Genomic DNA, 57,671 nt, shown 5'->3' on the forward strand with positions numbered 1-57,671 from the left:
ACAATGTTTGCAAATTGAGCTTTCGTGACAGCAGCCAGGTCACGCGGGGCCAGCTTCATCTGCAAGCCTACTTTCCCTGCACTGACAAAGATATAGTCCAGCGTTTCTGCCTGTGAATCAATGAATGTGGGCAGTTCTTTCTTCATTCCGACCGGCGAACAGCCACCCTTTACATAGCCCGTTTCCTTCGTCAGATCCTTCATCGGCAGCATATCGACTTTTTTGAAACCTGCTGCTTTGGCTGCTTTTTTCAGATCCAGCTCGCCTGCCACCGGGATGATGAACACGAGGAGGTCTGTTTTGCCTGCCGCGGCAACGAGCGTTTTATAGACATTCGCTGCGGGAGTATTGGTTTTAGCTGCTACCGAAACCCCATCGTTTTGACCATCTTCTATCTCATAACTGCGCACTTCATAGTCGATGTTTTCACTTTCGATAATTCGGATGGCATTGGTCTTCGCGGATTTTTGTTTTTTTGCCAATTAAAAAACCTCTTCCCTCAAAATCATAAATAAAAAAAAGCCCACTTCACTGAATTTCAGAAAATGGACTTTGATGACTTATAGCTGCCTGCTGACGAAAATACTTTCCAACTCCATCAGACACTGACATTCATTTCAGGACGTTCTATCTGATACTCGTTAATTCTGGCCTGACTTTGAATATCATAGACGGAAAAAGCATTCTCGTAACGTCTTTGCAGGCGGTCTGCTGCCACATCTGCAGGTACGGCTTCTGTACGTGCGGATACAGCTGACATCTGCTCGCGAAGTACTTTGGCCCGGTTATGAAGAGACAGCTGCAATTCAGCCTGGGCAATTTTTGCCGATGCTTTGCTGCCAAGCTGGTAATCCGCTGTTGTCGGTTCCGGCACGGAATAGGCTTCTCTGCGCACATCGCGCCAAAGATCAATCGTTTCTTCTAAGTTATTGCCAAGCGGGATGGCGATGTTCTTTACTTGACCTGCGCCAAGCTTTTGGAATTCAGCTTTTTCATTGGGAACCTGTTCAGCGGGTTTTTGCTCTCCGCGCAGCAGTGCTTCCAGATCTTCTAAGGATTTATTCGCCTGTTGGCGAAACTCTGTCTGTTTATCATAGGCATTTTCCGCATTCCTTCTTCGGACTGCGTCATACCGCTGCAGTTGTTCAGCAGCGCTTGCAAACCCCATTACAGCATTCATCGCATCCACCTCCTAAGGAATTTTCTTCATTACCCCTATTCTACTGAAAGTCAGTTAGTCAGCCAATCGGGCTAAAGAACGCATTCTAAATTATCAATTATCTCTGACTGCCTGTATAAAGACTTTAACTGTCAACTTTTTTCAGATATACGGGTGAAACCTACTATGTATCTCTCCTAACATGTGTCTAATGAATACCCTTATTCAGCTGCACATAAACCTGGATGTTTCATGAAATAAAGCGGTGTGAGATATCTCCTCATTTTTCCATAATAAAAGACAAAACGCGTTTGGTGCGATGGGAGATTGTTTTGGTTCGCTGAAAGTTTGTTTTGGCGCGGCTGGGGGCCGCTTTGGTGCGGCAATTCTTGCGTAACGCGCGGTTTTCAGAGGTTTTGGTTCGTTCCCCGTCTGTTTTGGCGCGGCAAGGCCCTGCGTCGGCTTGTTCTGCTAGTTCACTCATTCAAAAAAAGGCTGTCCGGGAGAATCATTTCTGATTCTTCGGACAGCCCATCTGCAGAAGTTCAAGTAATCATTTCAGCATATTATTTAGTTTCGGCGGAGCTTCTCCCGGCAGTTCCGGTTTTTCATTCGGCTGTTCTTCCAGGAATTTAGTTTCTATCATTTCTTTTTTCGCGGTATTCTTGCTGTTTTTACCTTCCAGGCGGTCAATCGTACGTTCAATGGTTTTATTTGGTGTAGAGAGTGTGACAATCGTATCGCCGGTCTGTGCTTGCAGCTCTTTTTCCGCTGTGTAGAATTCCATATCCCCATTTGCCCGTAAAATATACAGCAAAATCGACTGATCATCCCGCTCGCGCAGATACTGTGTGTAGCTGTATTGATTCGTCAGCAGTGTTTTACGGAAGACATAGCCCGAAGTCATCCGTTCTTCCAGTTCATTGATCGACAGGCTGGGTGTAAACAATAACTGCCCCGTCGATAAATTAATTTGCCTGTCTGCTGTCCGCTTATGCGTCATCGTCTGGAAAAGCAAGTCGCGGCCCAGGTCAGGTGTAAAGTCCGCACATACATGCGCGTTATACGTGTCCATTTTAGTCATGGCCAAAATATAGCGATAAGGCGTCAAGTCCAAGTGGTACCCTGTGTGCTCGGAGAGAATATCGCCCATATACGTCGGAATGCCAAGTTTCCGCGCATTAGACAGACCGCCCCACGAATCTTCCATAATGAGCACTTGATGATCATCATCCTGAATAGACTTTGCAAGTTCTGCTGTGAAACGGGAACTCCCGATCAAAACAACTCCGGTTTCTGCAGGTGTCGTCAAATTCAACTTCTTCGCGAGCCAGCCGATCGAGAAGCCGTGCACGACTACGGTAGAAAATACGAGCGCGAACGTCAGCGCTGTCAGCAGCTCTGCATCCTTATAGCCATTTTCCAGCAAGATAGTTGCAAAGTACCCCGACACTGTCAGCGCTACAATTCCACGCGGTGCAATCCAGCCGATCAGCGTCTTTTCTTTTACGGTCAAGTCCGTGCCGATAGTTGACAGCCAGATTGACAGCGGGCGGACAACGAAGAGCATCGCGAGTACATACAGAACGATTTTCGGGTTCAATATTTCAATCAATATATGCGGATCGAGCGAAGCAGTCAGCATAACGAAAATTCCCGATATCAGCAGCACTGAAATATTTTCCTTGAAATGCCGGATGTCCTGCAAAGTCGTCAGCGGCATATTCGCCATCGTCATCCCCATTGCCGTGACAGCGAGCAATCCTGTTTCATGCATGATTTCATCCGAAAGAACAAAGACGAATAAGACCAGTCCGAATAAAATCGGCGCTTTCAAATACTCCGGAATTCTTCCCTTTTCAAATGCCGATCCGAGAATACGGCTTGTTCCCCAGCCAAGCAGGACGGAGAATGCAGATGCCCCTACGAACAGCAGCATCGTTTTTGCAGTCACTTCATTATTGATGAATTTGATCGCTTCAAACGCAAAAACTGCAAGCAACGCGCCGAATGGATCGACGACTATTCCTTCCCACTTCAATATAGCAGCAGGACGCGGTTTCAGACGGGCCTGCCGAAGCAAAGGCAGAATCACGGTCGGCCCCGTAACGATGAACAGCCCCCCGATAATGAAAGCCACTTCCCATGAAAGTCCGGCAATATAATGAGCCGCCAGCGAACCCGCTATCCAGGCGATGAACGCACCAAATGTGACGATTCGCGCAACCGGCCGGCCAAACCCCTTAATCTCTTTGAAATCCAAATTCAAACTGCCTTCGAATAAAATAATGGCAACTGCAAATGTAATGATGGGACCGAATAAATCTCCCATCGACTGCTGCGGATTGATCAAGCCGAATATCGGGCCGACCAGCAAACCTGCAATCGCCATCACGACAATCGCCGGCATTCTGGTACGCCATGCAATCCACTGTGAACCTACTCCGATTAATACGACGAACATTAAGTCCATCAGCAATGAATCAAACATTTCTGCAAGGACCCCTTTCATTACGACCGGCAGGAGAACTGCCCTGCCCGTTCTTCATTGTAATAAACTATTATACATTTTCATAGGCTTAGAGGAACGCAGCAGGTTCAGAAAGGGTGGTTCCAATCGAACAACAGGTCCAAAAAAAAATAGCGATGTATCTTTCTACAACAGACGGAAAAGGAAGTTATCCTCTGCGACGTGCAGCAATACTTGCAAATGCTCTGAAATCCGAAGCAGAAATAACTTTCCTGTACGACACGGAAACAATACAGCCAAACACCGATTTCCCCTATTATTCAGTGGATGGTCCTTCTTCCCTGCTGAAGCATGTTGCCGATCTGCAGCCCGACCTTTTCATTCGGGACGGCGGTATCAGCCACAGAGAAGAAGTGGCCAAGCTTCAGGAGTTAGTGCCAAGCCTTCTGCATTTTGATGATTTTGGCGAAGGCGGCCATTTAGCTGATTTAGTCGTCCAGACACTTTACGAGGAAACGCATGAGACGCTTCCTGATCATTACACTGCCGGTCATGAGACGTTTGCAGCGGATCCTTCACTGAAACGAAGCCGCGGTGCAGGGCTGAAACGAAAAAAGCCTGCCGACTCGCCGCATCTGGTGATTTCATTCGGCGACGAAGATCCCGGAAACTTGACGTATCGGGCGCTGCGGCATATTAAGCAACTGCAGATCCCGCTGAACGTGTCTGTTTTAATTGGCTCAAATTATACTCATGACGTAAGTGAAATACAAATGATGGCGCTCAGCCGGCGAAACACGAGGGTCCTGCGCGCCCCGCAAAATCATACGGAAGTTTTTTCGAAGGCTGATATGATTTTATGCGATGCCGGTTATACACCCTATGAGGTGGCAGTCATCGGTGTGCCTTGTATAGTGCTTGCCCAAAACGACTTCGAATCAAACCTCGGTTTCCCGACGGAACAGAACGGTTTCATTCACCTCGGGCTTGGCCGCAAAGTGACACAGTCGAATCTGCTGAATGCGATTATGGAGCTATTGCTGCATGATGCAAGAAGAGAACGCGCAGTAAAGCGTCAGCTGCGGCTGAATGTCGGGGATGGCGAGGAGAAGCTGCTGGAGGCGATTCGTTATTTGCTGGAGTTTCCGAAACGGAAAAGGGCCGGATATGTTACACTAAGGGAAAATCGCAGATAGGAGTTTTCCCAATGAACAAAGAGCAGCTTACACAAGAAATTGCCAGTCTGAAAATGGATTACATCAGTTTGCAGGGCGATATCGAGAAACTGGAGTCAACGGGCCACAACAAGATGATCGAGAACGCCGAACGCCGCCTCGCCGGCATGGAAGAACGGCTTGCAGACCTGAACAAACAGCTCGCGGAAGCAACTGAATAAACGTTAAACAGCCTCCTTCTCAGTATGAAGGAGGTTGTTTTTTGGTATGCGGTTGAGGAGTTTGTGAGTGGGGTAAGACCGTTCCCCTGCGTTCCAGGCGGACGCTTGTCTTGCGGGCCCGCGGTGAGCCAAGCGAACAACGAAGGGTTCGCTTTGCCGTGTTTTTGCGCTCTTTGCAAAAATTAAGGCAATACAGAGTTTCTTCTATACGCTAATTTCGCTTCGCTCCCGCAAGTTGTCTCACCTGTCGGGCTGATCCTCCCAGAGTCGCCGCCTTCCACTCCGGTACACTGGCTTGTTTTTCAATACTTTTTATGTGAGCAGGTAGTATGAGCATAATATCTGAGATTATTATGATAGGAGTGGTGTTTCATGCACTACTTATCATTCTGTAAGGGCTAAGAATCTTGTGATCAATGCGTTTGCAAATCGAGTAACGGGAACAAGTCAACTTATCCACACTCTGGTAAAAAACAGCATGACATACATTTACCAACACCAGCGAAGGCGCAACTGGGGGTCGGCCGTTGCTATGAGACTGCTGGCATGCTCTTCGCCAGTAAGCTCATAGCGTAAGGCAATCCCCCAGCGCCGAAGCGAGTTTAAACTGCAAACACACACTTCGTTCAAACCCCCTGCAAAGTCGAGAAAACGGAATCACACCAATTAATTCCGCACCCTGCCAAAAAGCAGCATGTCATACGTTTCCCACACCAGCGAAGGCGCAACTGCGGGGCGGCTATGAGCGCAGAAGCTGGTTCAATGATCACGGCGAGATGCTGTATGATCACGCAGCCGGGCGGAATGATCACTTGGCTGGTGTGTATGAGCGGCTGAGTCCGGGCTATGAGCGCTTGAGCGGGTACTATGATCATTCCGCGATGCTCTTTTCTGACAAGCAGAGATGTAAGGCAATCCCCCAGCGCCGAAGCGGATCCAAACTGCAAACACACACTTCATTCAAAACCATCCTGCAAAGTCGAGGCACGGAACCCGCACAAACTAACATCACACCAGAAAAATCCCACAAAAAAAAGCCCACAATAAATGTGAGCTTAGGCAGTTACGTATTCTTGGGCTGCTTCATCTTGTACAAGAAGTTCTTTCAAATACTTCTTCGCGCGGAACAAGCGGGACTTCACTGTGCCGATGGAAACCTTCATCAAGCCGGCAATCTCGACCAGTGAATATTGATTAACGTAGAAATACTCAATGGTCTTGCGGTAAATGCCGTCAAGCTGTCCAATTTTCTGCTGTACCAGCATCTGAATATCATTCTGCTCAATTAATTCCACAGGTGTTTTTGCATCACTGGGAACCAAATCTAGAATCGGAACGTCTAATGTATCAGGCTGGTTCATAACGTACTGGCTGTGACGCACATTTTTTCGGTAGCGGTCACGGAATGTATTCATACAGATGGTAGTAAGCCAAGCTTTCATGCGGTTGACTTCACTCATTTCACCGCTGTATCGTACCACTTTCACCCATACGTCTTGCATGAGATCTTCTGCTTCTTCTTTATTGCGGGTCAATTTGAGACATAGATGATATATATAACGGCCATATTCTTCATATAATGCGTTTAAGTCTGAATTCATAAGTTAGTACCTCCGTTTGAACTGGTACCCTAATTATGTCAGACCGTTACGGGACAAACCATCGCTTTCTCTTTCAGCAACCTTACATTTGTGTAAGGTTGCTTGACATCGTTTTATGCCTCGACAAGCTCTTCTTCATCCGCAATTTTTGTAATCTGCAACCGCAGAATCTTTGTGCGGTCCATTTCTATCACTTCAAATCGCAATGAATTGTATTGGAACACTTCGCCCGCTTCAGGAATATGTCCGAGTTCTTGGAAAACAAAACCGCCAATTGTATCATGGTCGGTCGGAATCTCCACGTCCAGCAGCTCAATCACATCCTCAATATCCAGGCGTCCCTGACAGATCAGCAGATTTTCATCCTTTTCGAATACCATCGCATCTTCCGCCACATCGGTCTCATCTTCAATATCCTGCCCGATCATTTCTTCTATAATATCTTCCTGTGTCACAATACCGAGCGTACCGCCATATTCATCGAGCACGATCGCCATGTGTTTCTTCTGTGTCAGCATGCGCTTGAACACCAATTCCACACTGGCTGTCTGCACCACGAATAAAGGCTGCCGGTCGAGCATCTCTGAAAACTTCTTCTCCGGATACATGGACCACTCAATCAGCATTTTGGAATAAAAAATACCGACGACCCGGTCAATACTTTCTTCATATACAGGATAACGCGTATAGAAATATTGCAGCACGACATCCCGCACATCTTCATATGACGAATCCATTGATAATGAAATGATATCGGTGCGATGCGTTTCCATCACATCCATGACGTCTTTATCGCGGAAATCCAAAACACCTTTCAAACGAATTGATTCGTCTTGACCGAATGTTCCTTCAGTCGACGCGATATCCACCATCGACCGTACATCTTCCTTGGTTAAGGTTGCTTCGGTCACGGCGCCTTTTGAAATCAGACGCACAAAGAAATTAGTAAATTGTGCCAAAATAACCGTCAACGGAGTGAATAATTTAACGAGCAATGTGATCGCCGGCGCTACAATATACGCGATGCGGTCCGCAAATGTCGCAGCAATTGTCTTCGGCAGCACTTCGCCGAATATAATCAGGACCACTGTCAAAATTCCCGTCATCAAGCCGACGTGCAGCCCTTTATCAATCGCAATCATCGTCACGATTGTCGGCATCAAAATATTGGCAACATTATTCCCAATCAAGATGGCCGTAATCATACGGTCCGGTTTTGAGAGTAATTTACGCAGTTTAATCGATTTAATATCACCCTGATCGGCCCGAAACTGAATTTTCATTCGGTTTGAGGCTGTCAGTGCAGTTTCACTTCCTGATAAAAAAAAGGACACAAACAAACAAAGTCCCAATGCAATAAACAATTGCGTCTCCCCCAGCTATTCTCATTAAATAAACAAGCGATTCCCTGTCGCTATACCACTTCTGCATTTTTGTTATTCCGTTATTATACCATAGATAATGAATAAGCCGTTAATATGAAACGATCGATATTCTGCAGGTTTATTCATTGATTCCCGTGTCAATAAGCGTCTAAACCTGATATGCATTAAAATTCTGCTATACTGTTGTGTAGAAATAGCATACAGAAAAGAGGTTTTAAAATGAGTACATTTGAATCAGCAGATCAATATTTCACGCAAAATCGGGAGCGCCACATGAATGAGTTGAAAACATTCTTAACCATTCCGAGTATCAGTGCATTATCAGAGCATCAAGCGGATATGCAAAAAGCGGCGGAATGGCTTGCCGATGAATGTAAAGAGACCGGCCTCGAAAATGTTTCAATAGAAGAAACAGCAGGACAACCCGTTGTCTATGCTGATTGGCTGCATGCAGAAAACCAGCCCACTATTTTGATATACGGACACTATGACGTTCAGCCTGTCGACCCGCTTCATTTGTGGAAAACTCCTCCATTCGAGCCGGCAATCCGTGATAATAAATTATATGCGCGCGGTGCGAGTGATGATAAGGGCCAGGTGTTCATGCACATCAAAGCGATCGAGGCGCTCCTGCAATTGCACGGCAGACTTCCTGTCAATGTCAAGCTGATGATTGAAGGCGAAGAAGAAATCGGCAGTCCGAGTCTGGAAGCTTATATTAAAGAGAACCAAGATAAACTAGCTGCTGATCTGATTGTTATTTCTGACACAGGCATGTACGCTCCCGGACAGCCGGCCATCTGTTACGGTCTGCGGGGTCTCGCGGGTGTGCAGATCGATGTAAAAGGTCCAAAAAGCGACCTTCATTCAGGACTGTACGGAGGCGGTGTGCAGAATCCGATCCATGCGTTGACCGAAATCCTGACTTCATTCCGGGATAAGGAAGGCACGATTGCGATTGACGGATTTTATGATGATGTCCGCAACCTGACGGAAGAAGAGCGTGCGGGCTGGGCGGCACTTGATTTTGATAAAGAGGCAATAAAGAAGGAAGTAGGCGTCAAGGAATTGACCGGCGAACCGGGCTACTCCTACACAGAGCGCGTATGGGCCCGTCCGACTCTCGAAATCAATGGCGTATTCGGCGGCTTTTCAGGCGAAGGCATCAAAACCGTGCTGCCTTCCGAAGCAGGCGCGAAAATCACGTGCCGCTTAGTCCCGGATCAGGATCCCGACGATATCATCAGCAAACTGAAAGCGCATATCGCAGAGCATGAACCTGTCGGATGTACGGTCACTGTTACCGAATTCGATAAAGGAAAGCCTTATTTGACGCCTTATGACCATGAAGTGATTCAGGCGGCAGGCAGAGCATATGAGAAAGTATACGGCGTGCCGACAGTTTATACACGCGGCGGCGGCTCGATTCCGATTGTAGCGGCTTTCGATGAAATTCTTAATTTGCCGGTTGTCTTGATGGGCTTCGGTCTTGATACCGAAAACTTCCACGCCCCGAATGAACATTTTCATTTGGAGAACTTCGACAAAGGGCTGCGTGTAATCAGCAGTTATTATGATGAAGTGGAAAAGTTGTCGTTGAAGTAAAAAATAGCGGTTCGGAAAGTTCTGTACATCAGACTTTCCGAACCGTTTTTTGCTTGAGCTTTATCTGATTGCAGGATGAAATGTGCGGCAGATTGACTGTTTGGCGCGTTTAATGCAGGGTTTGGTGCGGCATGGATGCTTTTTGGTGCGCGGATGGGGGTTTTTAGTGCGGGGATGGACGCTTTTGGCGCGTGGATCGGGCTTTTTCGCGCGCGCACGGAGACTTTTGGTTCGCGGTGGGCACTTTTTGGCGCGCGACAACGATAACCGGTTCCCATTTCATTTTTTAAAAAAACTGCCCGGAATCGTCCCGGGCAGCCTGACTGCTGTTCATTCTGCTGTATCTTGTGCGGTTTCGCCAAAATAAGTAACGATTTCGTCTACCGGCTTGCGGGGCGCTGCTTTTGGTGCCGCATCGAAATAGCCGAATTGCAGCATGCTGATGATGCGCTCACCCGCTTTTACGCCGAGACGTTCGCGGAATTTCGGGTTATCCAGGAACGGCGGTGTTTTCCAGCAAGTGCCGACTCCTTTATCCCATGCCAGCAGCTGAATGTTCTGAATCAGAATACTCGCTGCCGCGTAATCTTCCAGACGTTCTTTTTGACGCGGATCTTCGGGCACAACTATAAAAACTGCTGCGCCGGCTGAAGTAAATTTTTTCATTTGCTTCTCCAGATCTTCGTCAGAAAGCTGCTTCCAGTTGGCCACGCCGAATTCCTTCAGCACTTCCAGAAGCTCGTCGTACTGTTCTCCCGCTGCAGCTATTAAACGCCAAGGATTACGGTTTCCATGATTCGGTGCCCATACGGCATCTTCTATAATTTCCGGTATGATTTCAGGTTCGATCGGCTGTCCGTTAAAGTTTTTTATCGAGCGGCGCGTAACGATGGCCTCCCGTACCGATAATGCTTGTTCATTCACACTCAACCTTCTCCTTTGCAAATAAGTTTCTGATTTTCAGTATACCTCATTCAGACAGTCAGTTACTAGAGTCTAAATGAAAACACCCGTTTCTATTCCATGCTGTTCAGGAGAATTGATCATTAATTTTAAAGAAAATATATTTGGCATTCGGTGAATACGCATAGGAATCTTTATAGTCCCAAGTCCGATGATAGGCGTTATACGTATGTGCATTAACGAGCGGCATGGTGCCGTCCTTCGCTGTTACAATCGTCGAGTGGTCAAATCGGCCGTCCCCCTGGAAATCGTACGCAATCACATCGCCGAGATCGAGTTCCTCCGCCGTACTGACCTGCCTTGCTGTCAGTCCTTTTTTAGATGTTCCTAAATACCAGCGCAGTGAGTGGGCGACTGTAAAACTGAAACTCCATGTTCCATTGCGCATCCACCAGCCTTTTTCCCGATTCGGATAACCGTGCATCGGTGCCCCGCCGGCCAGCAAACATTGCGAAATATAATTAGTACAATCATCTTCAAAAGCAGGAAAAGCTGGATTCCTGCTGTCCCACCACTTGTCCGCATACCGCACTGCTGCTTTTCTGTCATACAAAAAAAACCCTCCTTGCCCATGTATATGAACAGGCAGAGGGTCTAATTACCTTTATTGGTTTTAGTTTGTAAAACTATCTGAAGCAAGGCGAGCGTTTATAGCAATTTATACTGATGGCCTGAACGGAGCAGCACCTTCTTGAACATGAACATTCTTCGAAAAAGTTATTTTTTCAAGAGAGCAGGTGCCACAGAACGTCCCAACTCACAATAACCACTCGCAGGTCGGTTCCTTAGTTCGCCTTTAAACTTATGTGATTTTTTACAAAAATAGCATCATCAATTGGAAGACGCTGATTATTTGTTCTATCATATACATTCAAATTTTTTAAGGAAAAAGTAATCCAAACCTGCGTATTCATCGGAAAATCGACATCGCCAATGACCTTGGCCAACAGCAGCTCACCGTCGACTTTTATTTGAATGAATGTCTCCGCCCCCGCTGGCAGAACTGAATAAATGACACCCGCCACACTATTCTCCGAGGGCTTTTGGTGTATAAACACATCTTCCGGTTTAAGCGCCATGGTGACTTGTTCAGGGAACCCGGCTTTACTTGTAAACGATAGCGTCCCAAGGGAAGTGTGCAATTTTCTACAAACTCCCTTTGTTGCAACCGTCCCTGAAATTAGGTTGATAGACGGGTTTCCGATGAATTCGGCTACCCTGAGGTCATTTGGTTGATGATACAACTTCTGGGGCGTGTCCACCTGAATCAGTTCACCGTCAAAAAAAACGGCGATTCTTGTGGAAAGTGTCAATGCTTCAAGCTGATCATGTGTCACATACACGATGGTTGTTTTCAGTTCATGATGCAACCGTTTCAACTCGGCTCTCATTTCCACCCGTAATTTCGCGTCAAGATTGGACAACGGCTCATCTAGCAATAAAATTTTCGGCTCCGTGACGATCGCACGGGCAATGGCGACCCGTTGTTGCTGTCCGCCAGATAATTCAGAGGGGGACCGATCTTTAAGATGCTTGATTTGCATACGTTCTAGAGCATCCTCCACCTTTTGTTGAATTTTTTTCTTATTGAATTTTTTTACACTTAAACCAAACGATACATTTTCAAAAACCGTCATATGCGGCCATAATGCATAGCTCTGGAAAACCAGGTTCAAATCTCGCTTAGCCGGCGGGAGGTAGTGCTCTTTTCCTGCATTGACAACTTCTTTGTCTCCTATTCCTATAAGACCCTCCTCCGGGTTCTCGAGTCCCGCAATGATCCTGAGTGTTGTCGTTTTTCCGCAGCCTGACGGACCTAGCAGTGTCATAAATTCCCCTTCTTCGATCTTTAAGTTTACGTCTTTTAATACGTGACTCTTACCGAAGTATTTATTGATATTTTTTAATAGGATTTCACTCATTTTATCTTCCTCCTATGCTCTTTGTTATATCTGTTTTCCCCACGATAGTAATCAACAAGTATACAACGATAATCACCGTGATGATGATAAACACAACCGCATTCGCAGTCTGCGGATATCCCTGTTCCTGCAAATCAAAGGTATAGGTCGTTAACGTGGAAGTTTTCGGTGTCACAAGCAATATTAATAAATCCAGCTCTTTCATCGCACTTATGAACACCAAGATGAACCCGCTCAAAAGACCCTTTTTACTTAAGGGGAGTAAGATCTTCGAGAACCGCCTTGTCCAAGAAGCACCTGCAATTATTCCGGCCTCTTCCAATTCATTCCCTATTTGGATCATTGAACTGGTTCCGGCCCTAGTCGTTAATGGTAACTCGCTTACAATTGTGATCAGGACAAGGATTGCTATCGTCCCATAGAGCGATGGGATCAGCAATTTTGGCGTGGCGAACATCGATAGGTAAATCGCCGACAAGGCTATGCCCGGGATAAGCATCGGGAGGAAAGAAAGTTGGTCAATAACGGTGGCGGATAAAGAATTCTTATTCCTCGTCACGACGTAACCGATGATCAAACCGATGAACGCAGCTATGGCTGAAGCGATTAGAGCAATCATAACTGTATTTTTAAAGGCTTCCCATATTCGTCCGTTCACGAGTACACCACTAATGCCGTTGCTGATGTCAGGGTCAGATCGGCCAATCCAATAATGCAATGTCAAATTACTCAAACTGTACACTCCATCTTTCAGCATGAGTGTTTGGAAACCTAAAATGAGTATTGGCAAAATGCTAACCGTTGTGACAAAAAGCCAAACTGAAAGACTGATGGGCATCCTCCATTTTCCAAGGTCGGTCAGCTTCTCACTCGACCCCTTTCCGCCGATTGTATTGTAATTCCGTTTATTCATGATCTTTTGATTGCAGTAAATGATGATGACCGCGGTCGCAATCAGAATGAGACTCAGAATAAACCCTTGCTCTTGCCGCCCGGTTCCGATGCTGTTGTAGATCATCGTAGATAGCGTATAATACCTGACAGGCAGACCTAACAACGCGGGAATCCCGAATGAGCCCACTGTTTTTGAGATGATAAGAATAAACGCGGCTATGATTGCCGGAATTACTAACGGAAAAGTGATCTTGGTCAATGTCTGGAATTTGCTTGCTCCAAGAATTTCCGCCGACTCCTCTATGTCCCCTTTGATCGAGCCAAGCGCCGCACCGACCAATAGGAAAGCAAAAATATAGTAATGCGTCGACAAGGAGAAAACAATTGGCAAAAACCCATATGCCAACCAATCTGGCGGACTGATTTTAAATATGTACTCGAACAAACCGATGCCGCCTCCGATGCGTTCATTCTTGAAAATGATCAGCCAAACGAATGCATTCAACCAAGCAGGCAGCATATAAGGCAGGATGAGCAGAAAACTGATCGTCTTCTTAAATCGAATATTGGTTCTCGTCACAAGCCATGCCAGTGCTGTCCCTAGTAATAAGGAAAGGCATGAGACTAATGCACCTATACTGAATGTGTTGAAGATCGGCTTGTACAGGAGGGCCTGGCTGATATCGCTTGTCAAGACCTCTTTCCATGCGGACAATGAATAACCGTTGGCACTGATTTGGTCATTTAATGTCCCTGCGATGATTTCCCACATCGGGATGACAATTGTATAAAACAAAAACGCCATTAACATGAGACTTATCAATGAAAGGGGCCTGGATGCAAAACGCAGGCTGCGGAGGACCCGTTCTTTTAAGTATGCGACAGTTCTATTCATTCGATTGTTCACCCTGAATTCGTCAGATTTTACGTACCGTCATGCTTCGACTGCATGATTCAACCGTTCTATAGAGCGGGACAATTCTCGTTGCACATCCACTTCTTCCGCCCATCTTCCAAAGGAGAACTCCAAGTTATATACTCCATTGTAATCCACTCTCTTTAAAGCGGAGACGTATTCTTCCAGCGGCAGGCTGCCATGATCCCCAATTGGGAAATGAGTCACTCTCTGTTCATTCAAACCATGAATATGTGTATGGACCACTTTATCAAAAAAGGCATCCTGGACGTTTCCATTTTTACTATCCTTAAGATCGTGAGTTAGGTTGGAACGGTAATGGCCCATGTCCCAACAGATCCCTAAATGGGGACTGTTCACTTCGTTGACGATCTCAAGCACACCCTCCAGATGATCACAAGGGTCATTCACGCTCTTTTGCCGGTTATTCTCCAGTGCAAAATTAACATTAAGCTCCTCGGATTGGATGAAGGATATCCACTTATTAAACAAGTTGATCGTATCTTCTTTTAATACCGAAGTTTCCAATGACGTTGATTGGTACGCATGAATCGGGATAATGAGCTTTGGCTGGTACGAGCCGAATTGCTCCAAAATTGGCAGGAGTGACGGATAGAAATCACTGAACCACTTTCCGCTTGAAGGACTGCCCGCCACCTCCCCATGAATCGTGATTTCCATGTCTTTCTCCCAAATCGCTTCAACGGCCTTCTGAAAGTCTTCAAACGCATCTTGAACTTTATATTTCCTGATTTCGATGCTATTGATTCCGTTCGATTTTAAGAACTTCAAATATTCCTGCAGATCCTTGAAACCTGCTAAGTACTTTTTTCTTTCTTCCAAACCGGCGTCTCTTCGCAGGCCCGTACTCTGGATGGATACCCCCAGCTTCATATACTCATTTCCCCCTTGTAAAAAAGTTATTGTATTTTCAAAAGAAAGTTTCTCATTTCTTTCGCATTTTTGTAGTTGTATGCCTCATCCTCTTCCCATACATTCAATTCATTGAGGGGAGGAATCCAACTGTCCTGTTCGATGACAGATCTTGTTGCGAAAGTGCCCGGATTATTGAAGGGACTGAATCCTTCCCCTTTTCCGTTTTCATCGCCTGCCATGAATCGAATGAACAACTTCGCTGCACTCACACTTTTGGCCTCATTCACAAGGAAGATTTTTGATGTCGCCGGGACGGATACTCTAGGTTTCAACTCAGGAATCATATCAAGAGGTGCTCCTTCGTTGACAACATCTCTTAATTTGACTGAAGTAGAGAGGGCCAATAAAGGCTTTTCAGCTGTTGAGTCCGTAACCGCATCCACCGCATCGCCTCCGGAACTCATTAAAATCGCATCATTCCCCAATAGCCTTTTGATAAATTCATATCCCGCATTTTCTGTCCCATCCAGCTCGAGTTCTTCATTGAACTTCTCCTCGTATGCCGCGGCCATTTCTTCCGAATGTCTGACCATTGTCATAAATAAGTCTTGGGTGCCGGAAGAGGCTAGGGGATCACTCATAAGAATCTTGCTTTTCCATTCCGGTGTCGTTAAGTCCCACCAGTTGTCGATTGGGGGTTCTTCAAATACATCTGTATTATAAAGAATTGTGCTGACTTCGGAGATCAAAGGGATTCCTTGATAATTTCCGTAAGGTTGTCCAATGCTTTCCATGATTTCTTCTGGCTGATAGTTGTAAATAACCCTTGCCGGCAGTATTTCATTTGCCCATGATCCACTCGTGCCTTTTCCAAAAATAATGTCAACATTCTTGATACCTGATTCATGTTCCCGCTTCACTTTCTCCAAAATATCTGCATCACTTACTTTTGTAACAGATGCCTTGACTCCGGGAAATGCCTCTTCAAAAGCCAAGCCGATCTTTTCGACTGCCGAGGTAGCGGAGTAGACGACTACTTCCCCTTCCTCTTTCGCTTTTTCATACAACTCTTCTGTTGTCTCATACGCATTAACCGTTTCTTCCCAATCACTCGGACCAGAGGAAGCTTCTGCTGTTTTACCATCAGGCTTCACATCATTTCCAGAACACGCTGTTACGAGTAGTAAGGATCCTATCAAAAAAAGAAAAACGCATTTTTTGTAATTTCTCATTTTTACACTCCTATACTTTTTTGTTCATACTGCGCAAGTAACAGTTCAATGTGGCGGCCAACAGCACCCTCATCATTTGAATATGCGGAAACGCAATCTGAGATTTCTGACAACTGATCCTCAGAATTTTTCACCGCGATACCTACATCTGCCGCTTTCAATAATGAGATATCGTTCAAATTATTGCCAAATGCGATGACCTCAGCATCACCCAAAGCATAGCGCTCCTTCAAAACCTTTAATGCTTCTCCTTTTGATATTCCTGTCGGCAAAATCTCCAGATAATTACGTTCCGAGTATATTAAATTACAGCGATGAAATGTCTCCATACACATATTTTCAAATTGCAGCAACTTTGGCTGGTCGTTTGACAGCACGATGACTTTAATAACATGTAATGGAATTTCTTCGATCCTAATAATTGAACATGTCACGTTCTCTTTTCGCTCATACTCTTCAATCAGTTTTCCTTTTTCAAGGGCATAAACTTGATCTCCATAAAAAATCAGTATTTCCGCGAAGGAATCTGACGCATGCGCAATTTCTTCAATCAGTTCTTCTGAGAGCATCAATGATTTCTGATACACTACTTTATTGTTGACTGGGCAAAAGATTTGTGCACCGTTGTATGTTATGACCGGCATATCAACCTTCAGCTTTTTTATAAATTGTTTAACTGTTCTAGTCATCCGGCCTGTTGCAATTGTAAATTTTCCGTTGTTATATTTAAATGTATCGATCCACCTGCAATCTTGCTCAGAAACTTCATGATTTGAATTCAATAAGGTCCCATCCAAGTCTGTAACAATTAAACAATCTTTCATCATTTTTATTCCCTCCTGTCTGCTTGCATGAACAGAAATCACCCCTAGATCATCACGTATTGTCTTTGCAACAACTACTATGCTAACTTATGATTATTAATAAAACGTCTAGTGTGTGTAAAAGTTAAGTAAAGATATTAAATTACTTATCACGTTGTAAGAAACTTTTTCATAACTTAGACACGGACTGTATATCGTAAGCCGGTTACACTTTGCAAAAGTTGAATGAGTTTGGATGCTGAGCTATAACTGCCGACCCGCAATGAACTACTTTGTTTATAAGAGAGACGCTATATAAGTTGAATTTAAAAACTTCCATATCAAGTGCTTGTTTAATAGACATACGTTCTGATCGTTTAGCGGCTGCACTGTTAGGTTCTCTTTGTATCAATACATCTTGCAAATCCAACTTGACACTATTATTTCCAAGTTTATTACCCAACGCAAAAAAACCTTCTAAGTATAATTAGAAGGTTTTCGGTCAATAAGCTATTCAGTTCGTATTCAATTCATTTCCTTCAAAGTATATAAACCCTTACATATCTAGGTTTAAACCACTCTATTTCATATGGAGCATAGCGGGATCGAACCGCTGACCTCTTGCATGCCATGCAAGCGCTCTCCCAGCTGAGCTAATGCCCCTCGTTTCTGGTACAATATAGAGTATATCAAGTGTCACATAAAAAGACAATAGGCAGGAAAGGTGGTATGACAGATGCAGCATGAAGAAAGAGAACTCATGGACTCGGTGCCTCTATGCGATTCTAAAGGGCTTCTCAACCCCGAATCTATCGGATTTGCTCGCAGTCCTTTAGTGATCAGCAACCTTAAAGGACAGTTCATGAAAAAAAAGCGGTGGAATTATTGGTGCATCTATGGAGAAGACCTGTTGTTTTCTACAACAATCATTCATCTTGACCATAAAGCCATTTGTCAAATTTACATATTAGATTATGAAACACAGCGTTTTTATGAAAAACATCTGACCCTGCCGCTTGGCAGACGCATTAAAATGCCGGAACAACCATTGGACAGTATTAAATTCATCCACGAACAGCTCACTGTCCAGTTTGTTCACCTGCAAGGCGAAACCCATCTGTCCGTGACGATTCCAGATTTTGATAATGAGGTGCTGCATGCAGATTTGCATATCATCCATCCTGACAAAGATGAATCGCTGAATGTCGTCATACCGAGAAGCCGTGACACGTTTCATTTCACGTCAAAACATGCAATTTTGCCCACTGGCGGGTTTGTTAAAATCGGCGGGCGGCGTTATGATTTCAATCCTTATTACAGCTTCGCGATCCATGATTATGGCCGCGGCGTATGGAATTCCATGGCGGAATGGAAATGGGGATTGGCATCTCAGCGGACCGGCGGCAAACGAGTCGGCCTGAATTTGGGTGGCGGCTGGACGGACGGGACAGGGCTGACGGAAAACGCCGTATTCGTGGAAGGGAAGATGCATAAAATCCATGAGGACGTGCTGTTTACAGGTACTGATGAAAACTTGTTGAATCCCTGGAAGATTCGGACGAAGTTCTCAGAAGATGTGAGTCTGACATTCAAACCGTTTTTCCAGCGTCAGACACTCGATCAGTATTTCATTCGAAAAATGTCAGTGAGTCAGATGGTGGGCTATTACCATGGGAAGATCCGGCTGCCGAACGGTCAAGTACTGCCAATCCGGCAGATGCTCGGTTCAGTTTTACAGCGAATTGACCAATAGTAAGGTTATGTCATATTGAATTGAGGGTTTAGCCTGCACCTTTTACGGTCATAATATAAGTATTATGACCGTAGAAAGGATGTCGCTCATGTCAGTTAAACGAACGTTATCGATTATTGGTTTTTCCTCCATGTTGATTTTGGGAGGCTGCTCTTCCAAGGAAAAGGCACCTGATAATGATGATCCAGCATTAGGTTATGAAGATGAAGACAAAGGCAGCTCCATCAATACGGGGGACGGCTATGGATTCACCGATTTTGATTTGACTATCAAGAAAGACGGCAAGAAAATCGAAACCGACTATGAAGATGTCAAGCCTTCCGACGCTGAATATGTCAATGAATTTCAAAACGTAAATGAAGAAGGCAACGATGCGATCGACAGCATGCATAAAATGTTCATGGAGATTCTGCTCGACAGTGATACGTCAAAAGAAAAAGCAATCGACAAGATTCTCCAGTGGTACGGGCTGGATGATTACGACGAATTCGATCTTGACGTGAAATTTACTGATGATAAAACACTGGACATTGATGAAAAGAAATAATCAAAAGCCATTTATCCGATTTTTAACGGGTAAATGGCTTTTTTATTCAATCTGTATTTCGGAGCATTCCGTAAAAGATACCCTGCCGTTCGAGCAACTCGTCCTGGCTGCCTGACTCGATGATTTCACCTTCTGCCATTACATAAATTTTATCTGCCTGCCTAATGGTATTCAGCCGATGTGCGATAACAAAGCTCGTACGGCCTTCCATCAATCTCTCCAGTGCATCTTGGATCGCCAGCTCTGTAACGGTGTCTATACTGCTTGTCGCTTCATCGAGCAGCAGCAGTGCCGGATCGGCAACCAGCGCGCGTGCAATGGACAGCAGCTGCTTCTGACCCTGCGAGATTTCTTCCCCGCCAGCTGTCAGCACCGTATCATACCCCTTCGATAATTTACCGATGAATGTATGTGCATTCGCTTTTTTCGCGGCCGCTTCCACTTCTTCATCGGTCGCGTCCAATTGTCCATAACGGATATTCTCCCGCACCGTCGCTTCAAATAAAAACGGATCCTGCAAAACGAAAGCCATTTGACTGCGCACGGTTTTTCGGGGCAGCCGGTCGATCGGCACACCGTCAAGCAAGATCTGCCCGCTGCCGGCTTCGTAAAATCTGGAAAGCAGCTGCATGATTGTCGTCTTGCCTGCCCCTGTCGCACCGACGAACGCAGCTGTTTCTCCTGGTCTTACATGAAAACTAATATTCCGCACTATCGGTTCTTCGTCGTAGCCGAATGTTACGTCTTTAAATTCCACATCACCGTTCAGGAGAATTTCATTTGCCTCCGCTTCATCTTTTTCAACCAGTTCATCCATGATGGCGAAAACACGCTCGGCTCCTGCGATAGCAGACAGCACCGTATTGAATTGATTGGCGAGGTCGTTGAGAGGACGCGTAAACTGCCGTGCATATTCACTGAAGATTACAATCGTCCCCACCGTGACGCCGCTAGTTCCCGTGACCGCCAGCAGTCCGCCTACACCCGCCACAATTGCGAACGACAGATTGTTCAGCGTATTCATCACTTTCGGAATGAATCCCGAATAGGTCTGTGCCCAGAATCCTGCCAGTTTCAGCCGGCCGCTTTTCTCTGCAAATTCCTCCATTACCTGCTGCTCCTGTGAAAATGCTTTGACGACCCGCTGGCCGGATATCGTTTCTTCAATCATACCGTTCAGCGCACCGATTGCCTGCTGCTGTTCTTTAAACAGAATACTTGTCCTTCTGGTAATCCAGCGCATCGCAAAAAACATCAGCGGCACGATGATCATGGTCAGCAAAGTCAGCAGCGGGCTGAGATACAGCATGATCGATACCGTGCCGAGCAAGGTCAGGACACTCGAAAACACTTGGATTAGCGAAGAATTCAGCGTCTGGCTGACATTTTCAATATCATTCGTTACACGGCTCATCAATTCACCGTGCTGGCGTTTATCGAAGAAGCGGATGGGCAGTTTTTGCAGATGGCTGAACAACTGCGTGCGCATTCGGTAAACCGTCTGCTGTGCAATACCGACCATCCAGTAATTCTGCAAATACGAGGCAACCGAAAAGCCGGCATAAATGGCAAGCAATCCGCCGATCTGCACACCGAGACCCTGCGTTTGTTTCGGAATGATATAGTGATCGATGATATTTCCGATCATCAACGGACCGAGCAAAGCAAGTGCTGAACTGACAAAAACGAGCGCGAGCACCGTAATCAACAGGCCGCGCTGCTGATCGATCAAGCGCCAGATACGCGTAAGAACAGACTTCCAGTTTCCTGCTTTCTGTATCTGTTTGCGATTGCGTTTACTAAAATTCTCTCTTTGGATAATTGGTTCATAGCCAAATGGTTTCAATCTCACTTCACCCCTTCCGTCTGCTGAGATTCTGCAATTTCCCGGTAGAATGAAGAGGATACCAGCAATTCAGCATGTGTTCCATGCCCGACAATTACACCGTCTGACAGCAACAGGATGGAATCCGCAATCTGAGCAGTTTGAATTTTCTGCGTGACGATCAGCATCGTTGTATCTTCTTCCTCCAGCGCCTTCCACAGTGCCCCTTCTGTCTTTACGTCCAGCGCACTTGTACTGTCGTCGAGAATTAAAATGGAAGGTTTACGAATGAGCGCACGCGCAATCGATAGCCTTTGTTTTTGGCCGCCCGATAAATTGACGCCTTTCTGGCCGACGCGCGTTTCATAGCCTTCCGTAAAGCGCTCTATCGAATCACCGATCTGCGCTTTTCTGGCAGCTTCTTTCACTTCTTCAAGGCTTGCCCCCTGCTTGCCCCAGGAGATATTGTCGTAAATAGAGCCTGTAAACAGCATCGACTGCTGCGGCACATACCCGATCATGCCGCGCAATGTAACCAGTGGCCAGTCTTCGGCTTTCCGCCCGTCCAGCAGCACTTCCCCCTCAGTCGCCTGGAACATTCGGGGAATAAGCTGCAGCAATGTGGATTTGCCGGATCCTGTCGCTCCCATAATCACGAGTTTTTCGCCCCGCTTCACTTCGAACGTCAAATGTTTTAGCACGGCCTCTTTCGTATTCGGGTAGCAGAATGAAACATTGTTAAAACGGATGTCCACTGCTCCGTGGTATGTATCGTCTGCCGCTTCGAAGGATTCAAGCGCATCATCTGCAGACAGTACTTCTTCCATTCGTTCAGAAGAAGCTTTCGCACGGGAAAAGATCACAATCAGAAAAGAAAACATCGAGAACGCACTTGTCATGCGCATCGCATAGTTGACGATGGCCACGACATCTCCGACCGGCATATCCGAATGTCTCACTTCGGCTGCGCCAAACCACAGGACTGCCATGAAACTCGCATTCATGATGAACAGCAGGACAGGTAAAATCATTTCCATCAGACGCATTGCGCGGACACTGTCCTCTTTCAATGCTTCTGCAGCCTTAGAGAAACGGCTCGACTCAAAAGTCCCGCGCAAATAGGCTTTTATCAGCCGGACCGCCTGCAGGTTTTCCTGCACCAGCCGGTTGACTCCATCTAATCTGCGCTGGACGATGCCGAATAAATGCACACCTTTCTTCGCCATAACGACTAAAAACACCGCTAAAAAAGGTGCCCCTGCCAATAAAAAGACCGCAAGCTTCGGATTGACGACAAAAGCCATGATCAGACTGCCGAGGATCATCAGCGGTGCTCTCGCCATAATACGCAATCCCATGAACAGGGCATTTTGCGCCATGGTCACGTCACTCGTTAAACGGGTGATCAGGCTAGATGCCGGGAATCGCAAAAAAGCTGCGAGAGACAGTGTCTGGACTCTTTCGAACAGAGCCTGCCGCAGATCATAGCCGAAACTTTGGGCTGCATGGGAGGCGAAGTAGGAGTTAATAACGCCGGAAAAGAGCGCGACGAATGCCATACCAAGCATCGCAGCGCCCCACACGGCAACTGTACCGAGATCTTCCTGCATGATCCCGTCATCTATGATTTTCCCGATCAGCAGCGGCTGGATCAGCTCAACTGACAATTCCAGCAGCATTAAAAGAATAGCGATCACCATCGGCCATTTATAAGGAATGGCATACCGGAAAACTGTCTTCATTTGTTTCACCTCTGACTCCGTATGTTTGCTGTCTTAATTATGTCACAATACGATACGGAGTGTACAGATGAAGACGTTACAGCTCAAACGGTTCATGCTGAACAACGGGGTCAGGCGGCGCTGTCGTCTTCTTTCGTTTGCCGCCGACTGACAGCCACACGACACCAAGAAGCATAATCATCGCACCGCTGATCTGCCAGATTCCCATCATTTGACCGAGCCACATGACCGAGACAATCATAGCAGTGAGCGGCTCGAAACAAGACAGCACGCTCGTCTCGACAGGCGTAATATAGGTCATACTCTGCAAGAACATGATGAAGGCTAATGTACCCATAATAATAACTAGCAGCAGAACAAACATGGCAGTTCCGTTCAGCAACACGGATAGATTCATGAAAAAAGACGGGATGTTGAGAACAAATAACGTCAGCCCGCCAATAAACATCCCCCACCCAACGACCAGCAAGACGCCCCATTCCGCCATAAGTACAACGGGGTATAACGTATAAAATGTAAAGGCTATTCCGACAAAAACTCCCCATACAATTGCGGTTGTATTCAATGAAATACTAGAAAATGATCCATTTGTCAGTAGGAGGATCAAGCCGAACAAGGCGACGATCATCCCGATTACCTGACTGCCGGGCGGGAAAGAACGTTGTGTGATAGACAGCAGGATAATGATATAAACAGGAGCGACGAACTGGAAAAGCGTGGCGACAACAGCATCACTGTTGGCAATCGTCTGGACGAAACCATACTGCACGCCGAGCATCCCGAAGACACCGAACAAGACCATCTTGCGCAGCCAGAGCTTCTGTCTCATAGGACGCGCTACCTGCACGCCTCTGGCTTTCAGCAATAAAAGGACAGCGGCGCCTGCAAGCGTCAGCCGCAAAATGAGCATCATGGAGACAGAGATCTCACTATGGTCCAAAATCCACTCCATCATAGGACCTGTTGCCCCCCATAACATAGAGCCTATGACTATCATCATAATCCCTTTTAAACGCATCATAATCCAACACTCCTAACAAAAAAATTCCAGTACCCATTTTAATTTATAGTATAAAGTTCACATATAACATCTGGACACAGCGCGTATATCGATTATAATAGTAATATAGTAGAATCGGAAAGGAGCATTCTAATGAATACTATAAGCTTGCCTGAAACTAAAGAGCATCATTCATTAGTCGATAGTCTCGATAGATATCAGTTAGTCACCCATACCGACGGAGAAGGACTAATAACCTACGCAAACCAAAATTACTTAACGGTCAGCGGATGGACTCCGAAGCGAATCATCGGGAAATCCATCTGGCAGATGTTTTCCGACGCCCCTGCCTCGCAACAGACAGTAAATACGATTTGGGATCGTTTGCTAAGCGGTAAATCCTGGTCGGGAAAAGCCGAAAAAATGACTCGCGACGGGGAACCGTTTTTCGTTAATATGCTTGCCGTCCCCACTCTGTCTGATGATGGAGAATTACAGTCCGTCTTCTTTTTAGAGTTGGATATAACAGAAGATATCCGGTTGCAGGAAAAATTGGGCGAAATCGCATTTATCGATGTAGAGACCGGCCTGATGAGCCGCCACAAACTTGAACAAGTAGTGAATGAATCCATCAAACTGGGTCAGCATTTTTCATTTGTCTATTTAACGATCGATCATTACTTCACTATGAAAGAGCTGCAGTCTACGGAATCCGAGACGCAGCTGATACAAGAATTCACCAACCGTCTGAAACGCTACTTCCAGGATATGCCGATTGCGCGCATTGATACGAACAGTTTCGTCGTTCTAACAGCATTCGGTGATTGGTATATTCAAGGCTTCTATGATTTCCTGAAACAGCAGCCGATCTATTTGAGCCATAATGCACAGACACTTTCCATCAGCGGCGGGATCGTACGTTTTCCTGAAGATCAGAAAACGTATACCCAGCTGTATAAAGTGGCGCTGACTGCTGCAGATGAAGTGATCAGCCAGGGAGGCGGCAGGATTGCATCGCTTTCCGCCGAGTCCCATAAAATCCTGAATCGCCGTTTGGAAATCGACCAAAAGATGCTGACTGCGCTTGACCGTAATTCATTGCATGTTGCCTATCAGCCGCAATTTGATATCGCCAGCGGCAGCATCAATTGCTATGAAGCGCTCGTCCGCTGGGAAGACGAAGATCTCGGCATCATCAGTCCGGATGAATTGATTCCGATTGCGGAGGAAAACGGTTTGATTGAAGAGATCGGCGCATATGTGGCGGAAGAAGCCATGACATTCGCAACGAAATGGCACCGTGCCGGACAAGAGATGACTGTCTCCATTAACTCATCCATCCGCGAATCATTGAATCCGCAATGGAAAGACCGCTTAATCTCAATTTTAAACGAGACGGGCTGTCCGGCGAATAAAGTATATATTGAGTTCACAGAAAAATTCGCACTGAAGGCAGAAGAAGAGCAATCCGTCATTTCACAAATGTCGGAACTGCAAAACCTGGGCATGCAATTCACGCTCGATGATTTTGGCTCAGGTTATGCCTCACTGCGCTATTTACAGCACTTGCCGATCAGCAGCATCAAGCTCGATCGCCTCTTCATTGAGAATTTGCTGAGCAATCCAAAGACACAAAAGCTGGTCGAAGGCATGATTCGCTTTTCCAAGTCGATGGGCTTGTATACAATCGCTGAAGGCGTAAGCAGCGAGCAGCAGTTTGATATGCTAAAGAATATGGGCATCGATGCGGTCCAAGGCCATTATATCGGAATTCCCTTGCCGGCCGAGCAGATCAAAATCTCCTAAATTACTTTTACACAAATTAGATGGAGCTCCTTTCATAATAGAAAGGGCTCCATTTTTGTCGTGCTCATTTAAATTAGTGCTTTTCTTTACAGCTTAATGGACGAACCGCAAAAAGACAACTCTTCACTACTTTTCTATCTGATCCAGCAATGAAAAGTCGTCTAATGAATAACCGGATATTTCATTGGCGGCGATGGTATAGACGGTATTTGCACTGTACAGCAGGCGCTGCACTTCCCGTTCCCAGTCCATATAGTCGAGCGTCAGTTCTTCGGTCAGGTCGGCTTTAGCCGTGATTCCGTTTTCCGCCGTGATCTCGTAAATCATCGCTCCGGCTTTCTCCAGATTCAGTTGATCTTTGTCTTCATGATAGACTGTGATAGGAAAACCGTACAGATTGCGTCCCGGATGAAGGAACAGCGCATGGTGATTATGCTGAACAGGAGAATACGTTCCCTGCCCGCCAATGATTTCCGAATCCTGCTCTTTTGGATTCGCGAAATCCGTAACGTCGAATAATGAAATTTTCATACCCTGCGTCTGAATAATCGGCTCACCGCCTGCCTGCCCTTTTTTCGCTATCGTGTCATAGCCGAAGCCAATCAGATGATTTTCATCAAGCGGGTGCAAATAATTGCTGAACCCCGGGATTTTCAGTTCACCAAGTACAGCCGGATTTTGCGGATCCGCGACGTCCAGAACGAATAAAGGGTCCGTTTCGCGGAACGTCACCATATACGCTTTATCCCCCATAAAACGTGCCGAATAGATGCGTTCATTTTTCGCCAGATTTTCAACAGAACCCGTCTGCTTCATATCCGCATCCAAAATGAACAAATGATTTTTTGCGATATTCTTTTCATCCCATAGATTGCCCTCCGTCGTAACCGCCCGGAAATAGCCGTCATGCTCATCCATCGAAAACTGGTTGAGGATGGAGCCTTTCAGCTGGGCTGCGCTGAGGAAATGTACGTCCGTGCCGTCCAGTCCGAACTTAAACACTTCGCTGTTGCCTTGCATCGGCTGGTTTCCGTATAAAGTCGAAGTCAGATAAAGATGATCTTTCGACATATAGAGCTGTTCGCCGCTGCCGAGATATGCTTTTGTTTCGACACCGCCTATTTCGCCGGAACGGATATCAAGCGTCGTGATGACGGAGTAGGAAGGCTCCATTGTGCCGGGAAGAATGGATATTTTATCTGTCTGGATCGGCTGAATGTCCTTCCCGTTCTCCGAATCAAACACTTTCGGCAGCAGGTGATCTTCTGTAACCGGCAGGTCCATCAGCCAGTACATCGGCCGGTTATTCGTCACCATATAGACGTGCGGGCCGATTTTTCGGGTCGCGATGATATAGCCTTCCGCTCCTGTTTCGCGGAGCAGTACAGGCTTAGCGCGGTCACTGACATCATAGACGCGTATCGCTGACAGCTCCTGCATGTATGGCATTTCTTTCTCGGTTTGCGGATGATTCGGTTTCCCGCCGATTACGACGAGCAACTCCCCGTCAATATAGAGTTCATTCGGAAAGAATTCGTTTTTGAATTCGGTCTTGCTGATGACCGCAAGCTTTTGGGAATTACGGATGTCAGTGATGGTCAGATTTTCCTGGCCGGTCACGTCATAAATGAAATCGCCGTCGGTCTTGACAATGTCTGATTCATCGACGCCTTCGACTTGCTGGTTGGTCGCGGAATATTCATTTCCTCCAGCAGACGCTTTGTCTTCCGAGGAAGATTCCATGACGATACTGCTTTCGGCGGTCGCCGCATATTGGTCGTATTGCTCTGCCCGCTCGAAAAACTTCTTGATTTCATCAACGGACGCAACAGGCTTCACCGCTTCCATGACGGCGAATGAAACCGCTGAATTCGCCGACCTGTTCCACCCCCTGAAACTATTTTTCGGCACTTTCAATTCATAGTTTCCTGGCGCGAGCGAGCTGACAGTCATCGACATTCGATCTTCTGCCAGGGTTATTTCAGCAGGGTGTTGCTGCTGAGTAAGATTGGTAATGGCAAAATCCTGTGACAGTACGCCCGCTTTAACCGGCGCTGTGAAATAAATCGACACAGGCTGCCCCGCAAGCGCCGAGTGGGCGGATGTAATATGCACCCGCGGCCAGAAAAAGAAGCTCGCCAGCATAATAATTCCGACAGCGGCGGTAACAAGTGACGCCAAAATCCATCTGCTTTTATTCATCGTGTTCATCCTCTCTCTTTTTGTATGGTTATGAGAGTAGACTGAATTTTTTTAGTTTGGTTACAGGGGAAAAGTAATAAGTTGAAGGTTTTTTGACGCGATGGATATGTACAGACTATATCGCGGGGTAATAATATACAGTAAACTAGAAATTAGAGGTGTTGTATTTGGCCGGTCAAGAAATAAACCCGGCATACATTTTAGCTGAAGAAGACGGCGAAAACCTTACACGATAGCCTGTTAATTCCTCTTGCAGGCGCCGAGCAAGAATTTCACCCTGCTCATTATGAGCCTCTTCGTTCTCCACTCCGCCGGCAAGCAGCAGATCCTGTTCCCAATCCATCCAGTTTCCGTACATCCGCACCCAGCCGGTCAGCTCGAATTTTAATTCATCTGACGCAGGGACATCGGCTATATCCAGATTGCTGCCGCATTCGTCACACCAGACTGCATCAGCACCGGTGTCACCTTCCACCTTTAGATAAAACACTTCTTCTTCGCAAAAACATTGCATAGATATGCACCTCGGATTTATATTATTTCTTCCTAGTAAGATGAAAGCAGGATTCAGTTCCTGTGCAATTTGATCGACTAAAAGTTTTTTACTTCTTCCTATGACACGCTTGCAACCTTCCTGATCTCAATATACATAATTATCTATATCTGTATTTTTCCATACTGAAGTACAAAAAAATCCTGTGTTCGTATCAATGCCCGCCTCTTCAATTACAGGTTTCAATCAGAAAACGTGCAAGTTAGCGAGATTGCGGTATGAAACCGTTGAATTCAGTATTCTCAAGGATAGCCCTGACTACTGAGCCTATTCCATTCATGCACCTCAGTGAAATGCTGGGCCAATTGATTCGCTTGAACAGTAACGCTTTTTGGATAATCAAGTACCTCCAACAGTTTAATGGCATTCCTGGTTATCGAAGGCCCATTGTGAACTTTATAATCAAATGACACTTTATTTTTTTCAATCGATTCTCTGAAGTGATAATTTCGATACACCCCCTTTGCAATTTCTGTTAGCTCAATATCGTGTGAAGCAATGATAATCATGCCTTGATTTACAGATAGCCACTCCATTATCGCAGCTGATGCTGAAATTCTCTCGACAGTATTTGTTCCTTTTAATATCTCGTCAATAAATGAGATTATAGGTTTCTTTTCTTCACTAAGCCTAATTATTCTTTTTAGGGATTTAATTTCTGCAATAAAATAACTATCTCCACGCAATACATTGTCCTGAATTGCCATGGATGTGACAATATAACTTGGTTTCATTGTCCAACTTTTAGCCAATACAGTGTTAATAGTTTGCGCCAAAATAGCGTTAATAGCTATAGCTTTAATGTATGTCGATTTCCCTGAAGCATTAGAACCTGTAATAAGTACACATTTACCAAACCTTGAAGAATTCGTTATTGGATTATCAAGAAGTGGATGTGCCAAGTCTTCAAATAACAGCTCTTCTTCTTCTACAAACTTAGGAGTCGTGTATAGTGAAAGCCTCTTCCGATAAAATGCGACTGCAATCGCCGCATCAAGTTCGCCAATTGATTCCCATAATTGCTGGTACGCCTCAGGATATGTAAACAGCGTTTTAACAATTTGATTGTAAGCAATAAAGTCCAGTAAAAATATAATCCGAAAGTATTCATACAACACATCGAAGTCCCCGCCCCTGTTGCCGCCAATCGATAATACTCTACCCCAGAAAGAAGTTACTTTTAAGCCTTTTCCTTCTCCTTTGAAAATATCCTTATATATAATGAATCTTGGATGTTGAACAGAAGCTAGACTTTTTCCTGTATTTACAATGGCAGCCGCATATGTAATTGAATGCAAGTCATTTTCCAACAGTGTTTTATTCCGATAATATATCACTAAATTTATTACAAATGAACTGAAGAGACTGACCGCTCCATACTTTAAATTAAAGAACATAAAGATAATCGACAAAATCGGTAAGCAAGAAAGAATGATATATATATAATCATTTTTAATCTTAGAATCATTGAATTTATAAAAATATGAGGATGTATCTGCGTAATTTCGTTTTCCTAGACTGGATAAAATTAGAAGCACTTTTTCTCTTAACTTATGGTCATTCGCAAGCAATGTATATAGTTCTTCTTTTTCAGTAACATCTACAATTTTCGGATCTATATCTCTCAATTGATTGAATAAGTACTCCGAACCTAAACTGGACTTTGTATAGTTTAGCTTCTCAAATATCTCTTGCATCGCTAAGTCGTCCCATGTCAGCTGATCCACACCTGCATAACAGTCTGTAAAGTTTTTTTTGTTATCCCAGTACGAGGAAATAGAATTGGCGTCTTCCTTTATAGCAGTATAAGTCTCACTTTCCCACTCTTTTCGTAACTGTTTTAATTTCTGACGATTCCCAGTTAGAAAGAGATAAGTAATGATGATAAAGAAAGAAATTATAGCAACTAATATAACTGGATTTTCCATAATAGCATCCTTTCTTTCTGTCCTTTTACAAAGGCCGTCTCTACAAAACCTCTACTGACTCCATTGGAATAATGAAAAAGAGGAGTTGTACTGTGTCTCCTAATCAGACTTTCTATGAGAGGGCTTTATTTTGCTTATATCCTATTTTCCATCTTGATTATATGAAGCTTTAATCGACTTTCCTATTTCCTCTAAAAACGCTTCTTCTTCCGGTGTCAAAATAGTAGGGAAATTAAAATTAGCTATATCAGGTTTCATTGACGCTTGTACTTCTTGCATTTGTTTAAGCAATTCCTCTTTGTTATCTGCATGTTTCATTGCAATTTCAGATAACTTTACGGCAATATTAAATGCTTCAGGCGATTGTGGGCTGGCTCCCTCACTCATCACTTTCTTCAATGTTGACAACCAGTCTAGCATCTCTATATCCACTTGATGTCGCTGTTCTTTCGGAAGCGATGAGTATTGTTCAGCAACTTCTTCTGAGCAGTGTTCTTTTAACCACTCTATCTGTTCTTGTTCATTTTCCATCTTGAAAAGAAGTGAACTTAAAACTGGCCATGTGATTGGCTTCCCTTCTCTCAAAAGAAATTGTACATGCTCGACCGCTTCAATAGCATGATTTAATTCTTTTCTTTTTTCTGTTAGTAATTTGTGTTGCCAAGATAATGACATTTCAAAATGTTTTGGAACAGTAGAGCCATTATCAATTAAATCTTTGATTTCTTGTAATGAGTAACCTAAAAATTTTAAGGATTGAATTTGCTGTAGTTTCGCTAAATCTTCAAATCCATACAGCCTGTGACCAGAATTATTTTGCTTTGCTGGTATTAGTAATCCTAATTCTTCATAAAATCTTAATGTCCTTACAGTTGTTGTTGTACGCTTTCCAAATTCACCAATTGTAAAAACATGTTTTTGACTTTCCATAAAATGATCCCTCCATCAATATTGGTATAATTTAAGTTTAGCCTATGACGTTACGGAGGAAGCAAGTTAAATTATCATAATCGGGCTATTTAGCGAAAATAGTTATGAACTCTAATTTCGTTAAATAGCCCGATTTTGGCGCAAACTTTATTCAGCTAATTGACCCGATTAACAGAAGAATGGGTTAAACAGTTATTCAGTTAAACTTAATTCATAATGATAAAATTGTGTGTCTCGTACATAACCATTTTTCTCATATAGTTTTTGAGCGCCATAATTATCCGGTGCGGTCTCCAACGCAATACTTTTTGCACCCGTGTTACGGGCATACTCTTCCGCCTTCTGTAAAAGCAATTGGCCTATCCCCAATTTTCGGGCTTCCTGATCAACGAACATATCATTCAATATCCATGCTTTTTTCATCGAGATGGATGAAAAGACGGGATACAACTGGGTGAAACCAGCGTACTTTTCCTTGTGCTTCACAACAAATATTACCGATTCTCCATTTTCCAGACGTTCTTTTATATACTTTCTTGCGCCCTCTGCGTCTGACGGCTGGTCATAGAACACACGGTATGAATTAAATAAATTTGATACGCCTTCTATATCCTCAATCGTAGCCTGATATGCTTCCATTACAATTTCCCCCTGTCAGTTGTTTTGCGGTGCCTGTTTTGCGGTGCCTGTGTACGAAACAAACATGAAAGTTCAAACATTCCTGTTTGTTTGAGTAATCGTGAATATTGAAACAAACACGATTGTTTGGCACCATCAAATGAACACTTCATCGATTTTCGGGCGGACATAATCCAAAATCCATTCATTGAATTCTTCATACATCCATTGAATTGCTTCCGAATTCACACCCAGCAAATCACAGCCTCTGTCATCGTAGACATAGTAGATCGTTCCTTTTGTTTCATTAATAAAATAGACAGACTGGTGAATAACCGGTCTTATTCCCATATCCTGATTGCAAATGGCCTTCAACAGTGCCGCGTACCGGAAATCCGCACGCCGGCATGTAAGACTGAACCGATGTGTACGGCAAGTCCCGTCTTCATCGTCTTCCGGATAAATATATGGCCGGTTCTCGTGCCGGAGCCGGATCAAGACCGAATTTTCTTTTACATACTTCGCGAAGATATTCAGCTTCCTCTGCAAAGCTGCCGCTTTTCCGTAATCATGAACATCGACCACAAGATAGAGCTCATCTTCCGGTGTGTGCAAGGCCTCGAATAATTCAATTGCCCTCCGATAGACCCCTTGTAAATACAATGGGTTCTCATGAATACTGACAGAGCTCTCGTTCACCCCAAGTTCGAACCGGATTCCTGCATCCCATGAGTAAAACAGTGGCGACTTGAGCTCCAGTCCGGGGAAGTTATGCTTCATAAAATTATTTATTGTCATATATATATCCTTCTTTCCATAGGTTGCGCCGCCGTTCCGAGCATGGGTCAGTTACCGTGGATCCCGTCTGAATAACACGCGGATAACATAATCATTGAGCAGGCCATAGATGGACCAGAAATCCTGGAAAAAAGTATTTTGAATTGTTCACTGTCATCAGAATACCAACTATATTAAGCCCCCAGAAGATTTTCCCCAGCAAGGGATTAAGTGCAGTTAATATACTTTCAATCATACGTAATGCATCCATTTTATTCAAACTATTCCGTACTTACTTCAAATAAAAAAGACTGCCTGGAAAAGTCATGATGGATGACTTTCCAAGCAATCTTCTTGTGGTACGGTGCCTGTGTACGAAACAAACATGAAAGTTCAAGCAATAATGTTTGTTGAAACAATCGTGAATGTTGAAATAAACACGATTGTTTGGCGCACAGGCACCATTCTTATGCTTCCACAGTTGCTGATTTGGCTGAATAGCGCTTTTTGAATACGAGCGCGAAATAGCCGAACGTTAACGCCAGACAAACTGCCAGGAAGCCGATTAGAACACCGTTACTTGCCCATAGATGCGACATGTCGCCGGTGGAGATCGATGCTTTGAATGCCTGGACAGAGTATGTCATCGGCAGTAAAGTGTTGAAGATTTTCAATGGTTCCGGAATTAATTCGAGCGGGAATGTTCCGGCACTCGTAGTCAATTGCAGAATCAAAACGATAATCGCTACAAAACGACCCGGATCCGCCAAAATAGAGACGAGCATCTGGACGATTGCGATGAATGTGTAGCTGGTGATAATCGCCGTCAGGATGAACATCGGTGTGTTGACCGTTTCCATGCCCAGCGCATACTTGACCACCACTACCGCAAGCAGGGCCTGAATTAATCCGACAACTGCCAGCACGGATACTTTACTGCTGAACCAGCGGAATGCGCCGGTTGGTGTTGTCGCCGGCTCCATCATTGGGAAGACGATCGACAGCAGCAATGCGCCGACAAATAATCCTAATGAAAGGAAGTACGGTGCGAAGCCTGTTCCGTAGTTCGGCACTTTGTTGATACTATCCTGTTCCACTTCTACCGGAGACGCGGCCATTTCATACGTCTTGTCGGTCGGATTCACTTCGGAAGCTGTTTCATTCGCTTCTGTCAGTTTATCCTGCAGTGTAGCGGTTCCTTCATTCAATTCAGTGGCGCCTGAAGCCAGTTTTTCAGAGCCTGCCGCCAAGTCTTTCGATTTGGAGACGAGTGTGCCTGTTCCCTGCTGCATCGTACCGGCGCCTGCAGTCAATTCATTCAGGCCGTTTGCCAAGTCTTTAGAGCCTGCTGCTGCAGTTTGCACACCGCCGACTAATTGCTTAGAACCTGCTGCCAATTGGCTGTTTCCGCTCGCAAGCGCATTGGAACCTTCGACCAGTTTTGCAGAATTGCCTTGAAGCTTTTTCAATCCGGCAAGTGCTTCTGAATGTGCGCCCTGCAATTGACCGGCAGCGCCGTTCAGTTGAGCAGCGCCTTGCTGAAGCGCGCCCGCTCCTGAAGATAACTCACCAAGACCGCCTGCTACTTGCGCGCTGCCTTGTTTTAATTCACCTAATGCTGCCTGTAAAGCACCTTTTTGGTCTTCCGGCAATTGTGCAAGGATGGGTCCCAGCTGTTCAGACAGCTGATTGATGCCTGCGTTAACGCCTTGAGAGCCAGCTGCCAATTGATCAGCCGCACCTTTCAAGCCGCCGGATTTCTCCGCAAGATTACCAAGACCGCCTGCGAACTCTGCCTCTTTCGCACCGATTTGTGCATAGCTGGATGCGAGTTGATTAACACCTGCCGTGTATTCGCTGATTCCAGCCTTTAAGCTGGCGGAACCTGTTGCTGCTTGATTGGCACCTGTTTGCAGATCATTTGCACCCGCGGATAAAGTGCCTAGACCTTTAGACAGATCATTTGCACCTTTTGCAGCTTCATTCGCACCTTGCGCAAGCTTCGTAGAGCCGTCTGACAATGCGACACTGCTTGAAGCAAGCTGTGCCAGATAACCTTTCAAATCACCGGTTCCGTCCGCAAGTTTCGCAGCGCCGTCATGCAGTTTCCCTGCACCGTCCGCCGCGTCGCCGAAGCCTTCTCCCATTTCCGTAATGGAGTCAAACAACTGCTCCGCATATGTGGAAGTGACTTGCTCATTGACTTCCGCTTTGATGCGATCCATTGCCGTTTCACCGATTTGAGCCGACAGGAAGTTGTATCCTTCATTCGGCTTGTAAAGAATGTTTAATTTCTGCGGATCATCATCCAGCAGTGTCGTTGCGTGTTCCGAGAAGTTTTCAGGAATTTCGATCGTAATGTAATAATCCTGCCCTTTCAATCCTTCATCTGCTCGTTCTTTCGTGACATTCTGGAAATCGAATTGCTTACTTTCCACTAATTTATCGGCCAGTTCCTCTCCGAGAGCGAGCTGCTCATCATCAAGTTCTGCGCCTTCATCCAAGTTGACGACGGCTACCGGCAATTGGTCCATATGGTCATACGGATCCCAGAAAGCCCATAGGAACATGCCCGCATACAGTACGGGGATAAATAAAATTGCGATCATCGGAACGATCATTTTGCGTGTGCGCAATAATTGTTTCCATTCCGCAAACGTCATAGTTTTCTTCATTAGTTATTTTCCTCCATTTTCATTTTAGACCAATTGACCGAAATGCCCAAACAGTCATTTTATTTCAAAAGAAAAGTCTCAGACTAAGAGACTGGAAAAAATCGTATCGTTTAATAACTGTGCGATTTCTTCTTCTGTCAGCTGCCGGTCATGTGTTTTCGACCAGTCGATGACAAGTGCCAGATAGGACTTGAATAATAAATATGCTACCAACTCGCTGTTGCAGGGCTTGAGTTCGCCTTTTGCAATACCGCGCTCAATTTTCTGCCGGACATATTCGATGATTTCCTGCTCGATCGACGCCAGCACTTCCCCGACCATTGGTGTCCGGAGTTCTTTTTCTTCTTCGATCAATTTGACATACAGTTGATGTGTTTCTCTAAACTTCAATAGCTGCATGAGCCGCGCATGTGCATTGACTTCGAATGAAGCACCTTCGATCGCACATTCATCGGATACCCGCCGCATTTCTTCGATCATTTGCCGGACAATCGCGTGAAACAGTTCTTCTTTGTTGGCGAAAAATGTATAGATGGTGCCTTTTCCGACATTGGCAATTTTTGCAACCTGATCCATCGTAGTGGCTTTATAGCCGAATAAAGAAAATGATTTCTCTGCTGCCAATAAAATTTCCTGTCTGCGGTCCACTTCTTCACCTCACCTTATGTAATGACTGTAAAACGATTTCGGTCACTAGGTCATTATATTACACCGGAAGTGAGGAAGTTGCAAGTGTTTTATGTAAAAAAATCGGACGGCTCAATTAGATGAGCCGTCCGAGCTGACTACTGACGTGGATTGACCGACCTGAAAGCGTGCCTGCGGTTCGAGTTTATTCCAGTAGCCGACCAATTCCATAGAAATACCGCTCAAGTCTATTCTTTCCTCTTTAAAAACAGTAGGATCCACAGCAAATTTCAATCTCGTTTTCGAGCGTGGATAAATATCACCTGGCACCATTTCCGACTGCTTGAACGGATTCTCTTCGAAACCATTCGGCAGCAATAGGTCGTAGCTGATCGACAGGGTGCCTTCCCGGATTGTGCCCGACGTATCGTTGTTGATTTCTACAAAATAGGCGATTTCTCCATTGTCATGCACTGCCGCTTCTTCTATAGATAATGAAATCCCTTCTAAGTCTTCCACATGATACGCCGCGCTCTGCTCGTTCGGCATCTGCTCCTGCAGCATTGGCAGTACCAGTACAATGAACAGTGCAACGGCAGCTGCGGCAACAGTCCAGATAATGACGCCGCGTTTTTTATTTTTGAAGGACGTCCGGTTGATCTGCCGGTGAATTTGCTGTTTTTCCTTATCGGACAATGAAATCCCCTCCGTTCTCTTTTTCATTTCATTGGAAAGCCTGCGATCGAATTCATCCATGGCCCTCGCTCCTTTCGAGTTTTTCTTTTAACACCTGTTTGCCGCGCAGCAGCCTGGATTTTACGGTGTTATAGTTAATCTGCAGGACGTCGCTGATTTCCTGCATGGTGAGTTCTTCATAATAATAGAGAATGAGCACTTCTTTATGTTTAGGTGCGAGCCTGGCAAGCTGCTGCAACATTTCATTGGAAGATTCTTTTTGTATGTAGTCCGTCTCCGTCAGTTTTCGGTCGCGTACTTCCGGCACTTCCTGTTTATAGAAGATATTGCGCACACTCCAGCGCTTTTTATGATCTTTGCATTGGTTGATCGTCATGCGAATGAGCCAGGTTTTATAGCTGGACTCATGACGGAAACTGTCCAGCTGATGATAACTTTTAATCAGCACTTCCTGTACGATATCTTCGCTTTCTGCCAGATCATTCAGATACAGATAGGCAATACGTTTCAGATCGTCACCGTAATCGCGGATGAATGAGTCCAGCAACTCTCTTCTATCCAGTTCTCCTTCATCATATTGCATCGGTTTTGCCTCCTTTCATTGATTAGACGACTGTCGAGCTGATTTTGACCCATTTATCTTTCGGGATACCCTTTCTTTTGGGATCCCTACTTTTGAGGTGCCTGTGCGCGGAACAATCGTGAATGTTTAAACTTTCATGTTTGTTTGGACAATGACGACAGTGTGATATAGGCAAAATAAAAACACCTATGAAAATCAAATTTGATTCCACAGATGTTACTTCATATTTTCTAAACGCTTCGCAGCATTTTTATAAACCTCTTCATTTTTGCGTTTACCAATTGAAATAATCTCTGCTATTTCAACTTGATCACCCATTATCCTAAAGACTAATCGAATTCCTATTTTCCTGAACTTAATCTTTTTGCACCCTATTAAATTAATGTTCCCCATTTTAGTTAGTTCTTCGCCAAGTTCATCGGCACGGAACTTAATCTTGGCAAGTGCGACATCAACGTACTTTTTTTCGGAACCATCTAATTTCCGATAATCCTGTTTTGCTTCCTCTATGAATACAACTTCAAATATCTTTTCCATACGTTACTCAAATAAGTCTTCATCTGAAATAGAATTCGGATCAATCTTTTGAAATTCAGCGAAATTCTTTTCACCCATTACGTCCTCGAGAGTAAAACGAAGTTCAGGGTTTAAATCGGCCTTTTGAATGCGATCAGAAAGGTTCAAATTCAAAAAAAGTTCTCGCAGACTTTCCAATTCCATATACATTTTTTCATAGTCTTCATAACTTTGAACAACTGAATCAATACTATTATTTTGAGATATAAATTGCGGACTAGTTTTCGCATTTCTCCGCACTTCCGCAAATCTTTTAGCAGCTTGTGATGCAGGAACAACCTGGTCTACAGTGAATTTTGGTTTATCCATTATATGCAACCCCACTTTTATCATCTCCTTCATAGTATGCTTCTTCTACTAAAAATTATACAATAATACAGTGAGAAATCACAGTCAAATACACTGCATAGTAAGCCGTTGTATTTTACGTGACACTTCGATATTATGTACCTGTGCACAAAATAACCGTGAAAGTTCGAACTAACATGATTGTTTAGCAAACAGGCATCGCAAGCAATCGCGAAATTCCACACTTACACAGTAGTCTGTGCATCACGCAAATGAAGGGGCAGAGCAATGAATGACTTTTATACAGCATTAGATTATGTCAATAAAATGATTTACGAGCCAAATAATTTACTTGTAAATACAGTTCAGGAAGAAAAACAAAATTCCAAGTACGGTGCGGGTACTTTTCAATTATCTTCTAAAACAGTTCGTTTCAGAGTGGCAAATATTACTCCCGCAAAAGCAGGACAGTTTGTCGCGTTTTGGGAAAAAGATGAAAATAATAAAAATCAGCCGTTTGCTCATGAAGATGCGCCTGATTTATTAGTCATCACTGTCTTTGCTGAAGAAAATAAGTTTGGCCAATTTATATTTTCAAAAGAGTTGCTTGTCACACAGAATATACTCCGATCCAGTTCTGCAAAAGGGAAAATGGCAATAAGAGTTTATCCTAGCTGGGACCACCCCACTAGTAAGCAAGCTATAAAAACCCAACAATGGCAGCTGCCCTATTTTGTTGATATGAGCGACCCGAGTAAATTGCCCAACAATAAAATAATGGAACTGTATACGCTTTAAAAACGTGCCTGTGCACGAAACAAACATGAATACTTAAACTTTCATGATTAGTTTGGCACACAGGCACCGCAAATTTTATACCCACAGCCACTTCCAAATTTCCTTCGGTGTGGCATTTTGCCGTACATCAAGATACCGACTTTAAAGACTATCCCTGCCGCTTTCATGGTCAGCCAGATTGCGGCGAATAAAATGGCAGTTCTGATGCTGATTTCGAGCCACGGCCACTCTTCTAGAAATGACAGGCGCATAATCCAGACAGCCGGTGCTGTGAGCGGAATGAATGAGCCGATTTTCGCCATCAGCTCGCTCGGATCACTGATAATGGGTCCAATAAATAGCAGCGGATTGCTCAAATGCAGTTTTTCGTGTAATCTTATCCATGAGATTGTCCTTTATTTTGGATTTGGATGGATTACTGCCTCCAACCCATTGTAAAGGATTTTTTTGTGGAAAAGATTAGGTAAAGAGTATTCAGAATTCAATACTCCAACTCGTTATTTTAATACAACACTAGTGATAAGTTGTATTTAATGCAACTTATGCAACGCTAGTGGATACCCTCGTGTCAGGTACGCTTTTCGAGGACGGTATTTTGTCTAAGGTAGCCGAAAAGACGGCAGATCAGCCAATTTCACGGCTGAAAATCGCATGTCTACCAGTAAAGAACTGAACATTTCGCACTTTATGAACTTGGCATGGTTTTTGCAATACATACTAGTAAGCGTTTTCAGTTAGAAGATTGAAGGGAGGAGTAGCCGAATCAGACGCTGTGAACATCTAATTATGAAAGTCTGGATTGTGAAGCGATATGGTACAAGCATCAGAAAGTCCGGTTTATGCATGGGCACAGGCATCTGGTGAACAGTTGGAGAAAATTATTTCCTACTAAAATATCGGAAAACAAGAAGGCGCGGGATTCAAGCAGGCCGTGTGTGGACGAACTGCTATCATGCATATCCGGCACATGCTTCATTCTGCGGCTACAAAGCTTCCGGCATCGGACGAGAAAATCATCTTCAAATGCTTTCCCATTACCAGCAAACTAAAAATATGCTCGCCAGCTACAGTAAAAACGCAAGGATTCTTTTAAAAAACATACTAAAGCGTCTGACGACATGCGGAATATCTTCTTTACGCCTTCTCAGTGGAAGAATCATCAGTCTAACGATATCCAATCTGTATAATAAATATTCTCAAAATACTCCTTTTTATCACACAGGTACATGCCACTATGTTCCACTTTAGGGTTCCAAGTAGAAGTAAGCTGACAAACATCGTAAATGTGATCAAATATTCCTATAGAATTGTGGACTCAAACGGAAAAAAAAGACAAGACTAGGAAAGAAAATCTCCCCAATCCTGTTCTATACTAATAGTCAAATCTATTTTAATTAGAATACCAACTTTTGGTTAAGTATTAGAATCAGTAGAATCTTTTGGATGAATGTTAAAAGCTTTATTGTAAGCATTTACTTCTTCGGAGTAGTTTTCTGCAGTAATTTCATCCCATAACTCTGCATTTTTAATTCCAATAGTAGATGGAATAAATATTGGATCGACTCCTTTTTTTAGTTGCTTTTCATAATCCTTGAAAATTAAAACACCCTTTTTTGTAAGAAGTAATATACAAATCGTGTTGATCATTGCGAGAAAACCACATAGTGCGGATCCAAGATTCCATACAAGGTCGGCTGATACAAGTGGACCAACAAAAGCCATAGCTAGAATAAAAATATTGAGTGTTAATATTATTTTGTTATATTTGCGACCCTGAATATTTCCTCTTAACAAGTAGACAACATTTGATTTAATATAAATTACATAAGCAAGGATTGTGGTAAACGTAAATAAGAACATCGCAATAGTAATAAAGATACCGCCAAAACCGGGAATGAAATTACTAATTGCTGTTGCTGTAAATTCACCACTGGCTACACCTGGAACATTTTCAATTAAAAAACCACCATTTGGATTTTCAACGTTAAAGCTACTTGCTGAGAAAATCATGAATGCTGTTGCAAGACAGATAAAAATAGTGACAATTGTAGAAAATGCTTGTGCAAATCCTGCTTTAGCAGGGTGGGATACTTCTGCGGTACCTGCTACCATTGCCCCTGTACCTAGTCCAGCCTCATTCGAGAATATTCCACGTTTCACTCCCCAAGAAATCGAACTACCAACTAAACCACCAAAAGCTGCATCAAGACCAAAAGCAGATTTGAAAATCATTGCGAACACGCTAATGATTTCAGTATAATTTACGGCAAACATAATAATAGCCAGTAAAATGTAACCTGCCGACATAAAAGGAACAATGATTTCAGCAACTTTTCCGATTCTTTTGAAGCCGCCAAATATGACTAACGCCAATAACACAACATATGCCGTTCCAATAATAATTGGCTGCACATTAAAACTGACACTAGCGACTGATGTGAAGGAGTTTGCTTGTAACGCAGTAAAGATGATCAGGAAAATAATTGCATATATAGCATAAACAACACCTAATGGTTTCCATTTTAAACCTTTTTCAATATAGAAAGCTGGACCACCAACATATTCATCTTTTACTCTTTCTTTATAAGTTTGTGCCAGTACAGACTCAATAAGTGCTGACATGGAGCCGAATAGTGTCATAACGCACATCCAAAATATTGAACCGGGTCCTCCCATAAGAATCGCACCAGCAGTACCTGTGATTGTACCAGTACCAACACGCCCACCTAGAGCAATCGAAAAACTTTGGAAGGGAGTTAATCCACTTTTAGAATTTTTCCCTCCAAAAAGATTTGACACCATTTGATCTATCATTCGGATCTGTGGAAACTTCATTAAAACCGAGAAGAAAATACCGCTTACAAGACAAAGAAAAACAAGAACTGGACCCCATGCGAAGTTATCTAACGTTCTAACTATTTCATTGATATCCATTTTTACCCCCCCAGTTTGAATAAACAAACGTTACAATCTTTAGGTATTTTACCAATCTTGAAATGATCCAATTACCGAAGCCCCTCTGGGCATTACGTTAAATCTGTGATCGCCGCAACAATTCTGCTCAGTCCTTCTTCCAGCTGAGATCTCGGGCATGCAATACTTAATCTGAAGTATCCAAATCCTGGTCCCCCAAAAATGACACCGCTTTCAATTAACAGATCATATTTTGAAATTAAAGTTTCCAAAAGTTCTTCATGATCTACATATGCTCCAAAATTCACCCAAGCCAAATAGGTTCCCTCTGGTTTCTTAAAGCCAGTCTTCGGCAAATGCTCTGTTAAGTATTTTTCCATAAAGTCATAATTATCTTCTATATACTCCAATACTTGTTCCAGCCAATATTCACATTGCGTATATGCAGCTTTTGACATCACCATATCCAACGGTGGAGCAAAACGAATATAATACTTGCCTTTTGTTTCACTCAACCAGATCTTCCTTAACTCGTTATCATCAATTATAATCGAGGCAATCGGTAATCCGGCAGTGTTAAAGGTTTTACTTGGGGACACCGCTACAATAATATTTTTATAATCTGTAATGGTTTGGATTGGAAAGTGCTGGACATTTTTTCGGATTAAATCACAATGAATTTCGTCGGCAAATATATATGTGTTTGTTTCTTCACAGATACTTGCTATTTGTTCCAACTCACTTTTCGTCCAAACTCGTCCAATAGGATTTTGCGGCGAACATAAGAGTAGAATTTTATTATTGGGATCACTTGCTTTTTCCTGTAAGTCAGCGAAGTCAATTTTATAATCCCCATTCTCATTGATCAATGTATTATTGACTATTGTTCTGCCTTGTCCTTTGATGATTTCAGAAAAAGGATAAAATACAGGCGGTTGAATGATAACACCGTCTCCTGGTTTGGTAAGTGCTGCGATTGCAAAACCGATTGCAGGTAAAATTCCTGGGGAATAAAAAATAGAATTCTTATCAATTGTCCAATTAAAACGACGCTGATACCAACCGCATATCGCATCCAAATATTCGTTGCCGGGCATTGACTGTCCAAAAAAACCGTGTTCGACTCTATTTTTCATTGCATCGACTATTTCATCGGCTACTTTAAATTCCATATCCGACAGCCAAAGCGGCAAGGTAGTTTCCGATGTCCGTTCATCCATAAAATCCATATGATCCCATTTCACGCTATCCGTATTTCTTCTTTGATAAACTTTATTCAAATCAAGTAATTTCATTATCTTATCTCCTCGTAACATTAAATTCACCTACATTTTAATGATGATTGCACTTTGCTCCTTCAGGAGATAACTAGATTCCTGTATGCACCAGGAGATATTCCAATAAAGGTAGTAAAGTAATTCGTGAAATGGCTCTGGTCAGAGAAACCTGTTTTAAATGCAGCATCTACAGGCAAAACACCCTGTTCAAGCATCTTTTTTGCCTTACTAATTCTTATCGTGATCATATATCTATAAGGGGTAATCCCTTTTGCTTTTGTAAATACCCTTAAAAGGGTGGACTTGCTCAATGCTGCATATTGGCATATTTGTTCTAAAGTTATATTCTCTGTATAGTGACGATTGATAAAATCACAGGCTCTTTCAACTTCTTCCTGACACTTAAGTAAACATTTTTCAAAAGACTGGCTGTATTTTCCTATTAAAATAGTCGCCAAAAAGAACAGGCTTTCTTCTTTTTCAATTTCACTAAAGCCATTGACGATCATATGGAATAGGTTACGGAGACAATCAGATAATTCCTCATCACGGACCAACGTCTTTGGGAAAATTGGAAGATGATTCTGCCCTGTAACCTTCAGTATCAGTTCCTCCATAACCTCCGGGTGAATTATGAATCCTCTATATAGGATAGTTTCATCTCCTTTTGGTATAAAAGTATGATTATCATAGGGATTCAGCAAAATAATATCTCCACTAGAGAAGGTATATTCCTGATTTTTGCAGGAAACTAAACAATGTCCCCGTTCGATAAAACCGATGGTATAATGCTCATGAAAATGATTGGGGAAAGGTTGTACATTACCTTTTAACTGATAGGCTTCTATACGCGTATCTTCGTCAATATAAGCTTTAAAAGTCTTTCTTTTCATTAGCTACTCCTCCTTTTTATTTATTATACTTTAGTACTTTTTAATGTATTGTATAATATCGCCATTATTATATAGACTAAAGCATCAACCCGGGCAATAAGTATTGGAGTTCTGTTTTCAGTATGTATATTTTGAAATTGACAGTGTGAATCAAATCTAGCTTTATACGTATGGTCGATAAAACATCACCTGAGCAGTTTCTAATCAAAAACTCCAGCTGATTTCTAAAACAATAAAACCTCCATTCAAGGAAGTCAAAGCGGTACCTCCTAGTCTTAAATGTTTTCCAATATATCACCCAAATTACATTATTTTTAATAAAATGGCGCAAAAAAGGGGTCTGGTAGTACGTTAACCAGATTCCCTTCTTTTCCATTTCTAGAGACCTTTACAAGAAACGTTCTTTCGAAATTGGATCCACTATCGCGAAGTTCTTACCATAATCCAGTTCCTTCTTTGGACTGTCTCGGGATTTCTGTCTTCCTTTGCTAGGCTTTTTTTCCCGATTTAACTCCTCTACCACTCTCTCCCATGGATCCAATAAATAGAGCTGGATGAGGCGGTGGAATTCCCATGCCGTCTGTGATGTTAATTCTTTTTCGACGCGCATGATTTCGGTCAACCCCACGGTAATAAGAGCAATTAGAAGTTGATCCCAAATCCCTTTCGGTGAATGACTACGCATATGATCAAGTTTCACATGCTGTTTCAGCCACATAAAGAAAAGCTCGATGTACCAGCGGTTCTTATACAGTTCCATTATCTCATTTTCGGTCAAATCCAATCGATTTGTAAGCAGTATAAAGGTCGTTCCCTCGTGATAAGTAAACCTGATTAGCCGGAGTTTTTCTGGTCGGGTTTGTATGGAAACCATGTCAAATTGTTGGACATTCCCTTCAGTTGGTGCTTCATAATCCAAGAACTTGTATCTAAAACTTTTTCGAACTCTGACCAGAAAATCGATGTCTTGCGCTAGCCAACCGCCCATTTTTGTTTTGTGTCCATACCCTCTATCCATAATATAGATGGCGTCTGTGGCGTCTATAAAGGTAATTGGCTGCCTCAATGTCTGCGACATTGGGAGTGGAGGGAATCATCTTCTCCGGGAAGACTTCATCGGCTGATGCAACAGCTAGCCTCGTATGAATCTTCACGCCGCTGGAATCCTTGCTTACCGCCGCCCAGTCGGATGCGTTTTGGGGCAGCTTGATATAGGAGGAGTCAATCAGTTTAAGGATGCCTCTATTCTGTCTTTTGCTTGATCCATTCCCACGGAACATCCAATACTTCTTTGCCGACGCCCCAAGTAGATCGGCCAATGTTTGGGTGTCTAACACGGCAAGCCGTCGACTTAACTGTGAACCGCTAATGGACTCCACTTCCAACTCTCTTTGAAAGAACGCTTTGGATCGAATCCCTTTCTCGATCATCTCCCAACTTTCCCAGTGTAAAACATTGGCAAGATTAAGGATTTGACTAAAGAATAATCGGTTAGCTTGTCATAGTCATAATTGACTAATGGACACGCTAGCTTACTTGGTGGCAAATTGGACAAGCATTGACGAGCGACGATGTTTTGGTCTACACTTTTCATAGAAGTACTCCTTCATTTGTAGTGTAGGGAACTGATTTGGTTATCAGTATCTATTCTACTGAAGGAGTACTTTTTTGTATAATTATTGTGAATGCAATCCATAAAAAGGGTTGGAAGGATAAGTTATACTGTCATGCAAGGCTAGTGGGCACCGGCAAAAAAAAATTATGCTTCTCTTGTAAACTTTTAAACGGCGTGGGACTCTTTAATAGTGAAGGTCGTGAGAGAGGAGGAGCTATGGACTCGAAGCTGCTGTTGAAAATTTATGAGAAACAGGCAAGAATGATTTATTTTTATTTGAGGAAGAACGGCTGCAATCATGAAGATGCGGAGGATATCGTGCAGGAGAGTTATTCCAAATATATTGCGTATAGCAGCGGAGTTCCTTCGGAGAAAGCTCTGGCCTATATTTTCACGATTGCTATGAATGAATTTAAAAAATTGCTGAGGAAAAAAGGACGAGAGCAAGTGGTGTTTATGGATGAGCATCTTTTCTGGAACAATTTTGCGAATGAAGATGACACCGAAACGATTATATTGCACGGCGAAATGAGATATGAGATCGCAAGGACTCTGGATCAGATCCAGGAAGTCTTTAAACAGCTGCTGCTTTTGAAATATGAAGCAGAATTGAGTTATCGAGACATTTCTTTGCTGCTGGGGATGAAAGAAGCTACGGTCAAGACGTATTTATTCCGGGCCAGGAGAGAATTTCAGAAGAAGTGGAGGGATTTGCATGAATGATGAGCTGGATGAATTGTTTGATGAGAAGAAAATAAAAAAGGCAGTGAGAAAAGGAAAACGGAAGTCTATACTTACCATTATTGTCGTGTCTGTTCTCGTGTTTATTGGGCTGATTATAGCCAATTTCGCTGTTTCCGCCTATTTCAGCCAAAAAGCGTTTAAGCAATGGGATGCCTATGTCCGACTGAGTACACCGAATGGCTATATTAGCGAAACTGTTGATTCAACAGGAATTTTAGGCGGGATGGGCACGTATAAAGTGTCAAAAGATATGAAAATCAAACCAGTTGTCATTGAACAGAAACAATATCAATTCGGACTCATCCCTTCTGTTCTGATTTCGAGGGGCAGAGGCGGTAGTATCGGGACGACAGGAGAGGACTGGCAGTTTGCCTATAAAGAAAATGGCTGGCGAGAGCTGCTGTTTTTCCATCCAAGTGTCACGTATAAGGAATATAAACATGACGACGAATTAATTTCGAATATGCCCGGCGATAAGATCTTCGAGGTGGCTCTTTCTTTCGACCAGCCGTATCAGCCGAGCGAGCTGCCTTTCATGGAGCTGCCGGAATTGACATGGTTTTGGCTAAACACCTACAGTGACACTCAAATCAATGAATTCCAGCAAGAAGCCAAGGAAAACGATTGGTCTTCTACTTTCATTCGAGAAAGTAATGCATTGGGCTTTTCCATCAATGACCGATATTTCTCTGCAAACGATTTAGCGTATGACTACGAAGAGTTCTTAAAACTATTGAAAGCGAGCGGATTCCAGGAACATACGGATGCTTACGACCGGATGAAAGATAGAAAAATTGAAGAGGCAGAAATACTTGGCGTAGTCGTTTACGGCACGAAGGAGGAAATTGCGGACCTGATCGACAAGCCCTTTGTGACAGCTGTTTCATTGGGCGGGGTGATTGATAATTATTGATTGTTTTATTATTAAAAGTTGCATGGATTTCTGCTGATTACAAGTAAAAGGAAGCTATCGATATGCAGAAAAGATTGAGCAAGTCGTCAACCGACAGAGTAGTGGCCGGCGTTTGCGGCGGGATTGCCGAGTATTTCGGCCTTTCTTCCCTCGTTGTAAGGATCATGTTCCTTGTCTTTTTTCCCAGCTTGATAGCGTATATAATTCTCGCCTATCTGCTGCCTGAAGGTTTATGAGAGAGTGTGAGAAAGTGCCTGTGTGCGAAACAAACACGAATATTTAAACTTTCATGTTTGTTTAAATAATCACGAAAGTTTCGCACACAGGCACCTAACAGGAGCAGGGTTTCAGGAGCAAAGTTCGGCACCGATCAAATGGAGGTTTGCACCACCGACAGCTCCGACAGCAATTCCAGCGCTTGTTCGATCAATTCGACTTTCTGCACCAGCGCGATCCGCACATAGCCTTCTCCTGCTGTGCCGAAGATGCTGCCCGGAACCATGACGACGCCGGTTTGTCTGATCGCTTCAAAGACAAATTCTTTGTCGTCCATCGCGAACGGATACTTCGCCCAGACAAACATGCCGCCTTCAGACGGTGTTGTTTCCCAGCCGAGTTTTGCGAGCCCATTCATTAACGTATGATGGCGCTTGGAGAATTCCGCTCGCAGACGATCTGTGATTTCCTCGCCGTGATCCAGCGCGACAGCCGCAGCTTCCTGGATCGGGCCAAATGTGCCGTAGTCGAGATTGGATTTCAGTTCATGGAGCACTTTGATCATTTCTGCGTTGCCAACAAAATATGCAATCCGCGCACCCGCGAGACTGAAGCTTTTCGACAGCGAATTAATTTCCATACCGACTTCTTTTGCGCCGGGCGTGGTCAGGAAACTTGCCGGGCGGTCGCCTGTGAAATAGTATTCCGAGTAGGCCGCGTCATGCAGGACGATGATTTCGTGTTTCTTTGCGAATGCGACGACTTCCTCGAAGAAGGCTTCATTCGGCATTGCAGGGACCGGGTTGCCCGGCAGGTTCAGGATCATTAATTTTGCCCGTTTCGCTACATTTTCCGGGACTTTATTCAGATTGGGAAGAAAACCGTTTTCCGCGAGCAGCGGCATGTAATACGGCTCGGCGCCCGCCAGTTTGATGCCTGCTTCATATGCGACATACGCCGGGTTAGTTGTTAAGACATAATCTCCTTCATCACAGAACGCAAGCGGCAAATGAACGAGGCCTTCCTGCGAGCCCATTGTCTGCAGAATTTCCGTGTTCGGATCTATGTCGACACCGGTCCGGCGCTGATAATAATTTGCGACTGCTTCATGGAACCGCTTCGTTCCGCCCAGTGTATAGCCGTAGGACGAGGCTTTCGCACTTTGCTCGGACAATGCCTGGCGCACGCGTTCATCCGGCGGGAGATCGGGACTGCCGAGACTCAGATCGATAACTTGCGCGCCGGTCGCCTGTTTGTCCGCCGCGGCGGCTTTCAGTTCACCAAAGATGGCTGGCGGAAAGATGGACATTTTTTTGGAAGGTTCGAAATTCATGAAGATCGCACTCCTTAGCTGTTATAGAATAGTTGACTGCCTTATTGTAACACGTGCGGTTTCATCGAAAAAGCCCCGGCAAATGGATTTTCATTTGCTTGCCGGGGTATAATTTATGTAGAAGTCTCGCATTCACAAATATTTTTCCATCCGGATATCCGCCCACATTTTTCCGTTCGCATATGTAAATTCTTTGATCCGGCCAATTTCCTTATAACCGAGCCGCCGGTACAGATTCCAGGCTGCCGTGTTAAATTCGAACACGCCTAATTCAATACGTTTCAAGCCATTCATCTGAATCTGCTCCTCGATAAACTGCATTGCCTGAGAACCAATTCCTCTTCCGCGCCCGGCAGCTTCTCCGATTGAGATTCCGATCCACGCCGTTCCCTCTTCTTTTTTGAACAAATGATCTGGGTCCACCATATAATTGACATCGCCTATAATCCGGTCACCCTCACAGATCAGAAAGATTTCTTGATATTCCAACTTCTCCACCAAACCTTGCAACGTAATCTCTTCAGTCTTCTCCGGCTTCTTAGGTTCCCTATTCGGCTCGGTTTTCGAAACAAAGTCGGGGTCTTGCCGCCAACGGTTAAATAGTTCTACTACTGCTTCCGTCGGCTCTTTTAATTTTTCAAAATGAATTCCCATGGCCTACCTCCTTATCTGTCATATAAGCTTCTTTACTAAACGAACGCCTTCTTTAGATGAAAGAAGGCGTTCGTTTAGTATTTATAATTGTCGCCGCGGCTCACTAATTTAACTCCAATTCCTTTTCATCAAATAAATGACGGAAGAGATTATGGAGACCAGGCAGTTTTTCTTCGGACAATTCATCCACTAATCTGTATAAATTATTGCGATCCATTATTCTGTTCACAGCGCTCTTTAATAATATAGCACGTTCATTAAAAATTTCTGTTTATTGACTCGTGCGTATAGCGGCAGTTTGTTCAGTTTGTTTTCGCTCCCTCCATCTCCCTAGGTTTCTATTTCTAAAGTTATTGCCTATATGCGCTTTTCTGTTGATATACAACACAGTATTGTGGTGAACTCCTTGTTATTCTTTTCCACTAAACTCTAAAATATTTAAACCCTCGGATGCTTCTGGTACTTCAAAAAAGTTTGTGACATGTGTAAACACTGCTTCCGTATCAAAATCTGCTCTTTCGGGTTGTTCGTTACGCCTTTGTGCAATTTGACGCAAGCATTGCTCGTTAGTTAGATTAAGGAAAATTAGTTGATGGCTTGCATTGATATCTGACACCATATCCAAAAACCACTTCCGCTGCTTTTGAGTGTTAGCTGGAAAATCCATCACTACGTCTGTACCTACGCTTAATATATTTTGTACATGCTTTCTCACCAGCGGCTTAATCTGCGCTGAAAATTTCAGATAGTCATCAAATGATTCGATTTGATTAGGATAAAGAGATGAAAGCCATTCATCTTCAGATAATAGGACTCCATCTTTATCTATTGCTATTTGTTTTGAATAGTTGATTTTCCTGCGCCCATTTTCCCGCAGAAGAAGTATAGCGTCCCCGATTGCTTCATATTAGTAACGCCTCCAAATTTATGTTAATGGTTGTTGTTCAATATTGTAGAACATACTTTTCAACAATCGATTGCTTTAATTGGCTTGATGATACTTGATTTTTTTAAATGCACTTGGCATTCCACCGTCAATTGAGGGTATTCCAACTGCAAATTCCACTTACTTTCGGCGTTCTTCACGTGAATTTTCATTCATAAATAACACCCCTCCCTCGTTTGTTTTCATCTCTATTGTATCAGTGTTCATATATCATAGGATAGTTCATTCACTTCATGACGTTTTTCAAAGTTGTATGCTGAAATTGGCACCATTCAGGAGAAGTTATCTTCCAATAAATGCGCCTGTTAACGAAAGAAGATTGCGAATATCATAAAGCCAATTATTAATACAAGAATCATCAGCCCAGTGCCTTTCCAACCTAAGCCACCTACTAAATCAGAAAGTACGCTTCCGTGAATACTGCTGGCCGGGTTCTTCAATTCCTTCTGCCTTAATCTTTCACGCCTTTCTTCAGGAGTTTCGTTATCCCTACTCATTTTATCACTCTTCAAATCTTCTTTTGAGTGCTTCAAATTGGCCCAATTAATGAACAGCCTACTTAATCAACACCTCAATTTCAACCTGATTCCCCTCAGCCAGATCCTCTAATAACTGATTGGCTTCCTCATTGAAATCTACCGTCTCACCCTCTTCATAATGATACGGTCCTAATTTCTCCTCCAAATACGTCATCATATACGCATTTTGTTCATTGATTCTCCTGGCGTATTGCCGTTGAAACTCTTCCGGTTCCATATGAAGCTTTTTGGCCTGCGATTCAGCATATTCACGCAGCTGCCGGCCATTCGGATCTTCGGTATCCGCCGGAGGCAGTACCGCAAACCCGTTATCTTCTGGATCCAGATGCGCTGAAATATCAAGATCCAGTTTCTTCACTTCCTGTTTCACTAGTTCTAATTTTATGGCCCCATCCAAATAATCTAGCACCTTTTTATCCGGAAATAAAAACCGCAGATCCCCGACCGTGATCTCCTGCCCTTTTACAATGGCTGCTGGCTCATCATTATCATATTTCGCTATATTGCTGCATCCGGACAGCAGGATGAAGAGGAGCAGCACAAAAGAAAGCTTTAATGATTTCAACATCCAGTCACCCCGTTCTTTCCCCTCATCGATTCTCGGCCAGAAGCCGTCCAAAAATCCCCACTTCTCTATATGCTGATACGAATCTTGGCCATAGTAACGGGTAGTCGTGTCTTTAAAAGAGTAATAAAAAACGCCGCTGTATTAGCTGTTTTCTTTTGTCTCAATCGTAAGCTGTCAGTCTCTATCTCCGGAAACATATTCAATCCCTTTTATTCTATATGGTCAGTCTGCCTTCTCTTTTTCATCCATGTCAAAAACATGAGTGATTCCCCAATGAACAATCCGATCGCCACTGCCAATATTCCAGATTTATAGTCCGGTTGCTGCATCGTAAGACCGGAAACTATGAAACCGATGAGTAATCCAATGATGATAAATAGATAAGAACCGATTCTTTTTCTAAAATATTCTGTCATAGTAACTCCTTTCGCTCCGACTCAACCGTTCAGTACGCCGAGCTTTCCATCATTTTACTACACACCCTGCCCTATTCCAATAAAATTCCAGAGTTTTCGGATTTTATTTGCATGTTTGTCTGTGTACGCGGCGGGAATACTACGGATAGAAACTCATATGGAGGAGGATGTACGATGGCAAAAGATCGTTACGAGAAAATTGATGAACAGGTTCCCGGCCAGACGCAGTCCGAGCAGCCGGGTGTGGAAGAGGAAATGCACCCGATGCCGATTTATGACAACCCGGATTTTAAAGGTGCGGATAAACTGAAAGGCCAGAAAGCGCTCATCACGGGCGGTGACAGCGGAATCGGACGCGCAGTCGCTGTGGCGTTCGCCAAGGAAGGCGCGGACGTGGCGATTGCTTATTTGGCTGATCAGGAAGATGAAGACGCAGATAAAACCGTAGAATTGATTGAGCAGTATGGCGGCAAGGCGAAAAAATATCAGGTCGACATCAGTCAGGAATCGAATTGTGAGCAGCTGATCAAGCAGTTCGTTGAGGATTTCGGCGAGCTGAATGTGCTGGTCAATAATGCCGGCAAGCAGTTTCCGCAGAATTCCATTGAGGATATTACCGCCGATCAGCTGAAGGAAACGTTTGAGACGAACTTCTTCGGCCTGTTCTATCTGTCGAAGCTTGCAGTCAATCATATGAAGAAAGGCGACTGCATCGTCAACACTTCGTCCATTACGGCGTACAACGGCTCGCCCGGCCTACTCGATTATTCCGCAACAAAGGGCGCGATCACAAGCTTCACGCGTTCATTGGCATTGAGCCTGGTGGATAAAGGCATCCGTGTGAATGCAGTCGCGCCGGGGCCTATCTGGACGCCGCTTATCCCGGCAACTTTCGATGCGAAGAAAGTGGCGGAACATGGTGCCGATACCCCGATGGCACGCCGAGGGCAGCCGGCCGAAAATGCGCCGGCCTATGTGTTTCTAGCGTCGCAGGATTCGAGCTATATGACGGGGCAGACGATTCACGTCGACGGCGGGAACTTTGTCGGTTCCTGATGTTCCAAATTCGAATAAAACCAGCATGGCCCGCGTGGCTTTGCTGGTTTTTTTTATTGGATGATCATTGAACTGCTGCAAGCGCTCATTGGACCTTGTTACGTGATCATATCTCCGCGCCGAGCGCTCATTGAGCCTTGCCAAGCGCTCATTCACTCACGGCCGCCACGCCGGCAGCATGCGGTTCAGCGGTTTATCCGCGCGTTCGCCGAGAACATAGTCCGCCTGCATGATCGTATGGATTTCCCGCGTCCCTTCATAGATGACAGGCGCTTTCGAGTTTCGCAAATAGCGGGCGACTGGATATTCGTCGGAATATCCGTAGGCTCCGTGAATCTGCACGGCATCGTCGGCGGCTTGATTGGCGAAATCGCAGGCCTGCCATTTGGCGAGTGACGTTTCACGCGTATTCCGGACGCCGCGATTTTTCAGCTCGCCGGCGCGGTAGACGAGGAGCCGGCTCATCTGATAACCCGCCTCCATCTTCGCGATCATCTGCTGGACAAGCTGGTGTCCGCCGATTTTCACACCGAATGTTTCACGCACCTTTGCATAATCAACGCTCGCTTCAAGACAGGCCCGAATCAAACCGACCGCCCCCGCCGCCACCGTGAACCGCCCATTATCGAGCGCCGCCATCGCAATCTTGAATCCTTCCCCTTCTTCACCAAGCAAATTCGCGGCAGGCACGCGGACATCTTCGAAAAACAGCTCTCCCGTATTGCCCGCGCGGATGCCGTACTTCCCTTTGATGGCTTTCGACGAAAATCCCGGCATCGTCCGCTCTACGATGAATGCGCTGATGCCGTGATGCATTTTCGACTTGTCGGTATAGGCGAACACAAGAAAATGGTCCGCCGTGTCGCATAATGAAATCCACGTTTTCTGGCCGTTCAGCACATAGTCGTCGCCGTCCCGCTTCGCTGTCGTCTGCAGCGCCACCACGTCCGACCCTGCACCCGGCTCCGTCAGTCCGAACGCGCCGATTTTCTCGCCTTTCGCCTGCGGAACCAAGTATTTATGTTTCTGCGCCTCGGTCCCCCACTGCAGCAGCGTCATGCAGTTCAGGCCGGTGTGCACAGAAACTGCCGTCCGGAATGCCGTATCGCCACGTTCGAGTTCTTCGCAAAGAATTGCCAATGAATTATAGTCCATTCCGCTCCCGCCGTACTTCTCGGGAATACAGACGCCAAGGAAACCGAGGTCCGCTAGCTTCTTCCAAATCGCCGGATCAAACCCGCCTTCCGCATCCCACTTCGCAATATGCGGCATGATTTCCGCGTCCGTGAACTGCCGGGCGGTCTGCCGCAGCATCTTCTGTTCATCTGTAAATGTAAAGTCCATCTGAATGTCCTCCTTTACAATGAATCTATCGTTCTTCAATCACCACGCCGCGTTTTTTCATTTCTTCAATATACAGCTCACCCGGCACAATCTGTTCGGGCGGCCAGGCTCCCCGTTTCGTGATGACGCCGTTGCCGATCATCTGTGCCACGACGGAAATCGTATTTGCCGTTGCCCGCGCCATTGCAGTTTCATTCGTCGTCTGGTCTTTTTCGGTAATCAGATTGAAGGTGACGGTCTTCGGACTGCCATCTTTCTCCCCACTGACAATCACGCGCAGCAGCACCGCGTCCGACCTGTCACCAAGCCGCAGCCGAGGAGTCAAATGCGCCATCATGACATCGCGCACACGCAGCGGTTTGCCGTCGACGTAAATGGATGATTCCCGGTTCAGCAGTCCGAGTTCCGCGAGCAGCCGGGCTTTTTCTGCGTGCCCAGGATAGCGAATGGTTTTATATTCGAGCGTCGTCACATTCGAAAACGATTCCAGCATCGTCGAAGTACCGCCTGACGTGTGGAATGCTTCCATCGTTCCATACCTTTCGAATTCCAACGGCTCCACTTCCGTCAACGAAGGCAGTTCCAGCACCTTTCTATCCCGGATGACACGCGACGGATCGGTATAGTGATCAAATAGTCCTTCCAATGAAAACACGACATTATAATCGAGCGGCGGCTCCGGTTTGACAGGCACCCCGCCGACATACAGCCGGATTTCATTGGTCTCATCGAGTTTTGAGACACCGTAACCCGCGAGAATGTTGATCATGCCGGGCGCGACGCCGAGATCGGGAATGAGCGTCACGCCTTTCGCGGCAGCCTGTTCATGCAGCGCAAGAACTTTCTCCGTCGCCCCGCCGATGTGGCCGCCGAGATCGACGACGTGCACGCCGCGCTCCACCGCACATTGCGCGACCCGCTCATTAAATGTATAAAACAATGCATTGACGACGATGTGCCCAAGCGCGATGACGTCACTCAGCTGCACATCATTGTTCGCATCAAGCAATAAAATATCCAGTTTATCCGACATCAGCTCTTCCGCAAAATCCTCTGCCTGCCGAATCGCCCGGTCCGCAAGATAGACTTTCTTGACCTCATCCTGTTTCACGAGGTCCCGCACGACTTCCCTGCCCATCAGTCCTGCACCCAATACTACGACTCTCATCTGCTCATCCCTTCCTGTTTATTAGTCCGTATCGATCTGCGCACGCTGCAGCCTGCCGCTAAAGTCGATATAGACGCTCTTCCACTCCGTAAAGACATCGAGCGCCGCTACGCCTGAATCGCGATGACCATTGCCGGTCCCCTTCGTGCCGCCGAACGGCAGATGAATTTCCGCGCCTGTCGTACCCGCGTTGATGTAGACGATTCCCGTATCGAGGTCCCGCTGCGCTTGGAATACTTTATTGACATCCTGCGAGAAAATCGAGCTTGACAGGCCGTATGCGACGCTGTTGTTGACCTCGATCGCTTCTTCAAGACTGCTAACCGTGATCAGCGAGACGACCGGGCCGAAAATTTCCTCCTGCGCCAGCCGGCTGTCCCAAGCCACATCTGCGAATAAAGTCGGTTCAAAATAATGGCCTTTGGCGAATTCACCTTCATTCAGCATATTGCCGCCAGCAACCAGCTTCGCGCCTTCGCCCTTGCCGATTTCAATATAGCTGCTGATTTTCTCGAGTGCTTTATCGTTGATGACCGGACCGACTTTTACCGATTCATCGAGCCCGTCACCCAGTTTCAGCTCTTTCATGCTTTCGACGAGCCGTTTTTGCAGTTCATCTTTGACATCTTTATGCACAATGACGCGGCTGCATGCGGTACAGCGCTGTCCTGCCGTTCCGAATGCACTCCATAAAATGCCATCAACCGCCAGTTCCAAGTCGGCATCGTCCATCACGATGACCGCGTTCTTGCCGCCCATTTCAAGCGATACTTTCTTTAAGTGACGGCCGCCGAGTTCTGCGACATGCCTGCCGGTTTCCGTCGAGCCGGTGAATGAAATCACCCGGACATCGGGATGTTCAATCATTGCCGTACCGACGTCAGATCCCGCGCCATACACAATATTCGCGACACCGTGCGGCAGGCCGGCTTCTTCGAAAATGAGCGACATTTCATATGCCATCAAGGGCGTTTCTGTAGCCGGTTTCCAAATGAATGTATTGCCCGCAACGATGGCGGGAAATGACTTCCACGTGGCAATCGCAATCGGGAAATTCCACGGTGTGATCAGCCCGACGACCCCGATCGGCGCCCGGACGCTCATTGCGAATTTATCCTGCAGTTCGGAAGGCACCGTTTCGCCAAACAGCCTGCGCCCCTCGCCTGCCATATAATAGGCCATGTCGATGCCTTCTTGCACTTCGCCGCGCGCTTCTTCCACTACTTTGCCCATCTCTTTCGTCAGCACTTGCGCGAGATGCTCTTTGCGGTCTTTCATGATGCGCCCGATTTCATACAGATAGTCCGCCCGCTTCGGCGCAGGCACCAGTGCCCACTTCTTCTGCGCTTTCTTGGCTGCCGCTGCGGCTTTCTCCACGTCTTCTGCCGTAGAAAGCGGAACTTGCGCCAGTTCTTCACCGTTTGCCGGATTCAAAACCGCCGTATAGTCCACACTCTCTTTTTGCCACGCACCGTCGATATAGTTTGTCAGTTTCATTTGCCTGTCTCCCTTCCTGATCTGTATCGTTTTCACTGTTGCCCTATATAAGAACTGTTCGACAATATACTATGCTATTCCTGTAAAGAGCTATGTATTCCGAACTTTTGACGCACTTGTTCGCAACGATGTTGAACTTACGTTATAGAGGTCTCTTGTTTATTGTTTTACTTACATATAAGTAACGCAGTCTCAATGACTGCTCATGAAAAAACAACTCTTCATCCTAAACAACACACTGCAGCCCATGAATAACAGCGTACTAAAACAAAAAAACCACCGCAGCCCGTCCATAACATGACAAGCTGCAGCAGCTATTGTAACTTACATCAAAAACCAAATATACTGTGCTTCATCCGGAGTGCCCGGCTTCACTTCAGCTGCTCGCGGATACGGCATCTTCTCTGCAGACGTATGAATCAGCGCGCCGACA

54 protein-coding genes, 1 tRNA gene and 2 pseudogenes (1 of these 57 running past the window's edge) are annotated in these 57,671 nt (G+C 44.8%); 12 read left to right on the forward strand and 45 right to left on the reverse strand.

The features are described from left to right. The 3 genes from ybaK to NCCP2331_RS06115 form a co-directional block, all read right to left on the reverse strand. Positions 1–482, reverse strand: a 482-nt coding sequence (gene ybaK / locus NCCP2331_RS06105; RefSeq protein WP_251669279.1) for a Cys-tRNA(Pro) deacylase, incomplete at its 3' end; no start/stop codon positions are given. Between the two features lie 116 nt (positions 483–598). Further along, the gene (locus tag NCCP2331_RS06110) at positions 599–1,180 is read right to left on the reverse strand and encodes a hypothetical protein (protein ID WP_251669282.1); all 582 of its coding nucleotides are present in this window, start codon (positions 1,178–1,180) and stop codon (positions 599–601) included. Positions 1,181–1,712: 532 nt separating this feature from the next. Beyond that, complete coding sequence (locus NCCP2331_RS06115; RefSeq protein ID WP_251669284.1) at positions 1,713–3,650, reverse strand: cation:proton antiporter; 1,938 nt, start codon at positions 3,648–3,650, stop codon at positions 1,713–1,715. A 116-nt stretch (positions 3,651–3,766) separates the two neighbouring features. Here NCCP2331_RS06115 and NCCP2331_RS06120 point away from each other — a divergent pair, with 116 nt between their 5' ends. Together NCCP2331_RS06120 and NCCP2331_RS06125 are read left to right on the forward strand one after the other, a co-directional pair. Then, entirely contained in the window at positions 3,767–4,825 is a 1,059-nt protein-coding gene (locus NCCP2331_RS06120) for a CMP-N-acetylneuraminic acid synthetase (protein ID WP_251669286.1), read from the forward strand. An 11-nt stretch (positions 4,826–4,836) separates the two neighbouring features. Beyond that, positions 4,837–5,025, forward strand: a complete 189-nt coding sequence (locus tag NCCP2331_RS06125; protein WP_153720778.1) for an SE1832 family protein — start codon at positions 4,837–4,839, stop codon at positions 5,023–5,025. 1,055 nt (positions 5,026–6,080) lie between these two features. On the opposite strand, the gene NCCP2331_RS06130 is transcribed toward NCCP2331_RS06125, so the two are convergent. Together NCCP2331_RS06130 and NCCP2331_RS06135 are read right to left on the reverse strand one after the other, a co-directional pair. Beyond that, positions 6,081–6,626 carry an RNA polymerase sigma factor gene (locus NCCP2331_RS06130; protein ID WP_153720777.1) on the reverse strand — a complete coding sequence of 182 codons (546 nt, stop codon included), beginning with the start codon at positions 6,624–6,626 and terminating at the stop codon, positions 6,081–6,083. 113 nt (positions 6,627–6,739) lie between these two features. Beyond that, positions 6,740–7,990 (reverse strand): hemolysin family protein, encoded by a 1,251-nt coding sequence (locus NCCP2331_RS06135; RefSeq protein WP_251669289.1) that lies wholly within the window; start codon positions 7,988–7,990, stop codon positions 6,740–6,742. Positions 7,991–8,230: 240 nt separating this feature from the next. Between NCCP2331_RS06135 and NCCP2331_RS06140 the strand changes: the two genes are divergently transcribed. Further along, the gene (locus NCCP2331_RS06140) at positions 8,231–9,616 is read left to right on the forward strand and encodes a dipeptidase (protein ID WP_251669298.1); all 1,386 of its coding nucleotides are present in this window, start codon (positions 8,231–8,233) and stop codon (positions 9,614–9,616) included. Here NCCP2331_RS06140 and NCCP2331_RS06145 read toward each other — a convergent pair. From NCCP2331_RS06145 to NCCP2331_RS06185, 9 genes are all read right to left on the reverse strand, one after another. Next, a complete protein-coding gene (locus NCCP2331_RS06145) occupies positions 9,583–9,978 on the reverse strand; it encodes a hypothetical protein (RefSeq protein ID WP_251669527.1) in 396 nt (131 codons plus the stop codon). The genes NCCP2331_RS06140 and NCCP2331_RS06145 overlap by 34 nt on opposite strands. Then, positions 9,947–10,540, reverse strand: a complete 594-nt coding sequence (locus tag NCCP2331_RS06150) for a nitroreductase family protein (RefSeq protein WP_251669300.1) — start codon at positions 10,538–10,540, stop codon at positions 9,947–9,949. Before NCCP2331_RS06150 ends, NCCP2331_RS06145 begins: the two co-directional genes overlap by 32 nt. Before the next feature lie 106 nt (positions 10,541–10,646). Then, complete coding sequence (locus NCCP2331_RS06155) at positions 10,647–11,132, reverse strand: amidase domain-containing protein (protein WP_251669303.1); 486 nt, start codon at positions 11,130–11,132, stop codon at positions 10,647–10,649. Positions 11,133–11,364: 232 nt separating this feature from the next. After that, the gene (locus tag NCCP2331_RS06160) at positions 11,365–12,501 is read right to left on the reverse strand and encodes an ABC transporter ATP-binding protein (protein ID WP_251669305.1); all 1,137 of its coding nucleotides are present in this window, start codon (positions 12,499–12,501) and stop codon (positions 11,365–11,367) included. A 1-nt stretch (position 12,502) separates the two neighbouring features. Continuing rightward, a complete protein-coding gene (locus NCCP2331_RS06165) occupies positions 12,503–14,290 on the reverse strand; it encodes an ABC transporter permease (protein ID WP_251669307.1) in 1,788 nt (595 codons plus the stop codon). Positions 14,291–14,329: 39 nt separating this feature from the next. After that, the gene (locus NCCP2331_RS06170) at positions 14,330–15,205 is read right to left on the reverse strand and encodes a sugar phosphate isomerase/epimerase family protein (protein ID WP_251669310.1); all 876 of its coding nucleotides are present in this window, start codon (positions 15,203–15,205) and stop codon (positions 14,330–14,332) included. Positions 15,206–15,231: 26 nt separating this feature from the next. Then, positions 15,232–16,419, reverse strand: a complete 1,188-nt coding sequence (locus NCCP2331_RS06175; protein WP_251669312.1) for an ABC transporter substrate-binding protein — start codon at positions 16,417–16,419, stop codon at positions 15,232–15,234. 2 nt (positions 16,420–16,421) lie between these two features. Next, positions 16,422–17,246, reverse strand: coding sequence for an HAD family hydrolase (locus tag NCCP2331_RS06180; RefSeq protein WP_251669314.1), 825 nt, complete (start codon positions 17,244–17,246; stop codon positions 16,422–16,424). A 566-nt stretch (positions 17,247–17,812) separates the two neighbouring features. Beyond that, positions 17,813–17,885 (reverse strand) — tRNA-Ala (locus NCCP2331_RS06185). Between the two features lie 73 nt (positions 17,886–17,958). On the opposite strand from NCCP2331_RS06185, the gene NCCP2331_RS06190 reads away from it, so the two are divergent. Continuing rightward, complete coding sequence (locus NCCP2331_RS06190) at positions 17,959–18,975, forward strand: DUF2804 domain-containing protein (protein WP_251669315.1); 1,017 nt, start codon at positions 17,959–17,961, stop codon at positions 18,973–18,975. An 88-nt stretch (positions 18,976–19,063) separates the two neighbouring features. Further along, positions 19,064–19,522: a YusW family protein gene (locus NCCP2331_RS06195; RefSeq protein ID WP_251669317.1), complete on the forward strand. Its 459-nt coding sequence runs from the start codon at positions 19,064–19,066 to the stop codon at positions 19,520–19,522. 46 nt (positions 19,523–19,568) lie between these two features. Here NCCP2331_RS06195 and NCCP2331_RS06200 read toward each other — a convergent pair whose 3' ends face one another. The 3 genes from NCCP2331_RS06200 to NCCP2331_RS06210 all read right to left on the reverse strand — a co-directional run bounded on the left by NCCP2331_RS06200 (position 19,569) and on the right by NCCP2331_RS06210 (position 24,110). Further along, positions 19,569–21,374: an ABC transporter ATP-binding protein gene (locus NCCP2331_RS06200; protein ID WP_251669320.1), complete on the reverse strand. Its 1,806-nt coding sequence runs from the start codon at positions 21,372–21,374 to the stop codon at positions 19,569–19,571. Further along, positions 21,371–23,089 carry an ABC transporter ATP-binding protein gene (locus NCCP2331_RS06205; RefSeq protein ID WP_251669322.1) on the reverse strand — a complete coding sequence of 573 codons (1,719 nt, stop codon included), beginning with the start codon at positions 23,087–23,089 and terminating at the stop codon, positions 21,371–21,373. Before NCCP2331_RS06205 ends, NCCP2331_RS06200 begins: the two co-directional genes overlap by 4 nt. Positions 23,090–23,165: 76 nt before the next feature. Beyond that, positions 23,166–24,110, reverse strand: a complete 945-nt coding sequence (locus NCCP2331_RS06210) for a DMT family transporter (RefSeq protein WP_251669324.1) — start codon at positions 24,108–24,110, stop codon at positions 23,166–23,168. 132 nt (positions 24,111–24,242) lie between these two features. Between NCCP2331_RS06210 and NCCP2331_RS06215 the strand changes: the two genes are divergently transcribed. Further along, a complete protein-coding gene (locus tag NCCP2331_RS06215) occupies positions 24,243–25,895 on the forward strand; it encodes a sensor domain-containing protein (protein ID WP_251669326.1) in 1,653 nt (550 codons plus the stop codon). Between the two features lie 126 nt (positions 25,896–26,021). Here the strand turns inward: NCCP2331_RS06215 and NCCP2331_RS06220 are convergent, their stop codons facing one another. From NCCP2331_RS06220 to NCCP2331_RS06275, 12 genes are all read right to left on the reverse strand, one after another. Beyond that, positions 26,022–28,097: a beta-propeller domain-containing protein gene (locus NCCP2331_RS06220; RefSeq protein ID WP_251669328.1), complete on the reverse strand. Its 2,076-nt coding sequence runs from the start codon at positions 28,095–28,097 to the stop codon at positions 26,022–26,024. A gap of 175 nt (positions 28,098–28,272) precedes the next feature. Further along, a complete protein-coding gene (locus NCCP2331_RS06225; protein ID WP_251669330.1) occupies positions 28,273–28,611 on the reverse strand; it encodes a hypothetical protein in 339 nt (112 codons plus the stop codon). 281 nt (positions 28,612–28,892) lie between these two features. Then, positions 28,893–30,578 (reverse strand): MutS-related protein, encoded by a 1,686-nt coding sequence (locus tag NCCP2331_RS06230; RefSeq protein WP_251669332.1) that lies wholly within the window; start codon positions 30,576–30,578, stop codon positions 28,893–28,895. Between the two features lie 141 nt (positions 30,579–30,719). After that, positions 30,720–31,508, reverse strand: coding sequence for a MerR family transcriptional regulator (locus NCCP2331_RS06235; RefSeq protein ID WP_251669333.1), 789 nt, complete (start codon positions 31,506–31,508; stop codon positions 30,720–30,722). 192 nt (positions 31,509–31,700) lie between these two features. After that, the gene (locus NCCP2331_RS06240) at positions 31,701–32,147 is read right to left on the reverse strand and encodes a GNAT family N-acetyltransferase (protein ID WP_251669334.1); all 447 of its coding nucleotides are present in this window, start codon (positions 32,145–32,147) and stop codon (positions 31,701–31,703) included. A 135-nt stretch (positions 32,148–32,282) separates the two neighbouring features. After that, positions 32,283–32,924: a DUF3885 domain-containing protein gene (locus NCCP2331_RS06245; RefSeq protein ID WP_251669336.1), complete on the reverse strand. Its 642-nt coding sequence runs from the start codon at positions 32,922–32,924 to the stop codon at positions 32,283–32,285. Between the two features lie 446 nt (positions 32,925–33,370). Then, positions 33,371–35,578: a YhgE/Pip domain-containing protein gene (locus NCCP2331_RS06250; RefSeq protein ID WP_251669338.1), complete on the reverse strand. Its 2,208-nt coding sequence runs from the start codon at positions 35,576–35,578 to the stop codon at positions 33,371–33,373. A gap of 78 nt (positions 35,579–35,656) precedes the next feature. Continuing rightward, the gene (locus NCCP2331_RS06255) at positions 35,657–36,226 is read right to left on the reverse strand and encodes a TetR/AcrR family transcriptional regulator (RefSeq protein ID WP_251669340.1); all 570 of its coding nucleotides are present in this window, start codon (positions 36,224–36,226) and stop codon (positions 35,657–35,659) included. 111 nt (positions 36,227–36,337) lie between these two features. Further along, a complete protein-coding gene (locus NCCP2331_RS06260; RefSeq protein WP_251669343.1) occupies positions 36,338–36,961 on the reverse strand; it encodes a hypothetical protein in 624 nt (207 codons plus the stop codon). Further along, a complete protein-coding gene (locus NCCP2331_RS06265; protein ID WP_251669345.1) occupies positions 36,954–37,484 on the reverse strand; it encodes a sigma-70 family RNA polymerase sigma factor in 531 nt (176 codons plus the stop codon). The genes NCCP2331_RS06260 and NCCP2331_RS06265 overlap by 8 nt, the downstream gene beginning before the upstream one ends. 216 nt (positions 37,485–37,700) lie before the next feature. Then, entirely contained in the window at positions 37,701–38,021 is a 321-nt protein-coding gene (locus tag NCCP2331_RS06270; RefSeq protein WP_251669347.1) for an addiction module toxin RelE, read from the reverse strand. 3 nt (positions 38,022–38,024) lie between these two features. Further along, complete coding sequence (locus tag NCCP2331_RS06275) at positions 38,025–38,369, reverse strand: type II toxin-antitoxin system Phd/YefM family antitoxin (protein ID WP_251669349.1); 345 nt, start codon at positions 38,367–38,369, stop codon at positions 38,025–38,027. Positions 38,370–38,636: 267 nt separating this feature from the next. On the opposite strand from NCCP2331_RS06275, the gene NCCP2331_RS06280 reads away from it, so the two are divergent. Next, complete coding sequence (locus NCCP2331_RS06280; protein ID WP_251669352.1) at positions 38,637–39,146, forward strand: MepB family protein; 510 nt, start codon at positions 38,637–38,639, stop codon at positions 39,144–39,146. A 47-nt stretch (positions 39,147–39,193) separates the two neighbouring features. Here the strand turns inward: NCCP2331_RS06280 and NCCP2331_RS06285 are convergent, their stop codons facing one another. Next, positions 39,194–39,502 (reverse strand): hypothetical protein, encoded by a 309-nt coding sequence (locus NCCP2331_RS06285; RefSeq protein ID WP_309296361.1) that lies wholly within the window; start codon positions 39,500–39,502, stop codon positions 39,194–39,196. Between the two features lie 556 nt (positions 39,503–40,058). Between NCCP2331_RS06285 and NCCP2331_RS06290 the strand changes: the two are divergent. Continuing rightward, positions 40,059–40,223 (forward strand): annotated as a pseudogene (locus NCCP2331_RS06290) (aldehyde dehydrogenase family protein); the annotation flags it as partial. A 336-nt stretch (positions 40,224–40,559) separates the two neighbouring features. Here NCCP2331_RS06290 and NCCP2331_RS06295 read toward each other — a convergent pair. The 5 genes from NCCP2331_RS06295 to NCCP2331_RS06315 form a co-directional block, all read right to left on the reverse strand. Continuing rightward, positions 40,560–42,080: an alanine/glycine:cation symporter family protein gene (locus NCCP2331_RS06295; protein ID WP_251669354.1), complete on the reverse strand. Its 1,521-nt coding sequence runs from the start codon at positions 42,078–42,080 to the stop codon at positions 40,560–40,562. Between the two features lie 92 nt (positions 42,081–42,172). Further along, positions 42,173–43,354, reverse strand: a complete 1,182-nt coding sequence (locus tag NCCP2331_RS06300) for a MalY/PatB family protein (RefSeq protein ID WP_251669356.1) — start codon at positions 43,352–43,354, stop codon at positions 42,173–42,175. A gap of 62 nt (positions 43,355–43,416) precedes the next feature. After that, positions 43,417–44,229 (reverse strand): AraC family transcriptional regulator, encoded by an 813-nt coding sequence (locus NCCP2331_RS06305; RefSeq protein ID WP_251669358.1) that lies wholly within the window; start codon positions 44,227–44,229, stop codon positions 43,417–43,419. Positions 44,230–44,617: 388 nt separating this feature from the next. Next, positions 44,618–45,247, reverse strand: a complete 630-nt coding sequence (locus NCCP2331_RS06310; protein ID WP_251669366.1) for a transposase — start codon at positions 45,245–45,247, stop codon at positions 44,618–44,620. Beyond that, positions 45,240–45,659: a hypothetical protein gene (locus NCCP2331_RS06315; protein WP_251669368.1), complete on the reverse strand. Its 420-nt coding sequence runs from the start codon at positions 45,657–45,659 to the stop codon at positions 45,240–45,242. Before NCCP2331_RS06315 ends, NCCP2331_RS06310 begins: the two co-directional genes overlap by 8 nt. Before the next feature lie 401 nt (positions 45,660–46,060). Here NCCP2331_RS06315 and NCCP2331_RS06320 point away from each other — a divergent pair, with 401 nt between their 5' ends. The 3 genes from NCCP2331_RS06320 (at position 46,061) to NCCP2331_RS06330 (ending at position 47,737) form a co-directional block, all read left to right on the forward strand. Beyond that, positions 46,061–46,567, forward strand: a complete 507-nt coding sequence (locus tag NCCP2331_RS06320) for an RNA polymerase sigma factor (protein WP_251669370.1) — start codon at positions 46,061–46,063, stop codon at positions 46,565–46,567. Further along, complete coding sequence (locus tag NCCP2331_RS06325) at positions 46,560–47,501, forward strand: anti sigma factor C-terminal domain-containing protein (RefSeq protein ID WP_251669372.1); 942 nt, start codon at positions 46,560–46,562, stop codon at positions 47,499–47,501. Before NCCP2331_RS06320 ends, NCCP2331_RS06325 begins: the two co-directional genes overlap by 8 nt. A 62-nt stretch (positions 47,502–47,563) precedes the next feature. After that, positions 47,564–47,737 carry a PspC domain-containing protein gene (locus NCCP2331_RS06330; RefSeq protein ID WP_251669374.1) on the forward strand — a complete coding sequence of 58 codons (174 nt, stop codon included), beginning with the start codon at positions 47,564–47,566 and terminating at the stop codon, positions 47,735–47,737. 134 nt (positions 47,738–47,871) lie between these two features. Here the strand turns inward: NCCP2331_RS06330 and NCCP2331_RS06335 are convergent, their stop codons facing one another. The 6 genes and pseudogenes from NCCP2331_RS06335 to NCCP2331_RS06360 form a co-directional block, all read right to left on the reverse strand. After that, complete coding sequence (locus NCCP2331_RS06335; protein ID WP_251669376.1) at positions 47,872–49,050, reverse strand: aminotransferase class I/II-fold pyridoxal phosphate-dependent enzyme; 1,179 nt, start codon at positions 49,048–49,050, stop codon at positions 47,872–47,874. A gap of 132 nt (positions 49,051–49,182) precedes the next feature. Further along, a complete protein-coding gene (locus NCCP2331_RS06340) occupies positions 49,183–49,704 on the reverse strand; it encodes a GNAT family N-acetyltransferase (protein ID WP_251669378.1) in 522 nt (173 codons plus the stop codon). Positions 49,705–50,113: 409 nt separating this feature from the next. Beyond that, positions 50,114–50,610, reverse strand: a pseudogene (locus tag NCCP2331_RS06345) (P-loop nucleotide/nucleoside kinase family protein). A gap of 345 nt (positions 50,611–50,955) precedes the next feature. Continuing rightward, entirely contained in the window at positions 50,956–51,147 is a 192-nt protein-coding gene (locus NCCP2331_RS06350) for a DUF6366 family protein (RefSeq protein ID WP_251669380.1), read from the reverse strand. 58 nt (positions 51,148–51,205) lie between these two features. Continuing rightward, positions 51,206–51,808: a hypothetical protein gene (locus tag NCCP2331_RS06355; RefSeq protein WP_251669383.1), complete on the reverse strand. Its 603-nt coding sequence runs from the start codon at positions 51,806–51,808 to the stop codon at positions 51,206–51,208. 158 nt (positions 51,809–51,966) lie between these two features. Continuing rightward, entirely contained in the window at positions 51,967–52,173 is a 207-nt protein-coding gene (locus NCCP2331_RS06360; protein ID WP_251669385.1) for a hypothetical protein, read from the reverse strand. A 174-nt stretch (positions 52,174–52,347) separates the two neighbouring features. On the opposite strand from NCCP2331_RS06360, the gene NCCP2331_RS06365 reads away from it, so the two are divergent. Beyond that, positions 52,348–53,229 carry an SDR family oxidoreductase gene (locus tag NCCP2331_RS06365; protein ID WP_251669386.1) on the forward strand — a complete coding sequence of 294 codons (882 nt, stop codon included), beginning with the start codon at positions 52,348–52,350 and terminating at the stop codon, positions 53,227–53,229. A gap of 156 nt (positions 53,230–53,385) precedes the next feature. On the opposite strand, the gene NCCP2331_RS06370 is transcribed toward NCCP2331_RS06365, so the two are convergent. The 4 genes from NCCP2331_RS06370 to NCCP2331_RS06385 form a co-directional block, all read right to left on the reverse strand. Then, positions 53,386–54,573 (reverse strand): acyl-CoA dehydrogenase family protein, encoded by a 1,188-nt coding sequence (locus tag NCCP2331_RS06370; RefSeq protein ID WP_251669388.1) that lies wholly within the window; start codon positions 54,571–54,573, stop codon positions 53,386–53,388. A gap of 25 nt (positions 54,574–54,598) precedes the next feature. Next, the gene (locus tag NCCP2331_RS06375; protein ID WP_251669390.1) at positions 54,599–55,741 is read right to left on the reverse strand and encodes a saccharopine dehydrogenase family protein; all 1,143 of its coding nucleotides are present in this window, start codon (positions 55,739–55,741) and stop codon (positions 54,599–54,601) included. A 21-nt stretch (positions 55,742–55,762) separates the two neighbouring features. Next, positions 55,763–57,238 (reverse strand): aldehyde dehydrogenase family protein, encoded by a 1,476-nt coding sequence (locus NCCP2331_RS06380; protein WP_251669392.1) that lies wholly within the window; start codon positions 57,236–57,238, stop codon positions 55,763–55,765. 324 nt (positions 57,239–57,562) lie between these two features. Then, positions 57,563–57,671: the end of a hypothetical protein gene (locus NCCP2331_RS06385; RefSeq protein ID WP_251669394.1), read on the reverse strand. Its footprint extends 1,745 nt past the window's final position; only the last 109 of its 1,854 coding nucleotides appear in the window; its start codon lies beyond the right edge, outside the window; it ends in the stop codon at positions 57,563–57,565.

The sequence above is a fragment of the Sporosarcina sp. NCCP-2331 genome (assembly GCF_023707945.1).
In the GTDB taxonomy this organism is placed as follows: Bacteria; Bacillota; Bacilli; order Bacillales_A; family Planococcaceae; genus Sporosarcina; species Sporosarcina cascadiensis.

Bases quoted from the DNA above. Each gene is read 5' to 3' on its own strand.
- NCCP2331_RS06220 (WP_251669328.1), bottom strand. From the start codon at position 28,097: ATGAATAAAAGCAGATGGATTTTGGCGTCACTTGTTACCGCCGCTGTC.
- NCCP2331_RS06240 (WP_251669334.1), bottom strand. From the start codon at position 32,147: ATGGAAGCATATCAGGCTACGATTGAGGATATAGAAGGCGTATCAAAT.
- NCCP2331_RS06340 (WP_251669378.1), bottom strand. From the start codon at position 49,704: ATGGGAATTCATTTTGAAAAATTAAAAGAGCCGACGGAAGCAGTAGTA.
- NCCP2331_RS06230 (WP_251669332.1), bottom strand. From the start codon at position 30,578: ATGGAAAATCCAGTTATATTAGTTGCTATAATTTCTTTCTTTATCATC.
- NCCP2331_RS06270 (WP_251669347.1), bottom strand. From the start codon at position 38,021: ATGGAAAAGATATTTGAAGTTGTATTCATAGAGGAAGCAAAACAGGAT.
- NCCP2331_RS06250 (WP_251669338.1), bottom strand. From the start codon at position 35,578: ATGAAGAAAACTATGACGTTTGCGGAATGGAAACAATTATTGCGCACA.
- NCCP2331_RS06370 (WP_251669388.1), bottom strand. From the start codon at position 54,573: ATGGACTTTACATTTACAGATGAACAGAAGATGCTGCGGCAGACCGCC.
- NCCP2331_RS06380 (WP_251669392.1), bottom strand. From the start codon at position 57,238: ATGAAACTGACAAACTATATCGACGGTGCGTGGCAAAAAGAGAGTGTG.
- NCCP2331_RS06335 (WP_251669376.1), bottom strand. From the start codon at position 49,050: ATGAATTTCGAACCTTCCAAAAAAATGTCCATCTTTCCGCCAGCCATC.
- NCCP2331_RS06180 (WP_251669314.1), bottom strand. From the start codon at position 17,246: ATGATGAAAGATTGTTTAATTGTTACAGACTTGGATGGGACCTTATTG.
- NCCP2331_RS06360 (WP_251669385.1), bottom strand. From the start codon at position 52,173: ATGACAGAATATTTTAGAAAAAGAATCGGTTCTTATCTATTTATCATC.
- NCCP2331_RS06245 (WP_251669336.1), bottom strand. From the start codon at position 32,924: ATGACAATAAATAATTTTATGAAGCATAACTTCCCCGGACTGGAGCTC.
- NCCP2331_RS06260 (WP_251669343.1), bottom strand. From the start codon at position 36,961: ATGGATGAATTCGATCGCAGGCTTTCCAATGAAATGAAAAAGAGAACG.
- NCCP2331_RS06300 (WP_251669356.1), bottom strand. From the start codon at position 43,354: ATGAAATTACTTGATTTGAATAAAGTTTATCAAAGAAGAAATACGGAT.
- NCCP2331_RS06195 (WP_251669317.1), top strand. From the start codon at position 19,064: ATGTCAGTTAAACGAACGTTATCGATTATTGGTTTTTCCTCCATGTTG.
- NCCP2331_RS06235 (WP_251669333.1), bottom strand. From the start codon at position 31,508: ATGGAAAGTCAAAAACATGTTTTTACAATTGGTGAATTTGGAAAGCGT.
- NCCP2331_RS06190 (WP_251669315.1), top strand. From the start codon at position 17,959: ATGCAGCATGAAGAAAGAGAACTCATGGACTCGGTGCCTCTATGCGAT.
- NCCP2331_RS06310 (WP_251669366.1), bottom strand. From the start codon at position 45,247: ATGGATAGAGGGTATGGACACAAAACAAAAATGGGCGGTTGGCTAGCG.
- NCCP2331_RS06170 (WP_251669310.1), bottom strand. From the start codon at position 15,205: ATGAAGCTGGGGGTATCCATCCAGAGTACGGGCCTGCGAAGAGACGCC.
- NCCP2331_RS06320 (WP_251669370.1), top strand. From the start codon at position 46,061: ATGGACTCGAAGCTGCTGTTGAAAATTTATGAGAAACAGGCAAGAATG.
- NCCP2331_RS06130 (WP_153720777.1), bottom strand. From the start codon at position 6,626: ATGAATTCAGACTTAAACGCATTATATGAAGAATATGGCCGTTATATA.
- NCCP2331_RS06350 (WP_251669380.1), bottom strand. From the start codon at position 51,147: ATGAGTAGGGATAACGAAACTCCTGAAGAAAGGCGTGAAAGATTAAGG.
- NCCP2331_RS06305 (WP_251669358.1), bottom strand. From the start codon at position 44,229: ATGAAAAGAAAGACTTTTAAAGCTTATATTGACGAAGATACGCGTATA.
- NCCP2331_RS06265 (WP_251669345.1), bottom strand. From the start codon at position 37,484: ATGCAATATGATGAAGGAGAACTGGATAGAAGAGAGTTGCTGGACTCA.
- NCCP2331_RS06175 (WP_251669312.1), bottom strand. From the start codon at position 16,419: ATGAGAAATTACAAAAAATGCGTTTTTCTTTTTTTGATAGGATCCTTA.
- NCCP2331_RS06205 (WP_251669322.1), bottom strand. From the start codon at position 23,089: ATGAAGACAGTTTTCCGGTATGCCATTCCTTATAAATGGCCGATGGTG.
- NCCP2331_RS06215 (WP_251669326.1), top strand. From the start codon at position 24,243: ATGAATACTATAAGCTTGCCTGAAACTAAAGAGCATCATTCATTAGTC.
- NCCP2331_RS06165 (WP_251669307.1), bottom strand. From the start codon at position 14,290: ATGAATAGAACTGTCGCATACTTAAAAGAACGGGTCCTCCGCAGCCTG.
- NCCP2331_RS06330 (WP_251669374.1), top strand. From the start codon at position 47,564: ATGCAGAAAAGATTGAGCAAGTCGTCAACCGACAGAGTAGTGGCCGGC.
- NCCP2331_RS06110 (WP_251669282.1), bottom strand. From the start codon at position 1,180: ATGAATGCTGTAATGGGGTTTGCAAGCGCTGCTGAACAACTGCAGCGG.
- NCCP2331_RS06160 (WP_251669305.1), bottom strand. From the start codon at position 12,501: ATGAGTGAAATCCTATTAAAAAATATCAATAAATACTTCGGTAAGAGT.
- NCCP2331_RS06225 (WP_251669330.1), bottom strand. From the start codon at position 28,611: ATGCAATGTTTTTGCGAAGAAGAAGTGTTTTATCTAAAGGTGGAAGGT.
- NCCP2331_RS06125 (WP_153720778.1), top strand. From the start codon at position 4,837: ATGAACAAAGAGCAGCTTACACAAGAAATTGCCAGTCTGAAAATGGAT.
- NCCP2331_RS06315 (WP_251669368.1), bottom strand. From the start codon at position 45,659: ATGATCGAGAAAGGGATTCGATCCAAAGCGTTCTTTCAAAGAGAGTTG.
- NCCP2331_RS06365 (WP_251669386.1), top strand. From the start codon at position 52,348: ATGGCAAAAGATCGTTACGAGAAAATTGATGAACAGGTTCCCGGCCAG.
- NCCP2331_RS06275 (WP_251669349.1), bottom strand. From the start codon at position 38,369: ATGGATAAACCAAAATTCACTGTAGACCAGGTTGTTCCTGCATCACAA.
- NCCP2331_RS06280 (WP_251669352.1), top strand. From the start codon at position 38,637: ATGAATGACTTTTATACAGCATTAGATTATGTCAATAAAATGATTTAC.
- NCCP2331_RS06325 (WP_251669372.1), top strand. From the start codon at position 46,560: ATGAATGATGAGCTGGATGAATTGTTTGATGAGAAGAAAATAAAAAAG.
- NCCP2331_RS06115 (WP_251669284.1), bottom strand. From the start codon at position 3,650: ATGTTTGATTCATTGCTGATGGACTTAATGTTCGTCGTATTAATCGGA.
- NCCP2331_RS06295 (WP_251669354.1), bottom strand. From the start codon at position 42,080: ATGGATATCAATGAAATAGTTAGAACGTTAGATAACTTCGCATGGGGT.
- NCCP2331_RS06140 (WP_251669298.1), top strand. From the start codon at position 8,231: ATGAGTACATTTGAATCAGCAGATCAATATTTCACGCAAAATCGGGAG.
- NCCP2331_RS06375 (WP_251669390.1), bottom strand. From the start codon at position 55,741: ATGAGAGTCGTAGTATTGGGTGCAGGACTGATGGGCAGGGAAGTCGTG.
- NCCP2331_RS06210 (WP_251669324.1), bottom strand. From the start codon at position 24,110: ATGATGCGTTTAAAAGGGATTATGATGATAGTCATAGGCTCTATGTTA.